Annotated in this window: 50 protein-coding genes (1 of these 50 cut by a window edge); 18 read left to right on the top strand and 32 right to left on the bottom strand. The window is 68.2% G+C overall.

Translation table 11 applies throughout. The features are described from left to right. A protein-coding gene (locus tag EV683_RS14655; RefSeq protein ID WP_279432270.1) for a sensor domain-containing protein crosses the window boundary here: on the bottom strand, positions 1-637 show its 5' portion. 2630 nt of this gene lie to the left of the window's left edge; only the first 637 of its 3267 coding nucleotides appear in the window; it begins with the start codon at positions 635-637; its stop codon lies off the left edge, out of view. A 201-nt stretch (positions 638-838) separates the two neighbouring features. Between EV683_RS14655 and mfd the strand changes: the two genes are divergently transcribed. Then, positions 839-4240 (top strand): transcription-repair coupling factor, encoded by a 3402-nt coding sequence (gene mfd / locus EV683_RS00245; protein ID WP_131861228.1) that lies wholly within the window; start codon positions 839-841, stop codon positions 4238-4240. Between the two features lie 54 nt (positions 4241-4294). After that, positions 4295-5089: a hypothetical protein gene (locus tag EV683_RS00240; protein ID WP_131861226.1), complete on the top strand. Its 795-nt coding sequence runs from the start codon at positions 4295-4297 to the stop codon at positions 5087-5089. A gap of 6 nt (positions 5090-5095) precedes the next feature. Here EV683_RS00240 and EV683_RS00235 read toward each other — a convergent pair whose 3' ends face one another. Next, the gene (locus EV683_RS00235) at positions 5096-5995 is read right to left on the bottom strand and encodes a DMT family transporter (protein WP_066612377.1); all 900 of its coding nucleotides are present in this window, start codon (positions 5993-5995) and stop codon (positions 5096-5098) included. 121 nt (positions 5996-6116) lie between these two features. Between EV683_RS00235 and EV683_RS00230 the strand changes: the two genes are divergently transcribed. From EV683_RS00230 to EV683_RS00195, 8 genes are all read left to right on the top strand, one after another. Continuing rightward, complete coding sequence (locus tag EV683_RS00230) at positions 6117-7556, top strand: aminotransferase-like domain-containing protein (RefSeq protein WP_131861224.1); 1440 nt, start codon at positions 6117-6119, stop codon at positions 7554-7556. A gap of 186 nt (positions 7557-7742) precedes the next feature. Beyond that, positions 7743-8003: a BufA1 family periplasmic bufferin-type metallophore gene (locus EV683_RS00225; RefSeq protein WP_066612376.1), complete on the top strand. Its 261-nt coding sequence runs from the start codon at positions 7743-7745 to the stop codon at positions 8001-8003. Between the two features lie 63 nt (positions 8004-8066). Continuing rightward, positions 8067-8885 (top strand): MNIO family bufferin maturase, encoded by an 819-nt coding sequence (gene bufB / locus EV683_RS00220; RefSeq protein WP_131861222.1) that lies wholly within the window; start codon positions 8067-8069, stop codon positions 8883-8885. Continuing rightward, the gene (locus tag EV683_RS00215) at positions 8882-9631 is read left to right on the top strand and encodes an HvfC/BufC N-terminal domain-containing protein (protein ID WP_131861221.1); all 750 of its coding nucleotides are present in this window, start codon (positions 8882-8884) and stop codon (positions 9629-9631) included. The genes bufB and EV683_RS00215 overlap by 4 nt, the downstream gene beginning before the upstream one ends. Positions 9632-9642: 11 nt before the next feature. After that, positions 9643-10098, top strand: a complete 456-nt coding sequence (locus EV683_RS00210; RefSeq protein ID WP_131861219.1) for a DoxX family protein — start codon at positions 9643-9645, stop codon at positions 10096-10098. 65 nt (positions 10099-10163) lie between these two features. Next, positions 10164-11009: a phosphoserine phosphatase SerB gene (serB, locus tag EV683_RS00205; RefSeq protein WP_131861217.1), complete on the top strand. Its 846-nt coding sequence runs from the start codon at positions 10164-10166 to the stop codon at positions 11007-11009. Between the two features lie 42 nt (positions 11010-11051). Then, on the top strand, positions 11052-11543 hold the full coding sequence (locus EV683_RS00200; RefSeq protein ID WP_131861215.1) for a hypothetical protein: 492 nt from the start codon (positions 11052-11054) through the stop codon (positions 11541-11543). Positions 11544-11646: 103 nt separating this feature from the next. Continuing rightward, the gene (locus EV683_RS00195) at positions 11647-13557 is read left to right on the top strand and encodes a sensor domain-containing diguanylate cyclase (RefSeq protein WP_131861213.1); all 1911 of its coding nucleotides are present in this window, start codon (positions 11647-11649) and stop codon (positions 13555-13557) included. Positions 13558-13616: 59 nt separating this feature from the next. Here EV683_RS00195 and mpl read toward each other — a convergent pair whose 3' ends face one another. The 19 genes from mpl to grpE form a co-directional block, all read right to left on the bottom strand. Continuing rightward, complete coding sequence (mpl, locus tag EV683_RS00190; RefSeq protein WP_131861211.1) at positions 13617-14990, bottom strand: UDP-N-acetylmuramate:L-alanyl-gamma-D-glutamyl-meso-diaminopimelate ligase; 1374 nt, start codon at positions 14988-14990, stop codon at positions 13617-13619. A 75-nt stretch (positions 14991-15065) separates the two neighbouring features. Further along, the gene (gene trmB, locus EV683_RS00185; protein ID WP_131861209.1) at positions 15066-15743 is read right to left on the bottom strand and encodes a tRNA (guanine(46)-N(7))-methyltransferase TrmB; all 678 of its coding nucleotides are present in this window, start codon (positions 15741-15743) and stop codon (positions 15066-15068) included. A gap of 119 nt (positions 15744-15862) precedes the next feature. After that, positions 15863-17263, bottom strand: a complete 1401-nt coding sequence (locus EV683_RS00180; protein ID WP_131861207.1) for a sodium:proton antiporter — start codon at positions 17261-17263, stop codon at positions 15863-15865. Positions 17264-17416: 153 nt separating this feature from the next. Continuing rightward, positions 17417-17821: a lactoylglutathione lyase gene (gene gloA / locus EV683_RS00175; protein WP_066612360.1), complete on the bottom strand. Its 405-nt coding sequence runs from the start codon at positions 17819-17821 to the stop codon at positions 17417-17419. Between the two features lie 22 nt (positions 17822-17843). Then, positions 17844-18566, bottom strand: coding sequence for a M48 family metallopeptidase (locus EV683_RS00170; protein ID WP_131861205.1), 723 nt, complete (start codon positions 18564-18566; stop codon positions 17844-17846). Next, positions 18523-19296 (bottom strand): lysophospholipid acyltransferase family protein, encoded by a 774-nt coding sequence (locus EV683_RS00165; protein WP_131861203.1) that lies wholly within the window; start codon positions 19294-19296, stop codon positions 18523-18525. Before EV683_RS00165 ends, EV683_RS00170 begins: the two co-directional genes overlap by 44 nt. A gap of 45 nt (positions 19297-19341) precedes the next feature. Further along, on the bottom strand, positions 19342-19884 hold the full coding sequence (gmhB, locus tag EV683_RS00160; protein ID WP_066612354.1) for a D-glycero-beta-D-manno-heptose 1,7-bisphosphate 7-phosphatase: 543 nt from the start codon (positions 19882-19884) through the stop codon (positions 19342-19344). Positions 19885-19948: 64 nt separating this feature from the next. Then, entirely contained in the window at positions 19949-22009 is a 2061-nt protein-coding gene (gene glyS, locus EV683_RS00155; protein WP_131861201.1) for a glycine--tRNA ligase subunit beta, read from the bottom strand. After that, on the bottom strand, positions 22006-22440 hold the full coding sequence (locus EV683_RS00150; protein WP_131861199.1) for a surface-adhesin E family protein: 435 nt from the start codon (positions 22438-22440) through the stop codon (positions 22006-22008). Before EV683_RS00150 ends, glyS begins: the two co-directional genes overlap by 4 nt. Continuing rightward, on the bottom strand, positions 22440-23333 hold the full coding sequence (gene glyQ / locus EV683_RS00145) for a glycine--tRNA ligase subunit alpha (protein WP_131861197.1): 894 nt from the start codon (positions 23331-23333) through the stop codon (positions 22440-22442). The genes EV683_RS00150 and glyQ overlap by 1 nt, the downstream gene beginning before the upstream one ends. Before the next feature lie 79 nt (positions 23334-23412). Beyond that, complete coding sequence (locus EV683_RS00140; RefSeq protein WP_165916767.1) at positions 23413-24153, bottom strand: substrate-binding periplasmic protein; 741 nt, start codon at positions 24151-24153, stop codon at positions 23413-23415. Positions 24154-24268: 115 nt separating this feature from the next. Beyond that, positions 24269-25297 (bottom strand): L-threonine 3-dehydrogenase, encoded by a 1029-nt coding sequence (gene tdh / locus EV683_RS00135; RefSeq protein ID WP_131861195.1) that lies wholly within the window; start codon positions 25295-25297, stop codon positions 24269-24271. Between the two features lie 28 nt (positions 25298-25325). Next, the gene (locus tag EV683_RS00130) at positions 25326-26537 is read right to left on the bottom strand and encodes a glycine C-acetyltransferase (RefSeq protein ID WP_066612333.1); all 1212 of its coding nucleotides are present in this window, start codon (positions 26535-26537) and stop codon (positions 25326-25328) included. A gap of 164 nt (positions 26538-26701) precedes the next feature. Further along, positions 26702-27703 (bottom strand): porphobilinogen synthase, encoded by a 1002-nt coding sequence (gene hemB, locus EV683_RS00125; RefSeq protein ID WP_131861193.1) that lies wholly within the window; start codon positions 27701-27703, stop codon positions 26702-26704. Positions 27704-27759: 56 nt separating this feature from the next. Further along, positions 27760-27984 carry a hypothetical protein gene (locus EV683_RS00120; protein ID WP_131861191.1) on the bottom strand — a complete coding sequence of 75 codons (225 nt, stop codon included), beginning with the start codon at positions 27982-27984 and terminating at the stop codon, positions 27760-27762. 134 nt (positions 27985-28118) lie between these two features. Then, entirely contained in the window at positions 28119-29615 is a 1497-nt protein-coding gene (locus EV683_RS00115; protein ID WP_066612327.1) for an alanine/glycine:cation symporter family protein, read from the bottom strand. 488 nt (positions 29616-30103) lie between these two features. Further along, entirely contained in the window at positions 30104-31228 is a 1125-nt protein-coding gene (gene dnaJ / locus EV683_RS00110) for a molecular chaperone DnaJ (protein ID WP_131861189.1), read from the bottom strand. Between the two features lie 122 nt (positions 31229-31350). Then, a complete protein-coding gene (dnaK, locus tag EV683_RS00105) occupies positions 31351-33267 on the bottom strand; it encodes a molecular chaperone DnaK (protein ID WP_066612323.1) in 1917 nt (638 codons plus the stop codon). A 109-nt stretch (positions 33268-33376) separates the two neighbouring features. Beyond that, entirely contained in the window at positions 33377-33910 is a 534-nt protein-coding gene (gene grpE / locus EV683_RS00100) for a nucleotide exchange factor GrpE (protein WP_131861187.1), read from the bottom strand. A gap of 442 nt (positions 33911-34352) precedes the next feature. Between grpE and aceA the strand changes: the two genes are divergently transcribed. From aceA to EV683_RS00065, 7 genes are all read left to right on the top strand, one after another. After that, a complete protein-coding gene (aceA, locus tag EV683_RS00095; RefSeq protein WP_131861185.1) occupies positions 34353-35645 on the top strand; it encodes an isocitrate lyase in 1293 nt (430 codons plus the stop codon). A gap of 137 nt (positions 35646-35782) precedes the next feature. Next, complete coding sequence (aceB, locus tag EV683_RS00090; RefSeq protein ID WP_066612319.1) at positions 35783-37381, top strand: malate synthase A; 1599 nt, start codon at positions 35783-35785, stop codon at positions 37379-37381. Between the two features lie 272 nt (positions 37382-37653). Next, positions 37654-38634: an ABC transporter substrate-binding protein gene (locus tag EV683_RS00085; RefSeq protein WP_131861183.1), complete on the top strand. Its 981-nt coding sequence runs from the start codon at positions 37654-37656 to the stop codon at positions 38632-38634. Between the two features lie 65 nt (positions 38635-38699). After that, positions 38700-39638: an ABC transporter permease gene (locus tag EV683_RS00080; protein ID WP_131861181.1), complete on the top strand. Its 939-nt coding sequence runs from the start codon at positions 38700-38702 to the stop codon at positions 39636-39638. Then, positions 39635-40429 carry an ABC transporter ATP-binding protein gene (locus EV683_RS00075; RefSeq protein WP_066612312.1) on the top strand — a complete coding sequence of 265 codons (795 nt, stop codon included), beginning with the start codon at positions 39635-39637 and terminating at the stop codon, positions 40427-40429. The genes EV683_RS00080 and EV683_RS00075 overlap by 4 nt, the downstream gene beginning before the upstream one ends. Before the next feature lie 103 nt (positions 40430-40532). After that, the gene (locus EV683_RS00070; RefSeq protein WP_066612310.1) at positions 40533-41222 is read left to right on the top strand and encodes an SIMPL domain-containing protein; all 690 of its coding nucleotides are present in this window, start codon (positions 40533-40535) and stop codon (positions 41220-41222) included. A 31-nt stretch (positions 41223-41253) separates the two neighbouring features. After that, positions 41254-41865, top strand: coding sequence for a glutathione S-transferase (locus EV683_RS00065; RefSeq protein WP_066612309.1), 612 nt, complete (start codon positions 41254-41256; stop codon positions 41863-41865). A 144-nt stretch (positions 41866-42009) separates the two neighbouring features. Here the strand turns inward: EV683_RS00065 and EV683_RS00060 are convergent, their stop codons facing one another. The 10 genes from EV683_RS00060 to EV683_RS00015 form a co-directional block, all read right to left on the bottom strand. Continuing rightward, positions 42010-43098, bottom strand: a complete 1089-nt coding sequence (locus EV683_RS00060) for a porin (protein WP_165916766.1) — start codon at positions 43096-43098, stop codon at positions 42010-42012. Between the two features lie 373 nt (positions 43099-43471). Continuing rightward, positions 43472-45367, bottom strand: a complete 1896-nt coding sequence (gene htpG / locus EV683_RS00055; protein WP_131861177.1) for a molecular chaperone HtpG — start codon at positions 45365-45367, stop codon at positions 43472-43474. 158 nt (positions 45368-45525) lie between these two features. Further along, positions 45526-46464 carry a 4-hydroxy-3-methylbut-2-enyl diphosphate reductase gene (ispH, locus tag EV683_RS00050; RefSeq protein ID WP_066612300.1) on the bottom strand — a complete coding sequence of 313 codons (939 nt, stop codon included), beginning with the start codon at positions 46462-46464 and terminating at the stop codon, positions 45526-45528. A 4-nt stretch (positions 46465-46468) separates the two neighbouring features. Then, positions 46469-46978, bottom strand: a complete 510-nt coding sequence (gene lspA, locus EV683_RS00045; protein ID WP_243694688.1) for a signal peptidase II — start codon at positions 46976-46978, stop codon at positions 46469-46471. A 10-nt stretch (positions 46979-46988) separates the two neighbouring features. Then, a complete protein-coding gene (ileS, locus tag EV683_RS00040) occupies positions 46989-49772 on the bottom strand; it encodes an isoleucine--tRNA ligase (RefSeq protein ID WP_131861173.1) in 2784 nt (927 codons plus the stop codon). Next, the gene (locus EV683_RS00035; RefSeq protein WP_131861171.1) at positions 49769-50704 is read right to left on the bottom strand and encodes a bifunctional riboflavin kinase/FAD synthetase; all 936 of its coding nucleotides are present in this window, start codon (positions 50702-50704) and stop codon (positions 49769-49771) included. Before EV683_RS00035 ends, ileS begins: the two co-directional genes overlap by 4 nt. 134 nt (positions 50705-50838) lie before the next feature. Continuing rightward, on the bottom strand, positions 50839-51465 hold the full coding sequence (locus tag EV683_RS00030; protein ID WP_066614267.1) for an OmpA family protein: 627 nt from the start codon (positions 51463-51465) through the stop codon (positions 50839-50841). A 238-nt stretch (positions 51466-51703) separates the two neighbouring features. Then, positions 51704-52210, bottom strand: coding sequence for a DUF934 domain-containing protein (locus EV683_RS00025; RefSeq protein WP_066614265.1), 507 nt, complete (start codon positions 52208-52210; stop codon positions 51704-51706). Then, complete coding sequence (locus EV683_RS00020; protein ID WP_131861169.1) at positions 52194-53852, bottom strand: nitrite/sulfite reductase; 1659 nt, start codon at positions 53850-53852, stop codon at positions 52194-52196. Before EV683_RS00020 ends, EV683_RS00025 begins: the two co-directional genes overlap by 17 nt. 44 nt (positions 53853-53896) lie before the next feature. Continuing rightward, a complete protein-coding gene (locus EV683_RS00015) occupies positions 53897-54607 on the bottom strand; it encodes a phosphoadenylyl-sulfate reductase (RefSeq protein ID WP_066614255.1) in 711 nt (236 codons plus the stop codon). 121 nt (positions 54608-54728) lie between these two features. Between EV683_RS00015 and cysB the strand changes: the two genes are divergently transcribed. After that, the gene (gene cysB, locus EV683_RS00010) at positions 54729-55664 is read left to right on the top strand and encodes an HTH-type transcriptional regulator CysB (RefSeq protein ID WP_066614253.1); all 936 of its coding nucleotides are present in this window, start codon (positions 54729-54731) and stop codon (positions 55662-55664) included. 86 nt (positions 55665-55750) lie between these two features. Here the strand turns inward: cysB and fabG are convergent, their stop codons facing one another. Beyond that, positions 55751-56491: a 3-oxoacyl-ACP reductase FabG gene (fabG, locus tag EV683_RS00005; protein WP_066614250.1), complete on the bottom strand. Its 741-nt coding sequence runs from the start codon at positions 56489-56491 to the stop codon at positions 55751-55753. Positions 56492-56824: the final 333 nt, after the last annotated feature.

The following is a 56824-nucleotide window of genomic DNA, read 5'->3' as shown; positions in this document are numbered from 1 at the left end:
GCACGACGGGAAAGAGCAGCACCTGCATGGGCAGCGAATAGGCGTGGTGGGTGTCGGCCTTCAGCAGCGCCCACAACAGCAACTGCGCGACCGCCAAAAGCGCGAGCTCGAAGCGCGTGCGCCGCCCCGGCGCACGCGCCAGGCCGAGCGCGACGCACACCGTCAACGCGAGCCCGGCCGCGCCCCACACCAGCAGGCCGCGCGCCAGCGCCTCGCCGCCGCCGGCCACCGACAGCGCGACGCCGCCGAGCAAGAGCGCGACCAGCGTCGCCGGGTAGAGCGCGAGCCGGGCGATCAGGCCGGCCAACTCGCGCGGCGACTCGAACCAGGACCGGCCGCGCCGGATCCCGGCCAGACGCAGACCGCCGACCGTCGCGAACCCGGTCAGCACGACCCACAGCGCGCCGGCGCCCTGGCCGAGCGCGAGCGCCGCCAGACCGCCGGCGAGCGGCCAGCACGACACCCACGCCGACGGCAGGCGCAAGGCCGACAGCGCGAGCACGCCGAGCGCCAGAAAATGGGTATGCAACACCTGCGACGCCGGGTAGGCCGCCCCGAATGGCGCCGGCCAGATCGCCAGCGCCGCCAAATAGGCGGCCAGCCCCAGGCCGCATAGCCAGGCTTTGTTTTCGTTCACCGCTTGATCGCCTCTCGCACAGTCCTTTGTCGTCACCGGCGCGACCTGGGCGCGCGGCACGGAACGGCCCCGGCCTGTTCCGGCGGGCGCCTTTTTTATTACAAAAGCATAAATCGTCTGCGCCGCGCCGTCCATGCCGGGCGGTTCGCAGCCGGTATAATGCAATGCAATCCCCGCCAAATCACCTAAAAACGAGTTCCGATGCTGGATTTGACCCCCCGCCTGCCCGCCGCCGGCCAGCGCACCCGCCTTGGCAAGGTGCCCGACGGGCTCGACGCCGCGCAGCTGGCGTCGCTGATCGACGGCAAGACGCCGCTCGTCGTGCTGACCGCCGACGCGCAAGGCGCGCAACGCCTGAAGGCCGAGCTGCCGTTCTTCGCGCCCGCGGCGCGCGTCGCGCTGCTGCCCGACTGGGAGACGCTGCCCTACGACCACTTCTCGCCGCACGCCGACCTGGTGTCGGAGCGGCTGGCGACCTTGTGGCAAATCCGCCAACGCGAGGTCGACGTCGTGCTCGTGCCGGTGACGACGGCGATGACGCGCATGGCGCCGGTCGAATACCTGACCGGCCGCACCTTCTTCCTGAAGCTCAAGGGCCGGCTCGACGCCGACAAGCTGCGCGCCGATCTCGTGCTGTCCGGCTACCAGCACGTGACGCAGGTGATGGTGCCGGGCGAATTCTCGATCCGCGGCGGCCTGATCGACCTGTTCCCGATGGGCTCGACGCTGCCCTACCGCATCGACCTGTTCGACGACGAGATCGAGAGCCTGCGCACCTTCGACCCGGACACGCAGCGCACGCTCTACCCGGTACCCGAGGTGCGCCTGCTGCCGGCGCGCGAGTATCCGGGCGACGAGGACGGCGTCACCGCCTTCCGCAAGAACTACCGCGAGCGGATGGAGGGCGACCCGTCCCGGAGCCGCGTCTACAAGGACGTCTCGGCCAAGCTGTTCCCGGCCGGCATCGAGTACTACCTGCCGCTGTTCTTCGACCACACCGCGACGCTGTTCGACTACATCGGCCGCGACGCCCGGCTGGTGCTGCACCGCGACGTGCTCGGCGCCGCCGAGACCTTCTGGCTCGACGCCGTGGCCCGCCACAAGCAGGCGCACGCCGACTACGAGCGCCCGCCCTTGCCGCCGGCCGAGCTGTTCCTGAAGGCCGACGAGCTGATGGGACTTCTCAAGCCCTACGCGCGCGTCGAGCTGCCGGCCGACGGCGAGCCCGAGCCGGGCGTGCTGCCGCTGCCCGAGCTGGCGGTCGAGCGGCGCGCCGAGGCGCCGCTGCACAAGCTCGCCGCCTTCGTCGACCGCTACGCCGGCCGCGTGCTGGTCTGCGCCGAGAGCCTCGGCCGCCGCGAGACGCTGCAGACCTTCCTGCGCGACAACGGCCTCGCGCCCGCGCCGGTCGACGGCTGGGCCGACTTCCTCGCCGGCGACGCGCGCTTCGCGCTGACCGTCGCGCCGCTGTTCTCCGGCTTCGCGCTGGCCAAGCCGGCGGTCGCGGTGATCACCGAGGCCGAGCTCTACCAGCATGTCGCCCGTAGCCACACCCGCCGCGCGCGCGCCAAGGCCGGCGCCGACACCATGCTGCGCGACCTGGCCGAGGTGAAGGTCGGCGACCCGGTGGTGCACGAGGACCACGGCATCGGCCGCTACCAGGGGCTGGTGACGATGGACCTCGGCGACGGCGAGACCGAGCTGATGCAGCTCGAGTACGCCGACGGCGCGCGGCTCTACGTGCCGGTGTCGCAGCTGCACGTGATCAGCCGCTACGCCGGCGGCAACCCGGAGCAGGCGCCCCTGCACAAGCTCGGCAACCCGGCGTGGGAAAAGGCGAAGAAGAAGGCGGCGGAAAAGGCGCGCGACACCGCGGCCGAATTGCTCAACCTGTACGCGCAGCGCGCCGCGCGCGAAGGCCACGCGTTCGCGCTGAACGAACACGACTACGCGGCCTTCGCCGAGGGCTTCGGCTTCGAGGAGACGCCCGACCAGGCCGGCGCGATCGAGGCGGTGATCGCCGACATGACCTCGGGCCGTCCGATGGACCGGCTGGTGTGCGGCGACGTCGGCTTCGGCAAGACCGAGGTCGCGCTCAGGGCCGCCTTCGTCGCGGTGATGGGCGGCAAGCAGGTGGCGGTGCTGGTGCCGACCACGCTGTTGGCCGAGCAGCACTACCAGAATTTCGCCGACCGCTTCGCCGACTGGCCGGTGAAAATCGCCGAACTGTCGCGTTTCAAGAGCGGCAAGGAAACCAAGGCGGCGCTCGAAGGCCTGGCCGAGGGCACGGTCGACATCGTGATCGGCACGCACAAGCTGGTGCAGCCGGACATCCAGTTCAAGAACCTCGGCCTCGTCATCATCGACGAGGAGCACCGCTTCGGCGTGCGCCAGAAGGAACAACTCAAACGGCTGCGCGCCAACGTCGACGTGCTGACGCTGACCGCGACGCCGATCCCGCGCACGCTGTCGATGGCGCTCGAGGGCCTGCGCGACTTCTCGGCGATCACCACCGCGCCGAGTCGCCGCCTGGCGGTCAAGACCTTCGTCAGCCCGCTGCGCAACGGCATCGTGCGCGAGGCGGTGCTCCGGGAGCTGAAGCGCGGCGGCCAGGTGTTCTTCCTGCACAACGAGGTCGACACCATCGAGAACATGCGCGAAAGGTTGGCCGAGCTGATCCCCGAGGCGCGCATCGGCGTCGCGCACGGCCAGCTGCGCGAACGCGAACTCGAACAGGTGATGCGCGACTTCGTGCAGCAGCGCTTCAACCTCCTCTTGTGCTCGACCATCATCGAGACCGGCATCGACGTGCCGAACGCCAACACCATCCTGATCAACCGCGCCGACAAGTTCGGCCTCGCGCAGCTGCACCAGCTCAGGGGCCGCGTCGGCCGCTCGCACCACCAGGCCTACGCTTACCTCCTGACCGGCGACGGCATGACGCGCGACGCGCAAAAGCGGCTGGAGGCGATCCAGGCGTCCGAGGAGCTCGGCTCGGGCTTCTACCTCGCGATGCACGACCTCGAGATCCGCGGCGCCGGCGAGGTGCTCGGCGAGGGCCAGTCGGGCGAGATGCACGAGGTCGGCTTCACGCTGTTCACCGAGATGCTCAAGCAGGCGGTGCGCGACTTGAAGAAAGGCAAGACGCCCGACCTCGACGCGCCCTTGGGCGTCACCACCGAGATCAACCTGCACAGCCCGGCGCTGCTGCCCGAGGGCTACTGCCCGGACGTGCACGAGCGGCTGTCGCTGTACAAGCGGCTGGCGACCTGCGAGAGCGCCGGCGAGATCGACGCGCTCACCGAGGAGCTGATCGACCGCTTCGGCCTGCCGCCGCAGCCGGTCAAGACGCTGATCGACAGCCACCACCTGAGGCTCGCCGCCAAGCCGCTGGGCGTGCAGAAGGTCGACGCGAGCGAGGCGGCGATCCAGTTCCACTTCGTCAAGAATCCGCCGATCGACCCGATGAAGATCATCGCGCTGATCCAGAGCAAGAAGTCGTACAAGCTGGCCGGCCAGGACAAGCTGAGGGTCGAGGTCGCGATCGCCGACGTCCCCGGCCGCGTCGCGCGCGTCAAGGAGGTGCTGCGCGAGCTGGGCTGAGCCCGGCGCGCCGTCGACAAGCGCGGACGCCGGCGCGTCCGCCGAAAGGAGAGCATGAAACCCGTCACGCTGTTCATCGTCTCGCTGCTGGCCGGCGCCGCCGGCGTCGGCCTCTACCTCTACCTGAAACCGGTGCCCGAGCTCGGCCCGGCGATCACGCCGGCGCCGCCCGAACTCGCCAGCGCGCCGGCGGTCCAGCCCCCGCCGCTCGCGCCGCTGCCGGCGCGCTTTCTCGCCGAGGAGCGCGCGCGGCGACGCCTCGCGCCCGACGACGCGTCGCTGACGGTCTGCGCCGAACTCGCGGACGCGCAGGGCACGCTGCTCGCGCTGTGCGACGAGGACGACGCCAGCCGCGCCGAGGGCGGCCGCGTCGACCTCTACCAGTTGGCCGAGCCCACCGGCCCCGGCGAGCCGGTCGCGGTCGCCGCGCGGCTCGAAGGCATAGAGAGCGGCGGTTTCGGCCAGCCGGGCGCGGTGCGGCCGATCCGGCTCGGCGCGCACGCGCCGGGCTTCGTCGTCGAGGAAGGCCAGACCGCGCAGGGCTACAGCGTCGGCACGCGCTCGCTGTTCGCGCTCGTCGACGGCGCGTGGCGGCCGCTCGCGCGCCTGCGCAGCCATCTGGACAACAGCGGCTCCGGCGAATGCGGCCGCGACCGCGCCGCCTGCGTCGAGCTCGACTTCTCGCTGTCGGTCGACGCGCACGCGCCCCCGTCCGGCGCGCTGCCCGCCCTGCTCGTCGCGGTCGACGGCACCGAGGCGGGCCGGCGCGTCAGCCGGCGCTACACGCTGCGCTACGACGCGCGGCGCGGCGCCTACGCCGTCCCCGCCGCGCTCGAACGAACCTTCTGAGCTTTTTTAGGCCGCCCGCCGGCCGACCGCCACGCAGACCGCGACCGCGGCCGTCACCCCGACCAGCCCCCACGACAGCGACTCGCCGAGCAACGCGGCCGCCGCCAGCATGCCGCCGAAGGGTTGCAGCAGCTGCACCTGGCTGACCCTGGCGATGCCGCCGAGCGCGAGCCCGCGATACCAGACGAAAAAGCCGAGGAACATACTGACGACGCTGACGTAGGCGAAGCCCGCCCAGCTCGCCGCGTCGACCGGGCCGGTCGGCCGCGCCGTCCACACCGGCCACGCGACGAAGGGCGCGGCCAGGAGCAGCGCCCAGCAGATCACCTGCCAGCTGCCCAGCTCGCGCGCCAGCCGGCCGCCCTCGGCGTAGCCGAGGCCGCACAGCACGACGGCGACGATCAGGTAGCCGTCGGCGCCCGCGAGCGCGCCGCCCGCCGCGAGCCAGGCGTGGCCGGTGACGAGCGCGCTGCCGGCCAACGCGCAGACCCAGAACGGCGCGCGCGGCCGCTCGTGGGCGAACCAGGCGCCGAACAACGCGGTACACAAGGGCAGCAGGCCGGTGAACAACGCCGCATGGTTGGCCGACACCGACGCGAGCGCCAGCGACGAGAACAGCGGGAAGCCGACCACCACGCCGGCCGACACCAGCGCCAGCCGCGCCCACTGCCGCGCGCTCGGCCAACGTTGCCGCGTCGCGGCCAACAGCAACGCCGCCAGCGCCGCGGCGACCAGCGCGCGGCCGAGGCCGATGAAGAGCGGATCGAGTCCGGCGACGGCGAGCCGCGTCGCCGGCATCGTGCCGGAAAAACAGGCGACGCCGGCGACGCCGTAGGCGAGACCGAGCGCGGCGCGGCGCGAGGCGGCGGGGACCGACGCGACGCCGGCGGTGGAGGAAGCGGACATGTGTGGACTTTCGGCACGGCGGGACGGCGACCCGCGATGCAAACCAGCTTACAAGCCGACTGTATCGGGATTACAGTAACAGTTAGTCCGCACGAACCCTCACTGTACAGGTCAACCCGCCATGACGGTTCCGCTTCTGAACTGGCCGATCGCCGCCGGCGTGCGCACGCCGCTGGTCGAGCAGATCGTGTCGCACTGCGTCGAGCAGATCCGCCACCGCCGCTGGCCGGCCGGCGCCCGCCTGCCGTCGATCCGCCAGCTCGCGGCCCACTACGGCATCAGCAGCTTCACCGTGCACAACGCCTACGAGCGGCTCAACGCCGAGGGCTGGCTGCGCTCGCGCCCCGGCGCCGGCTACTACGTCGCGCGCGGCGACGAGCCCGGCGGCGGGCTGGCCGAGGCGAACGCGGCCGGCAGCCGGCTCGCCGCCGACGTCGCGCTGATGCGCCAGACGCTGCAGCCGGCACCCGGCGCGCTGCCCGTCGGCTGCGGCACGCTGCCGGACGGCTGGCTGCCCGAGGCGATGCTGCGCGGCGCGCTCAGGGAGCTGGCGCGCCAGGGCGGCGCGCTGACCGCCTACGGCACGCCGCAGGGCTATCTGCCGCTGCGCCAGCAGCTGGCCGCACGGCTGGCCGACTGGCGCATCGCCGCCGAGCCGGCGCAGCTCCTGCTGACCGCCGGCGCGAGCCAGGCGCTCGACCTGGTGCTGCGGCTGATGCTCAAGCCCGGCGACGCGGTGCTGGTCGATTCGCCCAGCTTCTACAACTTCCACGCCTGCTTAAGGCTACACGGCGCGCGGCTGCTGCCGGTGCCGCGCACACGGCAAGGCCCGGACCTGACCGCGCTCAAGCACGCGTTGGCCGAGCACCGGCCGCGGCTGTTCCTTACCAACAGCGTGCTGCACAACCCGACCGGCACCAGCCTGTCGCCGCCGGTCGCGCACCGCGTGCTGCAGCTTCTGGCGCAGTACGACTGTGTCGCGATCGAGGACGACATCTACGCCGACTTCGCCGAGCCCGGCGCCTGCCGGCTCGCCGCGCTCGACGGCCTCGAGCGGGTGATCTACCTGGGCAGCTTCAGCAAGACGCTGTCGGCCAACCTGCGCGTCGGCTTCGTCGCCGCCAGCGCCGAACGCGTCGCCGCGCTGACCGACATCAAGCTGATCACCGGCATGAGCACGCCGCAGGCGCTCGAACAGCTGGTGCACCGGCTCTTGACCGGCGGCCAGTACCGCCGCCACGTCGACGCGCTGCGCCGCCGGCTGGCCGCCGCGCAGGCCGAGGTGCTGCCGAGCTTGGCCGAGCACGGCTGCGCGCCGTGGGCGACGCCAGAGGGCGGTTATCTGGCCTGGGTCGCGCTGCCCGACGGCACGAGCGCCGACGCGCTCGCGGCGGCGGCGAGCCGCCACGGCGTCTGGCTCGCGCCGGGCCGGCACTTTACACTGGAAGACGACGCCGACCGCTTCGTCCGCGTCAACCTGGCGCACGCGCTCGAGCCGCGTTTCTGGCATTTTCTCGACGGCGCGCTCGGCGCGCCGCCAGGCGGCGTGCGCGACGCTTAACAGCTCTTCATACTTTCTCACCGAAGCGACACGGACGCCGCCGCCCCGACGGCGTAGGCTGCCAGCGTCGCGACGGTTTTTTCGCGCGCGGCTTTCGCCGTAAGCGCAACGCAAGACGCGCGACAAACGGGGCGGACGCGGCCAAGCGCGCCACATCCGCCCCGACCCCACTCAAGGAGAACGCCCATGAAAGCATCCCGCACCCTGATCGCCTCCGCCCTCGGCGCCGTCGTCGCCATGGCCGCCGCCAGCGCCCCGGCCGTCGCCGCCGACAAGGAAAAGTGCTACGGCATCGCGATGGCGGGCAAGAACGACTGCGCGTCGGCCGCCGGCACCCACAGCTGCGCCGGCCAGGCCAAGACCGACAAAGACCCGAACGACTGGAAATACGTCGCCAAGGGCAGTTGCGAGAAAATGGGCGGCTCGCTGCAACCGGGCAAAAAATAAGCGGCCAGGGCGTTCGCGCGCGGCGGACGCCCCGCCCTTCGTCATTCCGGACCCCGCCCCACCATGACCGCCTCCCTGCCTAGCCGCGCCGGCATCGGCCTGCGCGCGCCGCACTACCGCGCCGTACTCGACGACTCGCCCGAGCTCGGCTGGATCGAGGTGCACAGCGAAAACTTCTTCGACGGCGGCGCGCCGCTGGCGATGCTGCAAACCTTGGCCGAGCGCTACCCGCTGTCGCTGCACGGCGTCGGCCTCGGGCTCGGCTCCTTCGATCCGCCCGACGCGGAACACTTGGCACGGCTGAAGGCGCTCGTCGACGCGACCCGCCCGGCCGCGGTGTCCGAGCACCTGTGCCTGAACCACGCCGGCGGCCGCTACGCCAACGACCTGTTGCCGCTGCCCTACACCGCCGCGATGCTCGACGCCGTCGCCGGCCACGTCGCACGCGCGCAGGACGCGCTCGGCCGACGTCTGCTGCTCGAGAACCTGTCGAGCTACCTCGCCTACCCGGCCAACGAGATGGGCGAAGCCGATTTCCTCGCCGAACTCGTGCGCCGCACCGGCTGCGGCGTGCTGCTCGACGTCAACAACCTGTACGTCAACCAGCGGAACCTTCACGTCGACGTCGCGGCGTTCCTGGCCGCGCTGCCGGCCGACGCGATCGGCGAGATCCACCTGGCCGGCTTTTCCGAACGCGACGGCCTGCTGATCGACACCCACAGCCAGCCGGTGCACGCGCCGGTGTGGGCGCTGTACGAACAAGTCCTCGCGCGCTTCGGCCCTCGGCCAACCCTGATCGAGTGGGACATCGACATCCCGCCGCTCTCGACGCTCGTCGCCGAGGCGGCGCGCGCCGACGCTTGCCTGGAGGCGGTGCGATGAACGACAGCCCGGAAGCGCGCTGGCAGGCGGCGCTGATCGCTGCGATCGAGGGGCGCGCCGACGACGGCTTCGACGCGCGCGGCCTCGCCGTCTACCGCAACAACTACCGCGTCGGCCTCGCCGACACGCTCGCCTACGTCTACCCGGTGGTGAAGGCGCTGGTCGGCGACGACTTCTTCGCCGGCCTCGCGCGCGAATACGTCGGGCGCACGCCGTCGCGAAGCGGCGACCTGCACCGCTACGGCGACGCCTTCGGCGACTTTCTGGCCGGCTTCGAGCCGGCGCGCGCGCTGCCCTACCTCGCCGACACCGCGCGGCTCGAATGGCTCGTCCACCGCGCCTACTACGCGCCCGACGCCGCGCCGCTGGCGCCGGACGCCTTCGCCGCCTTGGCCGAGGCCGACTGGCCGCGGCTGCGCTTCGCCCTCGCGCCCGGCGTCGCGGTGTTTTCCTCGCCCTACCCGGTCGGTCGGCTGTGGCTCTACCACCAGCCGGGCGCGCCGGCCGACTGGCGGCTGGAGCCGGACGCCGGCGGCGACACGGTGCGCGTCGCGCGCCGCGCCGGCCGCGTCGAGGTCGGCGTGCCCGCCCCCGCCGACGCCGCCTGGCTGGCCGCGCTCGCCGCGGGCGACACGCTCGAGGCGGCGACCGACGCGGCGCTCGACATCGACGCCGGCTTCGACCTCGAAGCCGCGCTCGTCGGCCTGTTGCGCGACGGCCTGATCGCGCGCCTGCTCGTGCCCTAAGGAGCCACGCCATGCATCCGGTCGCCCGCCTCGTCGCCTTCGCGCGCCCCTTCGTCGCCTTCGCCGACACCTGGCTGCGGCCGCTCGCGCTCGTCTGGGCGCGCGTCGTCGTCGGCCTGGTGTTCTTCAGGTCGGGGCTGACCAAGCTCGACGACTGGCAGACCACGCTGCTCCTGTTCACCGAGGAATACCACGTGCCGCTACTGCCGCCGGCCGTCGCCGCCGCGCTCGGCACCGCCGGCGAGGTGTTGCTGCCGCCGCTCCTGATCGCCGGCCTCGCCGGCCGCTTCGCCGCCGCCGGCCTGTTCGTCGTCAACGCGACGGCGGTGATCAGCTATCCGGCGCTGACCGAAACGACGCGCGAATTCCACCTCTACTGGGCGATGCTGCTCGCGCTCGTCGCCAGCGTCGGGCCGGGGACGCTGTCGCTCGACGCCTGGCTGTGCCGCCGCGCGCGCGCCGCCTAGGGTCGTCACCGACGAGCGGCGGCGCCGTCCGTGGCATAATCGGACCTTTGCCCGTTTTGCCCGCCATGAGCGCCTACTCCCTCGTCCTGCAAGCCCCCGCCCTTTCCGATGACATCGTCGCCGCCCTGGCCGAGCTGTCCGGCGCCAGCGGCGTCGAAGCCCGCTCGGCCGACGTCGTGCGGCTCGCCAACGCCGACGTCGCGCGCCGCGACGCGGTCGCCACCCACGCCGACTCGCTCGGCGTCGACGCCGCCTTCGTGCCGGCCGGCAAGCGCTTCGCCGACTACGGCCTGATCGTGTCCGACATGGATTCGACGCTGATCACCATCGAGTGCATCGACGAGATCGCCGACATGCAGGGCCTGAAGGAACAGGTCGCCGCGATCACCGAGCGCTCGATGCGCGGCGAACTCGACTTCGCCGCCTCGCTCGTCGAGCGCGTCGCGCTGCTCAAGGGCCTGCCGGAAGAAGCGCTCGGCCGCGTCTACGCCGAGCGGCTGGCGCTGACGCCGGGCGCGACCGAGCTGCTGGCCGCGTGCAAGGCGCACGGCGTGCGCTTCATGCTGGTGTCGGGCGGCTTCACCTTCTTCACCGCGCGGCTGAAAGCCGAACTGGGCCTCGACTACGCGCACGCCAACACGCTCGAAGTCGTCGACGGCAAGCTGACCGGCCGCGTGCTGGGCGACATCGTCGACGCCGCCGCCAAGGCGCGCCTGCTGCGCGAAACGCGCGACGCGCTGGGGATCGCGCCCGACGCGGTGATCGCGATCGGCGACGGCGCCAACGACCTTCTGATGTTGGCCGAGGCCGGCCTCGGCATCGCCTACAAGGCCAAGCCGGTGGTGCGCCGCCAGGCCGACGTCGCGATCAACCACGGCGGCCTCGACGCGGTGCTCGGCCTGTTCGCCTGAAAGGCGCTATAGAGAAAGCATCCTCCCGCGCGGACCGACGCCATGCTGCCCGACCTCGACACCGCCTGCTTCGACGCCACGCTGCCGCTGGCCGTCGCACCGCTCCCCGGCACGGCGACGCTCGGCCGCGAAACGCGGCTGGCGCTGCGTGTGCTCGCCGCGCCGGCGCCGCGCGAGGAGGACGAGGCCGGCGCCGCGCGGCTCGAAGCCAAGCTCGACCTGGCGCTCGAGGTCGCGCTGATGGCGCGCCGCCCGCACGTGCCGGGCGTGCGCGACTGCCGCATCGGTCTGGACGCGCTCGCCTGGCACGAGGACGACGCGCACCGCCACGCCGCCGGCGACACGCTGCTCGTCACGCTGTTCCCGCACCCGGATTCGGCGCTCGCGCTCGAATTGCCGGTGCGCGTCGAGCAGCCGGCCGAAGGCGGTCGCGGCTGCCTCGCGCGCCTCCTGCCGGTGTTCGACGAGGCCGGCCGCCAGATGTGGGAACGCTGGGTGTTCCGCCGCCACCGCCTCGCGCTGCAACGGCGCTGAACGCCACCCCCGCTCCCGCCCCGCCCGCGCGGGCCGTCGCGATAACGGTTGAACAAAACCCGGCGCTGAATCATGATGAAGGAATATTCATTGTGGTTTTACCGTGCCAATCACATCCCCCCCCCGCCCCGCCGCCGGCCCGCCTCCCCCGCTGCGCCTGGAACGACAACTGCTGGCCGTCGTCGCCGGCGCGGCCGTGCTCGGCGCCGCCTGGAGCCTGGCCAACGGCTACCTGCAGCAACGCGCGCGCGCCGAACGCGCCGAGGCGGCGATCGCGCTCGACACCTCGCTGCGCACGCTCGAAACCGCGCTGGCCGAACAGATCGCCCAGCTCGAAGACGCCTTGCCGCGCGGCATCCACGGCGAGCGCCTGAGCCGGCTGACCGGCAGCAGCCCGGTGTGGCGCGTCGCCCCCGACGGCAGCACCCGGCCGCTGGGCCGGCACGGCGCCCCCGCCGACCCGTTGACCCGTGAACTGGCGCTGCGCGCGCTGGGCAGCGCCCTGCCCCAGGGCGAGCTGCGCTTCTTGCCGCTGGCGCAGGCCGCGCAGGGCGACGGCGTGCCGCGCTTCGCGTTCCGGCACGCCGAGCTGACGGTCGGCAAGCTGACGCCGTGGCCGCTGGTGCGGCCGAACTGGCCGGCGCGCTGGTCGGCGCGGATCGAACTCAAGGACGGCGCGGGCCAGGAATACGGCCGCTTCTCGCTCGGCCCGCCCGCCGGCGCCGACGCGCCGCCGTGGTGGCGCGATCTCGTCGCGCCGGGGCTGACGCGGGACGCGCCCGAGGCGCTGACCATCGGCCGGCCGCTGGGCGCCTCGTCGCTGCGGCTCGAGGCCCGCCTCGCCACCCCGTCCTTGCTGCCCGCGCCGGACTGGCTCGTCGCGCTGCCGCTGGCGAGCACGGCGACCGCCGCGCTGCTGCTCGCGCTCGTCGCCGGGCAGTTCCGGCGCCGACGTCGGCTGCAGCACCAGCTCGACCAGCTCGAACAAAGCCACCTATTGATGAGCACCTCGAACGGCACGCTGCGCGAACGGCTCAAGCAACTGACCGCCTCGCAGCGCGACCTGCAGACGCTGCTCGACACCGTCCAGGTCGGCGTGCTGATCCTCGACGCCGACCACTGGCAGATCCGCGCGTGCAACCAGCGCGCCGGCGCGCTGTTCGGCTGCGACGCCAACGATCTGACCGGCCAGAGCGGCGAGCGGCTGTTCGCCAGCGACACCGACCTGTCGATCTGCCGCGCGCTGATCGCGCAGGGCATGCCGGTGATCGACCGCGACCTCTGCCTCAAGCGCCTCGACGGCCGCCCGTTCTGGTCGCTGGTCTCGATGCGCGGCCTGTTCCACAACGGCCAGCCGGCGGTCGCGATCAGCGTGGTCGACGTGAGCGAGCGCATCGCGCACGCCGAGCAGCTCCAGGCCGAAAAGCAGGCGACCGAGCACGCGATGCGGCAGCTCGAGTCGGCGCAGGCCGAGCTGGTGACGCTGGCGACGCTCGACGACCTGACCGGCATCGCCAACCGCCGCCACTTCATGAAGAGCGCCGGCGCGCTGCTCGAAACGGCGCTGCGCCAGCGCGCGCCGTTTGCGGTGCTGATGATAGACATCGACTACTTCAAGCGCGTCAACGACACGCTCGGCCACGACGCCGGCGACGCGATTCTCAGCCAGACCGTCGCGCTGTGCCGCGTGCTGATCCGCCAGCACGACGTGTTCGGCCGGCTCGGCGGCGAGGAATTCTGCCTGGCGCTGCCCGAGTCGGACGCGCTGACCGCGCTGACCATCGCCGAGCGCGTCCGCGAGCGCGTCGCCACCCACCCCTTCCACGCCGCCGGCCACACGCGCCAGGTGACGGTCAGCATCGGCCTCGCGGTCTGGCAGCCGGGCGGAGCGCCGCAGACGCTGGCCGCGCTGCTCAAGGCCGCCGACGAGGCGCTCTACCGCGCCAAGGCCGACGGCCGCAACCGCGTCGCGTGCGCCGACGGCGCGCGTCCGCACGACGTCGGCGTCCACTGAACGCCGCGCACAAAAAACCCCGGCGCAAGGCCGGGGTTTTTTCATGCCGGAAGCGGCGTTCAGCCGGCCAGCGCGGCCAGCAGCTTGCCGTGCACGCCGCCGAAGCCGCCGTTGCTCATCACCAGCACATGGTCGCCCGGCTTGGCCTCGGCGGCCACCGCCGCGACCAGCGCGTCCAGGTCGTCGAAGCTTCGCGCGAGCTCGCCCAGCGGCGCGAGCGCCTCGGCCGGGTTCCAGCCGAGGTTGGCGCCGAAGCAGAACACGCGGTCGGCGTCGGCGAGCGATCCGGACAGCGCCTCCTTCATCGTGCCGAGCTTCATCGTGTTCGAGCGCGGCTCGAGCACGGCGAGGATGCGGGCTCGGCCAACCTTGGCGCGCAGGCCGGCGACGGTGGTCGCGATCGCGGTCGGGTGGTGGGCGAAGTCGTCGTAGACGGTCACGCCGTTCGCGACGCCCTTCACCTCCATGCGGCGCTTGACGTTGGCGAAGCGCGACAGCGCATCGATCGCGTCCCTGACCGCGACGCCGGCGTGGCGCGCGGCGGCGATCGCGGCGATCGCGTTCATGCGGTTGTGCTCGCCGATCAGCTCCCAGCGCACGGTGCCTTGCAAGGCGCCGTCGAGCCACACCTCGAAGCCGCCGTCGTCGGACACCGCGCCGACGCGCCAGCCGGCGTCGCCGCCGAAGCGCTCGACCGGCGTCCAGCAGCCGCGCTCGATGACGCGCTCTAGGCTGTCCTCGCGGCCGTTCGACACGATCAGCCCCGCGCCCGGCACGGTGCGCACCAGGTGGTGGAACTGCGTTTCGATCGCCGCGAGGTCGGCGAAGATGTCCGCGTGGTCGAATTCGAGGTTGTTGAGAATCGCGGTGCGCGGCCGGTAGTGGACGAACTTGGAGCGCTTGTCGAAGAAGGCGGTGTCGTACTCGTCGGCCTCGATGACGAAGAAGGGGCTGACGCTCGCCGGATCCTGGCGCGGCGCGCCCGGCAGGCGGGCCGACACGCCGAAGTTCTCGGGGATGCCGCCGATCAGGAAACCCGGCGCGAGGCCGGCGTCCTCGAGGATCCACGCCAGCATCGAGGTGGTGGTGGTCTTGCCGTGCGTGCCGGCGACCGCCAGCACCCAGCGGCCGGCAAGCACGTTCTCGGCCAACCATTGCGGGCCGGAGATGTACGGCAGGCCGCGGTCCATGATCGCCTCCATCAGCGGCGTGCCGCGCTTGACGACGTTGCCGATCACGTAGACGTCGGGGTTCAGCGCCAGCTGCTCCTCGCCGAAGCCGGCGATCAGCTCGATGCCCATCGCTTCGAGCTGGGTGCTCATCGGCGGGTAGACGTTGGCGTCGCAGCCGGTCACGCGGTGGCCGGCCTGTTTGGCGATGGCGGCGATGCCCCCCATGAAGGTGCCGCAGATGCCGAGAATGTGGATATGCATGAGCGCTCGCTGGACTAGACAGGCAAAGCGCAAGGATACCGCAAACCGCCGCCGGGCCGGGAGCGCCGGCGCCGCTCAGCGCGGCGCGGCCGCGCAGCCGGTCAGGTCGGCGCGCACGCGCCACAGCGCGTGGCCCGAGTCGCGGTACTTGCGCTCGAACGGCGTCAGGCACGCGTCGGGCTGCCAGCGCTCGACGTCTGGCGCCTCGCCGGTCAATACCGACAGCGCGAGCGCGTGCTCGCGCGCGTAGATCTCCCAGTTGGTGCGCAACTCGAGCACGCCGCCCAGGCGCGGCAGTTCGGGAAACAGCGCGTGGCCGTGCCAGCGGCGCTGCAGGTGGGCCGGCTTGGGCCACGGGTTCGGGTAGAGCATCCAGTGCTGCGCGAGGCGCACGCCGTCGTCGAGCAGGAGACGCCAGAAGTCGACCAGGTCGGCGCGCACCAGCATGCAGTTGGCCGGCAGCGGCTGCGGCTTGCCGCGCGACAGGCGCTCGAGCGACTGGTCGACGCCGATCACGAAATGGTCGGGATGGCGCTCGGCCAACGTCAGGCTCGACAGGCCGACGCCGCAGCCGGTGTCGAGGATCAGCGGCGTGCAGCCGCCCCACGCGCGCCGCGCCGCCGCGTAGGCCGTCGCGGTGTGCTCGGCCACCGGCTTCCTGAACGGCTGCGCGCGGTGGCGCAGCACGGTTTCGACGAGACGCGGGTGGACGTCGGGCTGCGGGCTGGTGACGGGACGGGAATTGGCTTGCATCGGTCAGGGGAGCGTGGAACGGACGGCCGCCATTATCGCCGCTTTGCCGCGCGCCGGCATCCGGCGCGCCAAAGCAAAAAACCCGCGCCGTGGCGCGGGTTTCGGGAGCGGGTGCGGGCTCAGACCGGGAAAAACAACCAGGTCAGCAGCGCGAACAGCGGCAGCAGGAAAACGCCGGACCACAGCATATAGCCGAAGAAGCTCGGCATCGCGACGCCGCGCTGCTCGGCGATCGCCTTGACCATGAAGTTCGGCGCGTTGCCGATATAGGTCATCGCGCCCATGAACACCGCGCCCATCGAGATCGCCAGCAGCGTCTGCGGCAGCTGGGTCATCATCACGGTCGCGTCGCCGGCGGCCAGGTTGAAGAACACCAGGTAGGTCGGCGCGTTGTCGAGGAAGGCCGACAATGTCCCGGTCATCCAGAAGTACATCGCGTCGATCGGCATGCCGTCCTCGCCCGAGACCATGCCGACCAGGCCGGCCAGCTGGCCGTCGCCGCCGGCGCGCAGGATGGCGATCGCCGGCGCGATGGTGACGAAGATGCCGGCGAACAGCTTGCCGACCTCGAGGATCGGATCCCAGTTGAACTCGTTGCCGGCGCGCACCGGCGCCGGGGTGAACTTCAGCGAGGCGAACGCCAGCGCGATCAGCAGCGCGTCGCGCACCAGGTTCTGCAGCTCAACCGGGGTGCCGACGACGTCGAAGTGCACGCCCGGCTTCCAGAAGCCCGACAGCAACACCGCGCCGATCACGCCGACCAGGAGCAGCAGGTTGAAGCCGCCGACGATGCGGATCGGCGAATCGGGCGTGGCGTCGCGCGCCTCGGCGCCCTCTTTCTGGAAGTAATAGCTGTCGACCGCGTAGAAGATCGCCAGCAGCGCCAGCGAGGTCACGAGTACCGGCAGCGCCATGAACTTCACCGTCCAGAAGAAGTCGACGCCCTTCAGGAAGCCGAGGAAGAGCGGCGGGTCGCCCAGGGGCGTCAGGCCGCCGCCGACGTTGGCGACGAGGAAGATGAAGAACACCACCACGTGCACGTTGTGCTTGCGATTGTCGTTGGCGCGCAGCAGCGGACGGATCAGCAGCATCGCCGCGCCGGTGGTGCCCATCAGCGACGCGAGCACGGTGCCGATGGCGAGGATGCCGGTATTCAGCTTGGCCGAGCCGTGCAGGTTGCCCGCGACCAGGATGCCGCCCGAAATCGTGTACAGCGAGAACAGCAGCACGATGAAGGGGATGTACTCGGTCAACAGCGCGTGCACGACCAGCGCGAGCGTGGTGTGGCCGCCGAAGGTCGCGGTAAACGGCACGAGGAACAGCGCGGTCCACACCGCGGTGATCTTGCCGAAGTGGTGATGCCAGAAGGCGGGGGCGAAGATCGGGAACAGCGCGATCGACAGCAGGATGCCGGCGAAGGGGATCGCCCAGGCGAGGCTGAGCGTCGCGCCGTCGAGGTCGGCGGCGAAGGCCGCGCCGGGTATCAGCGCGGCGGCGAGGAAGGACAGGATGGACTTCATTGGAACTCCCGTGGGGGCGGCCGCGCCGTCGCGGCCGCCGGTTGGCGATGGGCCCGCCCCGCCCTGTCGGGCGGCTGGCGGGCCGGGCTCGTCACACTGCCACGCGGGCAACGTAGCGCTCCCCGCGGCGCGCGGGGAGGAAAGCGTCGGGCGTCAGTCGTGCGCGCCCTGACGCGAACCTTTCTGGATGAACTCGATCTTGTAGCCGTCCGGATCCTCGACGAAGGCGATCACCGTGGTGCCGTGCTTCATCGGGCCGGCCTCGCGCGTCACCTTGCCGCCCTTGGCGCGCACCGCCTCGCAGGCGGCGTAGGCATCGTCGACCTCGATCGCGATATGGCCGTAGGCATTGCCCAGTTCGTAGGCGTCGGTGTCCCAGTTGTGCGTCAGCTCGAGTACCGTCTGGTCGGCCTCGTCGCCGTAGCCGACGAAGGCCAGCGTGAAGCGGCCGTCCGGATAGTTGCTCCGGCGCAGCAGCTTCATGCCGAGCACCTCCTGGTAAAAGGCCAGCGAGCGCTCGAGATTCCCGACGCGCAGCATGGTGTGCAGCAAACGCATGATTTCCTCCTTCTTGTGGGCCCTAACCGTAGCGGAACAGCCGCGCGGCATGCCTTTTGAGCCAGTCGCGACGGGCCGCCCAGTCGGGCAGATGTGAAGCCACTAGAGACCAGAACGCGGTCGAGTGGTTCAGGTGTTCGAGATGACAAAGCTCGTGGACGACGACATAGTCGACGACGGCGACCGGCGCCTGCACCAGCCGCCAGTTCAGCCGCACCGTGCCGTCGGCGGCGCAGCTGCCCCAGCGGCGGCGCGCGTTCGACAGCATCAGCCGGCCCGGCGCGAGCCCGGTCGCGCGCGACCATAAGGCGACGCGCTCGGCCAGCGTCGCCGCCGCCTCGCGGCGCAGCCAGCGCGCGACGAGCGCGCCAAAGGCGTCGAGCTCGCGCTCCGGGTGCGGGCCGGCGACGATCAGCCGGTCGCCGTCGCGCCGGCAGGCGGCGCGGCCCGGGCCGGTCCAGTCGGGCGTCAAGGCTTGGCCGAGCCACTCGGGCGCCGCCGGCAGCGCCGCCAGCTCGGCGCGCCGCGCCGCGTCGGCCAGCCAGTGGCGCAGCAGCCAGTCGCGGCGCGCGTCGAGCACCTCGGCCAGGCGCGCGAGCGGCACCGAGGCCGGCGCGACGAGTTCGATGCGGCCGTCGCGGATCGCGAGGCCAATGCTTTTCCTCGCGCGCCGGATCAGCGCGACCGGCACCTCGCCGCCGTCAGGCAGCGCGAGCGTGAGCGTGAGCGCGGCGCGCCTTGTCATCGGGATGCGCGCACGGGCCGGCGCCGCCGATCTCGCGCTGGCGCGCCTCGATCCAGCCCTCGGCCTCGGCCATCATGTCGGCCGCGTCGCGCCCGTCGGGCAGGATGGGCTTGCCGATCACCACGGTGATCTCGCCCGGATACTTGAGGAAGGAATTGCGCGGCCAGAACTCGCCCGAGTTCAGCGCCACCGGCACCATCGGCACCTGCAATTGCGCCGCCAGCCGCGCCGCGCCGAGTTTGTACTTGCCGGCCAGGCCGGCGCGGATGCGCGTGCCCTCGGGGAAGACGACGATCCAGAAGCCGGCGTCCAGCCGCGCGCGGCCCTGCTTCATCAGCTTGCGCTGCGCCTCGATGCGGTTGCCGCGGTCGATCGCGATCGGCGACATGGTCGCCAGCCCCCAGCCGAAGAACGGAATCCACAACAGCTCGCGCTTGAGCACCCAGACCTGCGGCGGGAAGATCTGCTGCAGCGCCATCGTCTCCCAGCCGGACTGGTGCTTGGACGCGATGACCGACGGCGTGTCGGGAATGTTTTCGCGGCCGATCACCTTGTACGACAGGCCGCAGGTGGTCTTGAGCCACCACAGCATGCTGTGCGTCCAGCCGCTGATGATACGGTGGCGCAGGCGGCGCGGCAGCGGCAGGATCAGGACGGCCAGGATGGCGAACGGCGGGGTCAGCACGGCCAGGCCCAGCCAGTAGAGCAGGTTGCGAATCCAGAGAATCATGTAGGAGCACGAACGCACCGGGTCGCGGCGCGCCCAGTTTAAGGGTTACTGACTGCGGTCGATCAGGTAGCTCGCCGCCGCGTAGAGGTCTTCGAACACCAGCGTGCCCTCGGGCAGACCGCCCTTCTGCAGCGTCTTGCCGCCCTTGCCGGTCTTGACGAGGATGGGCTGGCCGCCGAGTTCGGCGATCGCCTCCAGGTCGCGCAGGCTGTCGCCGATCAAGGGCAGCGTCTCGGGTTTGACGCCGAAGCGCGCGGCGATCTCGCGCACCATGCCCGGCCGGGGCTTGCGGCAGTCGCAGTCGTCGTCGGCCATGTGCGGACAGAACAGCACCGCGTCGATGCGGCCGCCGGCCTGGTTGACCAGCCGGTGCATCTTGGCGTGCATCGCGTTGAGCGCCGCCATGTCGAACAGGCCGCGCGCCAGGCCAGACTGGTTGGTCGCGACGACCACCTTCCAGCCGGCCTGGGTGAACAGCGCGATCGCGTCGAGGCTCTTGTCGATCGGCACCCATTCGGCGGGCGATTTCACGAAGTCGTCGCTGTCGCGGTTGATCACGCCGTCGCGGTCGAGGATCACCATTTTCATGCTTGCGAATCCTGTGCAAGGGCCCGGGTTGGCCGAGGGCTCGGCCAACCCGGGCCGGGCCGGCTTATTCGGCCAACAGCGAGATGTCGGCCACGCGGTTGAACAGGCCGGACAGACGCGCCAACAGCGCGATGCGGTTGGCGCGCACCGCCGCGTCGTCGGCCATCACCATCACCGAGTCGAAGAAGGCGTCGACCGGCGTCTTCAGGCCCGAAAGGAGCGACAGCGCGCCGGTGAAGTCGTGCGCGGCGAAGCGGGCCTCGACCTGCGGCGCGAGCTGCTCGAGCGCGTCGTACAACGCGGTCTCGGCCGCCTCGGACAACAGCGCCGGCTTCACCGCGCCGACCTCGCCCTCGGCCTTCTTCAGGATGTTCTTCACGCGCTTGTTGGCGGCCGCCAGCGTCGCCGCCTCGGGCAGGCGGCGGAACTCGGCCACGGCGGCCAGCACCGCGCGCACTTCGTCGAGGCGGCTCGGCGCGAAGGCCAGCACCGCGTCGACCTCGTCGCCGCGGTAGTCGGCGGCCAGCAGGTTCTTCAGGCGCTCGAGCATGAAACCGTACACCTCGTCGGCGACCGTGGCCGACAGCTTGCCGGCCGGAAACGAGGCGGCGGCGGCGGCCAGCAGCGCCTTCAGGTCCAGCGGCGCCTCCAGCAGCATGCGCAGCACGCCCAAAGCGGCGCGGCGCAGCGCGAACGGATCCTTGTCGCCGGTCGGGATCAGGCCGATGCCCCAGATGCCGACGATGGTCTCGAGCTTGTCGGCCAGCGCGACCGACTGGGCGACCGGCCCCTGCGGCAGCGCGTCGCCGGCGAAGCGCGGACGGTAGTGGTCCTCGATCGCGTCGGCGACCACGTCCGGCTCGCCGTCGAGGCGCGCGTAGTACCGGCCCATCACGCCCTGGAGCTCGGGGAACTCGCCGACCATGTCGGTCAACAGGTCGGCCTTGGCGAGGTAGGCGGCGCGGCCGGCCAGCGCGCGGTCGGCGCCGAGCATGCCGGCGATCTCGCCGGCCAGCGTCTCGAGGCGCGCGACGCGCTCGAGCTGGCTGCCGATCTGGTTGTGGTAGACGACCTCGGCCAACTTCGGCACGCGCGCGTCGAGCTTGTGCTTCTGGTCCTGCTCGAAGAAGAACTTCGCGTCGGACAGCCGCGCGCGCAGCACGCGCTCGTTGCCGTGGATCACGTGGCTCGGGTCGGCCGCCTCGATGTTGGACACCAAGAGAAAGCGGTTCATCAGCCGGCCGGACGCGTCGAGCAGCGGGAAGTACTTCTGATTCTGCTGCATGGTCAGGATCAGGCACTCCTGCGGCACCGCGAGGAAGTCCTCGTCGAAACCGGCCTCGAGCACCACCGGCCACTCGACCAGCGCGGCGACCTCGTCGAACAGCGCGTCGTCGGCGGCGATGGTCGCGCCAAGCTTGCGGGCGTGGTCCTCGAGGCGGCTGCGCGTCAGCTTGGCGCGCGCCTCGAAGCTGGCGACCACCTTGCCCTCCTCGAACAGCGTGCGCGCATAGGCGTCGGCGTCGGGAATCGACACCGGGCCGGCGGACAGGAAGCGGTGGCCGCCGGTGACGCGGCCGCTCGCAAAGCCGAGCACCTCGCCGGCGACGACGGCGTCGCCGTGCAGCATCACCAGGCCGTGCACCGGGCGCACGAACTGGTGTTCGGAGTCGGCCCAGCGCATCAGCTTGGGCGCCGGCAGCTTCTTGAGCGCGGTGGCGACGATGCCCGACAGCACGGCCGCGAGCGGCTCGCCGGCCTTGGTCGATTCGTAGGCGTACACGTCCTGCTTGCCGTCGCTGGAGACGGAAAGCTGCTCGATGGCCACGCCGCAGGAGCGCGCGAAGCCCTCGAGCGCCTTGGTCGGCGCGCCGTCCTTCATGCCGGCGGCCAGCGACGGGCCTTTCCTGACGATGTGCTGGTCCGGCTGCACGGCGAGCACGCCGGGCAGGCTGACCGCGAGACGGCGCGGGCTGGCGAACACGTGCGCCTCGGCGTCGGGCGCGGCGAACTGCAGCTTCTTCAGCTCCTCGGCGATGGTGTCGGCGAAACTGGCCGCCAGTTTCGGCAGCGCCTTGGGCGGCAGTTCCTCGGTAAACAGTTCGATCAGCAGGGTTGCGTTCATGGTGTCGGTGATTTCTTGTTCGGAGCGCTTCGGCCAAGCTCGCACACCCGCGTCAGCATCGCGTCGGCGACCGAGCCCTCGTAGACGGGCTGCCAGCTGCGGTTGTAGCTCTGCAGCGGGAACAGCGTCGCGTAGAGCGTGCGGCCGGAGGCGCTGTGGTAGCTCGACGACACAAGCTGGTAGCGGTAGCGCCCGCAGTCGGCCCAGCCCTCGCTGCGGCGGATCGCGTAGCGGACGTTGTAGCGCTTGTCGTAGCGGCGCTCGGCAAAGCGCTCCTGGTTCACGAAATGGACCAGCCCGTTCTCGCGCCAGACCGCGTCGCGGTCTATCGCCAGCTCGAGCGCCTCGCCCGCCTCGTACACCAGCCAGTCGGCGGCGAGGGCGGGCGGCGCGGCGAGCAGCGCGGCGGCGAGCGCGGGCCAGCGCGTCATCACTCGGCCTTGGCCAGCATCGGGAAGCCGAGCGCTTCGCGCGAGTCGTAGTAGGCCTGCGCGACGAGGCGGGCCAGCGCGCGCACGCGGCCGATGTAGGCGGCGCGCTCGGTCACCGAGATCGCGCCGCGCGCGTCGAGCAGGTTGAAGGTGTGCGAGCACTTGACGACCATCTCGTAGGCCGGCAGCGCCAGATTCGCCTCGATCAGCCGACGCGCCTCGCCCTCGAAGTCGGAGAACAGGCGGAACAGCAGCTCGACGTTGGCCGACTCGAAGTTGTAGGTCGACTGCTCGACCTCGTTCTGGTGGTAGACGTCGCCGTAGCTCACCTTCGTGCCGTCCGGCGCGATCGACCAGACGAGGTCGTAGACGTTCTCGACGCCCTGCAGGTACATCGCCAGGCGCTCGAGGCCGTAGGTGATCTCGCCGAGCACCGGCTTGCAGTCGAGGCCGCCGACCTGCTGGAAGTAGGTGAACTGCGTCACCTCCATGCCGTTCAGCCACACCTCCCAGCCCAGCCCCCAGGCGCCGAGCGTCGGGCTCTCCCAGTCGTCCTCGACGAAGCGGATGTCGTGCACTGTCGGGTCGATGCCCAGCTCCTTCAGCGAACCGAGGTAGAGGTCCTGGATGTTGGCCGGGTTCGGCTTGAGCGCGACCTGGAACTGGTAGTAGTGCTGCAGGCGGTTCGGGTTCTCGCCGTAGCGGCCGTCCTTCGGGCGGCGCGACGGCTGCACGTAGGCGGCGCGCCACGGTTCGGGGCCGAGCGCGCGCAGGAAGGTGGCGGTGTGAAAGGTGCCCGCGCCCATTTCCATATCGTAGGGCTGCAACAGCACGCAGCCTTGATCGTTCCAGTACTGCTGAAGTCGAAGGATGATTTGCTGAAAGGTGAGCATAGGGCGCTGTCGGGTTGGATAAACAAACGCCGATTGTAATGCCTAAGCGCCGCCGCGCGAAAGCAAGCGCCGCGCGGGCTCAGTGCAGGCCGTAACGGCGCTTGAGCGCGCTCACCGTGCCGGCCTCGCGCAACAGGAAACGGTCGAAGTCGGCGATGCGCTCCGGGTGCTGGCGGCTGGAGAGGCGCAGCTCGTGCCGGTCGAAGGGCAGGGTCGGGTCGGCGACGAGCTTGCCGTCGAGCTTGAGCAGGGCCAGGCGCAGGCGCGCGACCTGGAAGTCGACGTAGACCGCGTCGAGCCGGCCGAGCGCGAGCAGCTGGAACAACGCGTCCAGACTCTGGCTCTCGAACACGGCGATCTGGCCGCTCTGCACCTCGCGCCGGATCGCCTGCGCCACGAAGCCCTTGACGATGCCGACGCGCCGTACGCGGGCGAGCGAACGCCCCGTTTCGCCGCGTCGCACCACCAAGCCCTCGAGCAGCACGCCGACCGGCTGGCTGTAATGCACCGCCTTGCCCTGCTTGGCGTCCTCGTGCCAGGCCGGATGGTCGGGAAAGGCGAAATCGAGCCGGTCGCTGCCGAGAAAAAGGCGGACCTGGTCGGGGATCTCCATCGGCTCGTAGCTGAAACGCAGGCCGCGCGAAGCAGCGTAGGCGTCCAGCAGGTCGCGCGCGTAGCCGCGGTAGCCGCGACCGTCGCTGACGTAGAAGGGATAGTAGTCCAGCCGCTCGACGCCGACGCGCAGCACCGGGCCGGCCACGGCGAGTGCCGCCGGGACGGTCAGCGCGGCGAGCGCGCAGGCGAGGAAGAAACGGAACATGCTGGAAAAGGCGGGCGGCGGCGCGCCCGCAGGTGCGCGCCGCCATACCATTGTCAATTCGGGAAAGAGCGCATCTTAGCCATGACAACGGTTTGACACAAGCGCGTGCCGCATCTTAGCCGATCCAGTCGAGCACGACCTTGCCCGAGCGGCCGGACAGCATCGCGTCGAAGCCCTCGCGGTAGCGCTCGACCGGGAAGCGGTGCGTGACCATTGGCGTCAGGTCCAGCCCCGACTGCAGCAAGGCGACCATCTTGTACCAGGTCTCGAACATCTCGCGGCCGTAGATGCCGCGCATCTCCAGCCCCTTGAAGATCACCTGGTTCCAGTCGATCGCGGTCTCGCCGGGGGGGATGCCCAACAGCGCGAGCTTGCCGCCGTGGTTCATCACGTCGAGCATCTGGCGGAAGGCGGCCGGGTTGCCCGACATCTCGAGCCCGACGTCGAAGCCCTCGTGCATGTCGAGTTCGGCCATCACCGTCTTCAGCTCCTCGCGCGCGACGTTGACCGCGCGGCTCGCGCCCATGGCGCGCGCCAGCTCGAGCCGGTAGTCGTTGACGTCGGTGACGACCACGTGGCGGGCGCCGACGTGGCGCGCGACGGCAGAGGCCATCGCGCCGATCGGCCCGGCGCCGGTGATCAGCACGTCCTCGCCGACCAGGTTGTAGGCGAGAGCGGTATGCACCGCGTTGCCGAACGGGTCGAAGATCGCCGCCAGCTCGTCGGGGATGTCGTCGGGAATGTGGAAGGCGTTGAAGGCCGGGATGACCAGATAGTCGGCGAAGGCGCCGGGCCGGTTGACGCCGACGCCGACGGTGTTGCGGCACAGGTGGCGACGGCCGGCGCGGCAGTTGCGGCAATGGCCGCAGGTGATGTGCCCCTCGCCGGAGACGCGGTCGCCGATCTTGAAGCCTTCGACCTCGGAACCGATCGCCTCGATCACGCCGACGTATTCGTGACCGACCTGCATCGGCACCGGAATGGTCTTCTTCGCCCAGTCGTCCCAGTTCCAGATATGGATGTCGGTGCCGCAGATCGCGGTTTTGACGATGCGGATCAGCACGTCGTTGTGGCCGACCTCGGGGCGGGCCATCCGGGTCAGCGTCAGCCCCGGACCGGCGGTAAGTTTCGCGAGTGCGCGCATGGTGGTGTCCCCTCGTTTGCGTACCGTCTCAACGGTCGGCGCGGATCACGCCGAGCGCTCGGCCAACCCTGGCGAAGGCGGCGATCGCCGCGTCGATGTCGTCCTCCGAATGCGCCGCCGACATCTGCGTGCGGATGCGCGCCGCGCCACGGGGCACCACCGGGTAGGAAAAGCCGATCACGTAGACGCCCTCCTCGAGCAGCTTCGCCGCCATCTCGGCCGCCAGCGCCGCCTCGCCGAGCATCACCGGCACGATCGGGTGCTCGCCCGGCACCAGCTTGAAGCCGGCGGCGCTCATGCCGGCGCGGAAGCGTTCGGCGTTGGCCTTGAGGCGCGCGCGCAGCGCGGCGCCCTCCGCGTCGACGATCTTCAGCGCTTCGAGGCTGGCGGCGGCGATCGCCGGCGCGAGGCTGTTGGAGAACAGGTAGGGGCGCGACCGCTGGCGCAGCATCGCAATCATCGCCGCGCGGCCGGACACGTAGCCGCCCGAGGCGCCGCCGAGCGCCTTGCCGAGCGTGCCGCTGTACAGGTCGACGCGGTCGGCGACGCCGCAGTGCTCGGGCGTGCCGGCGCCGGTGTCGCCCATGAAGCCGACCGCGTGCGAGTCGTCGACCATCACCAGCGCGCCGTACTGCTCGGCCAGGTCGCAGATGGCCGCGAGGTCGGCGATGACGCCGTCCATCGAGAACACGCCGTCGGTGACGATCAGCTTGAAGCGCGCGCCGTCCTCCTCGGCGGCCTTAAGCTGCGCCTCGAGGTCGGCCATGTCGTTGTTGGCGTAGCGGTAGCGACGAGCCTTCGACAGCCGGATCCCGTCGATGATGGACGCGTGGTTCAGCGCGTCGGAGATCACCGCGTCGTCGTCGGTCAGCAGCGTCTCGAACACGCCGCCGTTGGCGTCGAAGCAGCTCGAATAGAGGATGGTGTCGTCGGTGCCCAACAACGCCGAGATCGCCGCCTCCAGCTCCTTGTGCACGGTCTGCGTGCCGCAGATGAAGCGCACCGACGCGCAGCCGTAGCCGTAGGCGTCGAGCCCGGCCTTCGCGGCGGCGACGAGGCGCGCATCGTCGGCGAGGCCGAGGTAGTTGTTGGCGCAGAAGTTGAGCAGCGTACGGCCGTTGTCGGCGAGGTGGAGGTGCGGCCGCTGCGGACTGGCGATCACGCGTTCGGGCTTCTCGAAGCCGGCGGCGCGCAGGTGGGCGAGCTCCGCTTCGAGATGGGCGAGGTAGGTGTGGTTCATGAATCTCCCCGGGGTTGGCCGGGCGCGCGGTTCGCGCACCCGCAAAAACGGCCGCATCCGGGATCGCCGGATCGGCCGTTCGGCTTGATTCGATTGTAGACCTGCCCACCCGCGACGGGGAAAAATTTATGCAATATGGAAGTCGCGCACACCGCGGCGCGCGCTCAGCCCTTGAGCACGCGCGCCGCGTCGAGCGCGAAGTAGCTGAGGATGCCGTCGGCACCGGCGCGCTTGAACGCCAACAGCGCCTCCATCATGCACTTTTCCTCGTCGAGCCAGCCGTTCTCTCCGGCGGCCTTCAGCATCGCGTACTCGCCCGACACCTGGTAGGCGAAGGTCGGCACGCAAAATTCGTCCTTCACGCGGCGGATCACGTCCAGGTAGGGCATGCCGGGCTTGACCATCACCATGTCGGCACCCTCGGCGAGGTCGTAGGCGATTTCCTGCAGCGCCTCGTCGCCGTTGGCCGGGTCCATCTGGTAGGTATTCTTGTCGGCCTTGCCGAGGTTGGCCGAGCTGCCGACCGCGTCGCGGAACGGACCGTAAAAGCTGGAGGCGTACTTGGCCGAGTAGGCCATGATGCGCGTGTGGATGAAGCCGTCGGCCTCGAGCGCGTCGCGGATCGCGCCGATGCGGCCGTCCATCATGTCGGAAGGCGCGACCACGTCGACGCCGGCCTCGGCGTGACAGAGCGCCTGGCGCACCAGCACCTCGACGGTGACGTCGTTGAGCACGTAGCCGGCGTCGTCGATCACGCCGTCCTGGCCGTGGATGGTGTACGGGTCGAGCGCGATGTCGGTCATCACACCCAGCTCAGGGAAGCGCGCCTTCAGTTCGCGCACCGCGCGCGGCACCAGCCCGTCCGGGTTGTACGCCTCGTCGGCGTTGTTGCTCTTGCCCGACTCGATCACCGGAAACAGCGCCAGCATCGGGATGCCGAGCTCGAGCGCGGCTTCGGCGGTGACGAGCAGTTTGTCGAGGCTCTGGCGCGTCACGCCCGGCATCGAGGCCACCGCCTGCTCCCGGTTGTCGCCCTCGAGCACGAACACCGGGTAGATCAGGTCATTGGCGGTCAGCACGTTCTCGCGCATCAGGCGGCGCGAGAAGTCGTCGCGGCGCATGCGGCGCGGCCGCGCGGCGGGGAAGGCTCGGTGGGCAAAGTTCATGTCGTTCTCGTCGGAAAAATGATCACGCGAAAGAGATAACTGGCGAGGGAGGCGCCTCAGTCGGCCGGCTTCCCGTCGCCCGCGTCGCCGGCGCCATCCTGCCGGGCGAGCGCGGCGCGCGTCGCCTCGCTGCGCGCCGCGGCGTCGAAGCGCTTGTGGCGCGTCAGCGACGCGGGCAGCGTCGGCGGCGGCTCCTTCCTCGCCAGACGCGCCAGCGTGCCGATCACGGTGACGACGGGGGTGACGATCAGGCCCAGCCACAGCCAGACGGACGCTTTCATCGGAATTCCTCGGCCAGGTCCGCGCCGCCGGGCGGCGCGGACGAAAAAAAACACGCCGGAACGGCGTGTTTGCAAGTGTACTCCCCCGTGCCGCCGCCCGTCACGGGGACGGCGGCACGGGGAGGAAGCGGACCTTAACGACCGCTGCTTTCCTCTACCGGACGGACCACGGTGCTGCCGGCCTGTTTGGCGGCGCGCTTCTTGCCGTAGCCGATCCAGAAGTCGGCACCCTTGATGCCCAGCTTGGTGGGATCGAACACCGGGTCGAGACCGGCCTTCTTCTGCGCTTCGTAGTCGCGCAGCGCGGCGAAGGCGGGCTTCTGCAGCAGGATGATCGCGGCGATGTTCAGCCAGGCCATCAGGCCGACGCCGATGTCGCCCAGGCCCCAGGCCACGGCGGCGGTCTTCACGCAGCCGTAGACGACGGCAGCCATGATCGCGATCTTCAGCGCGAACATCATCCACGGACGGTGGATCTTGCGGTTGATGTAGGCGATGTTGGTTTCGGCGATGTAGTAGTAGGCGACGATGGTCGTGAACGCGAAGAAGAACAGCGCGATCGCGACGAAGATGGAACCGAAGCCCGGCATCACGCTCTCGATGGCGTTCTGGGTGTAGGCCGGACCGGCGTCGATGCCCGGCAGGCCGTTCACCAGCAGGCTGCCGTCGGCCCCCTTGACGTTGTACATGCCGGTCAGGATCAGCATGAAGGCGGTCGCCGAGCAGACGAACAGGGTGTCGACGTAGACCGAGAAGGCCTGCACCAGACCCTGCTTGGCCGGGTGGCTGACCTCGGCGGCGGCCGACGGGTGCGGACCGGTGCCCTGGCCGGCTTCGTTCGAGTACACGCCGCGCTTCACGCCCCACTGGATCGCCATGCCGAGGATGGCGCCGAAACCGGCTTCCATGCCGAAGGCGCTCTTGATGATCAGCATGAAGGCTGCCGGCAGCTCGGAAATGTTCAGCGCGATGATCACGCAGGCGACCAGGATGTAGCCCAGCGCCATGAAGGGCACGACGATCTCGGCGAAGGTCGCGATGCGCTTGACGCCGCCGAAGATGATGAAGCCCAGCATGATCGCCAGGATGCCGGCGGTCACCGACGGCACGATGCCGAAGGCATTCTCGAGGCCGGAGGCGATGCTGTTCGCCTGTACGCCCGGCAGCAGCAGGCCGCAAGCGAGGATGGTGGCGACGGCGAAGGTCCAGGCGTACCACTTCATGCCCAGGCCCTTCTCGATGTAGTAGGCCGGACCGCCGCGGTACTGGCCGTCGTTGTCTTCCTTGTAGATCTGCGCCAGCGTCGACTCGACAAAGGCGGAGCTGGCGCCGAGGAAGGCGACCAGCCACATCCAGAACACCGCACCCGGACCGCCGAAGGTGATCGCGGTCGCGACGCCGGCGATGTTGCCGGTACCGACGCGGCCGGCCAGCGACATGGTCAGCGCCTGGAACGACGACACGCCCTCGTTCGAACCCTTGCCCTGAAACATCAGGAGAACCATCTCCTTGGCATGGCGAACCTGCAGGAAGCGGCCACGCAGCGAGAAGTACAGACCCACGCCCAGGCACAGATAGATCAGCGCCGGACTCCAGATATACCCGTTAATCCAATCCACCAATTCGTTCATCGTGTGAATTCCTCTATTTCTGCTTCGACAGCAGTCGCACCCGGTGGAGCGCTCCCGCACATTGTCGGCGCGGTCGGGACGATGGTCCTGCCGGCCTTTAGTTTTGATGCCTGCCCGGACCCCGATACGACATCGTTTGGCAAAGGGCCCTCAGGCAGGGAGAGAAAATATTGTATCCATTCGGCAGGACCAACAAGGAATAACCCCTACTTATCTCACCCATAACGATGCTGCCATGCAGCAAAAACAGAATTCCATACCGAAACCAGGGGGGAACCCTTCCGGCAACGCAAGGCAGGTCAAGGCTTTTTCGGGCACGCCCCATGTGTGCAGTCGCAATATCCCTCCCCGAAAAAAACATCGTGCACCGCGGCCCGAAACGCAGATTTCGTCACGCGGCGACATCATTTCCGCGCTCTTGCCGCCCGGCGAGGAACAAAAAAACGGCAACCGTCGCCGGTTGCCGTCGCCTTGCGCGCCCGTTCCTCTCAGTCGAAGAACTCGCGCAGCTTGTCCATGAACGACTTGGCGCGCGGGTTGTGCGTGACGGTGTCGCCCTCGGCGACCGACTCGAACTCGCGCAGCAATTCCTTCTGGCGCTCGGTCAGGTTGACCGGCGTCTCGACCACCACGTGGCACATCAGGTCGCCGTAGTCGGCGCCGCGCACCGACTTGACGCCCTTGCCCCTGAGGCGCAGCACGCGGCCGGTCTGCGTCTCGGCCGGGATCTTCAGCCGCGCCATGCCTTCCAGCGTCGGGATGTCGACCTCGCCGCCGAGCGCCGCGGTCGCGAACGAGATCGGCATCTCGCAGTGCAGGTTCATGCCGTCGCGGCGGAACACCGGGTGCGGTTTGAGGTGGATCTGCACGTAGAGGTCGCCGGCCGGGCCGCCGTTGACGCCCGGCTCGCCCTGGCCGGCGTTGCGGATCTTCATGCCGTCGTCGATGCCGGCCGGGATCTTGACGTTGAGCTTGCGGCTCTTACGCACGCGGCCGCCGCCGTGGCAGGCGCCGCACGGGTCGGTGATCTGCTTGCCGCTGCCGTGGCAGGTCGGGCAGGTCTGCTGGATCGAGAAGAAGCCCTGCGAAAGGCGTACCTGGCCGTGGCCGCCGCAGGTCGAGCAGGTCTTGGGCTGCGTACCGGGCTTGGCGCCGCTGCCGTGGCAGGTGTCGCACTCTTCCATCACCTGGAATTCGAGCTGACGCTCGCAGCCCTTCGCGGCGTCCTCGAGGCTGATCTCGAGGTTGTACTGCAGGTCGGCGCCGCGGTAGACGTTCGAGCGTCCGCCGCCACCGCCGGCGCGGCCGCCGAAGATGTCGCCGAAGATGTCGGCGAACGCGTCGCCGAAGCCGCCGAAGCCGCCTCCGCCCCCCATGCCGGCCTGCGGGTCGACGCCGGCGTGACCGAACTGGTCATAGGCGGCGCGCTTTTCCGGATCGGACAGCATCTCGTACGCCTCCTTGACCTCCTTGAACTTCTCCTCGGCCTCGTGGCTGTCCGGGTTGCGGTCCGGGTGGTACTTCATCGCCAGCTTGCGATAGGTCTTCTTGATCTCGTCCTCGCTGGCGTTCTTCGCCAGCCCGAGCACTTCGTAGTAATCGCGCTTTGCCATGCTTGATTTGCCTGTTCATTGCCTAGCGCCCGCGCGGCGAGCAGCACCGCCGCCTGCGCAAGGCACCATAAAAAGCAGGGGGCACGCGTGGCGGCCCCCTGCGATCGGCTCACGCCCGACGCTTACTTCACTTCCTTGAATTCGGCGTCGACCACGTTGTCGTCGTCCGGCTTGCCGGCCGAAGCGCCCGGCTGGGCCTGCGCGCCGGCCTCGGCGCCCTTGTCGGCGTACATCTGCTCGGCCAACTTGTGCGACGCGCTCATCAGCGCTTCGACCTTGGCGTCGATCGCTTCCTTGTCCTCGCCCTTGAGCGCCTCTTCGGCCTCTTTCAGCGCGGCTTCGATCGCGGTCTTCTCGTCGGCCGACACCTTGTCGCCGTACTCGGTCAGCGATTTCTTCACCGAGTGCACCAGCGCCTCGCCCTGGTTCTTGGCCTGCACCAGCTCGTGCAGCTTCTTGTCTTCCTCGGCGTTGACCTCGGCGTCCTTCACCATGCGCTGGATCTCTTCTTCGGACAGACCCGACGAAGCCTGGATGGTGATCTTGTTCTCCTTGCCGGTCGCCTTGTCCTTGGCCGACACGTGCAGGATGCCGTTGGCGTCGATGTCGAAGGTCACCTCGATCTGCGGCATGCCGCGCGGCGCCGGCGGGATATCCGACAGGTTGAACTGGCCGAGCGACTTGTTGGCCGAGGCGCGCTCGCGCTCGCCCTGCAGCACGTGGATCGTCACCGCGTTCTGGTTGTCCTCGGCGGTCGAGAAGGTCTGGCTCGCCTTGGTCGGGATGGTGGTGTTCTTCTGGATCAGCTTGGTCATCACGCCGCCGAGGGTCTCGATGCCGAGCGACAGCGGCGTCACGTCCAGCAGCAGCACGTCGGTGCGGTCACCGGCGAGCACCGAGCCCTGGATCGCGGCGCCGACGGCGACGGCTTCGTCCGGGTTCACGTCGCGGCGCGGCTCCTTGCCGAAGAATTCCTTCACCTTCTCAAGCACCTTCGGCATGCGGGTCTGGCCGCCGACCATGATCACGTCGTGGATGTCGGACACCGACAGGCCGGCATCCTTCAGCGCGACGCGGCACGGCTCGATCGAACGCTCGATCAGGTCTTCGACCAGCGATTCGAACTTGGCGCGGGTGATCTTCATCGCCAGGTGTTTCGGACCGGTGGCGTCCATGGTGATGTACGGCAGGTTCACCTCGGTCTGCGCGGCGGAGGACAGCTCGATCTTGGCCTTCTCGGCCGCTTCCTTCAGGCGTTGCAGCGCCATCACGTCGTTCTTCAGGTCGACGCCCTGCTCGCGTTTGAACTCGGTGACGATGTAGTCGATGATGCGCTGGTCGAAGTCCTCGCCACCGAGGAAGGTGTCGCCGTTGGTGGCCAGCACCTCGAACTGCTTGTCGCCGTCGACGTCCGCGATCTCGATAATCGAGATGTCGAAGGTGCCGCCACCCAGGTCGTACACCGCGATCTTGGTGTCGCCCTTCTCGTGCTTGTCCATGCCGAACGCGAGCGCCGCGGCGGTCGGTTCGTTGATGATGCGCTTCACTTCGAGGCCGGCGATGCGGCCGGCGTCCTTGGTCGCCTGGCGCTGGCTATCGTTGAAGTAGGCCGGCACGGTGATCACCGCCTCGGTCACTTCCTCGCCCAGGTAGTCCTCGGCGGCCTTCTTCATCTTGCGCAGGACCTCGGCGGAGATCTGCGGCGGCGCCATTTCCTTGTCGCGCACCTTGACCCAGGCGTCGCCGTTGCCGGCCTTGACGATCTGGAAGGGCATCAGCTCGATATCCTTCTGGACTTCCTTGTCCTCGAAGCGGCGGCCGATCAGGCGCTTGACCGCGTACAGCGTGTTCTTCGGGTTGGTGACCGCCTGGCGCTTGGCCGGCGCGCCGACCAGGATCTCGCCGTCTTCCATGTAGGCGATGATCGACGGCGTGGTGCGCGCGCCCTCGGCGTTCTCGATCACGCGCGCCTGGTCGCCCTCGACCACGGCCACGCAGGAGTTGGTGGTACCCAGGTCAATACCGATGATTTTTCCCATTTTTCAATCCTTTCCAAATTTCATGCGGCGCGCGGGGAACTTTTCTCGACGTCCGCTGCCGCGTCTTGTCTGCTAAGTCGTGGCGCCCTCCACGATTTCAAGAGGGCGGTTATTCCTGTCCCTTGGACACCACCACCATCGCCGGGCGCAGCACGCGCTCGGCGACCAGATAACCCTTCTGCATCACGCGCACGACGGTATTCGGCTCGGCGTCCGACGGCTCGGCGCTGATCGCCTGGTGCTTGTGCGGGTCGAGCTTTTCGCCGACCGGGTTGAGCTCGACGATCTGCGCCTTCTCGAACGCCGACGCCAGTTGCTTGAGCGTGAGGTCGACACCGAACTTCAACGCGTCGAACTGGCCGCTCTGATCGGCGAGCGCCATCTCGAGGCTGTCCTTTACCGCCAGCAACTCCTGCGCGAACTTGTTGATCGCGTACTTCTGCGCGTTCATCACCTCTTCGGCGCTACGGCGGCGCAGGTTCTCCATCTCGGCGCGCGTGCGCAGGAACTGGTCCTTCAGTTCGGCCAGCTCGGCCTCCAGCGCCGCCACCCGGTCGCCACCCTCCGCCTCGACCGGCTCGGCCAAGGTGTCGGCCTGGGTGTCCTGCAATGTTTCGTCGATCGGGTTCGTGTTCTCTTGCATCACGCCATCCTCGGATTTAAGGGGGATTTTCAAAGACTTTCCCTAAGTAGGGGCTTTGTCCGCCACTTCAAGCCCCACCGCGACACCGCCGCCCCGCATGCCCCCTGCTCATATTGCAACGCAAAATCAGCATTTTCGAAACGCACGCCGGGGCGCTCTTTTTTCGCTTTAAAACAGGAATGTCACCTTATGAAAATTGACTATTTTTTTCTGCTGCAGCGCACACATCGCGATTTTTTTATGATTTAATCGACTCACACCACCGCACCACGGGGCAACGCTGAAAGCCTTATCCGGCTTGGGTTTCAGCCCCACTTGCGGTCGACGTGAGCACTCCTTCGTCGCCCCTCGCCGGGCCGCTGACCAAGCGGCCCCTCCACAGGCTGAGGCGTGCCGCCCGCCGGCACAACTTGAATCAAACGAGAGTTAGGGGATTAACACTATGAACCGCGAACAACGCATCGCCGCCATCCAAAAAGACTGGGACGAAAACCCGCGCTGGACCGGCATCACCCGCAGCTACACCGCCGCCGACGTCGACCGCCTGCGCGGCTCGCTGCAGGTCGAGCACACCCTCGCCCGCCGCGGCGCCGACAAGTTGTGGCAATTGATCAACAACGAACCGTTCATCAATGCGCTGGGCGCGCTGACCGGCTGCCAGGCGATGCAGCAGGCCAAGGCCGGCCTGAAGGCGGTCTACCTGTCCGGCTGGCAGGTCGCCGCCGACGCCAACCTCGGCGCCGAGATGTACCCCGACCAGTCGCTCTACCCGGCCAACTCGGTGCCGGCCGTGGTGCGCCGCATCAACAACACCTTCCAGCGCGCCGACCAGATCCAGCACTCCGAAGGCCTGGAAGCCGGTGACGAAGGCCATGTCGACTACTTCCTGCCGATCGTCGCCGACGCCGAAGCCGGCTTCGGCGGCGTGCTGAACGCCTACGAACTGATGAAAGGCATGATCGAGGCGGGCGCCGCCGGCGTGCACTTCGAAGACCAGCTCGCGTCGGTGAAGAAATGCGGCCACATGGGCGGCAAGGTGCTGGTGCCGACCCGCGAGGCGGTCGAGAAGCTGACCGCCGCGCGCCTGGCAGCCGACGTGCTCGGCGTGCCGACCGTGCTGATCGCCCGCACCGACGCCGAAGCGGCCGACCTGCTGACCTCCGACATCGACGAGAACGACCGCCCGTTCTGCACCGGCGAGCGCACCGTCGAAGGCTTCTACCGCGTCAAGCCGGGCCTCGAACAGGCGATCTCGCGCGGCCTCGCCTACGCCCCGGTCGCCGACCTGATCTGGTGCGAAACCGGCAAGCCCGACCTCGAGTACGCGCGCCAGTTCGCCGAGGCGATCCACGCCAAGTTCCCGGGCAAGATGCTGGCCTACAACTGCTCGCCGTCGTTCAACTGGAAGAAGAACCTCGACGACGCGACGATCGCGAAATTCCAGCGCGAGCTCGGCGCGATGGGCTACAAGTTCCAGTTCATCACGCTGGCCGGCTTCCACAGCCTGAACTACTCGATGTTTGACTTGGCTTATGGCTACGCTCGTGAGAACATGTCCGCTTTTGTGGAACTGCAGCAAAAAGAGTTCGCCGCCGCCGAGCGCGGCTTCACCGCGGTGAAGCATCAGCGCGAAGTGGGCACCGGCTACTTCGACTCGGTTACCCAGACCATCCAGGGCGGTCAAAGCTCGACCACTGCGCTGAAAGGCTCGACCGAGGAAGAGCAGTTCCACTGACAGAACAATAACGATTGTCCTAGCGTGGGAAATGCGCCGCGCGCAGGCATCCTGACGATGCCTGGCGCGGCTTTCGCATTCGGCCAACCCAGGAAAGAGGCGGATTACCGCCCGAAGAAATCATCAGGAACTAACGCATGACTCATCCTACCTACTCTGCCGGCATCGAGATCCTTGGCGCCATCACGCCCGAATTCGCCGAGATCCTGACGCCCGAGGCGCTGGACTTCGTCGCCAAGATCCATCGCCAGTTCGAGCCGCGCCGCCGCGAGCTGATGGCCGCCCGCGTCGAGCGCCAGAAGCGCCTGGACGCCGGCGAACTGCCGGACTTCCTGCCCGAAACCCGTGCCATCCGCGAAGGCGACTGGAAGATCGCGCCGCTGCCGAAGGACCTGCTCGACCGCCGCGTCGAAATCACCGGCCCGGTGGAACGTAAGATGATGATCAACGCGCTGAACTCCGGCGCCAAGATCTTCATGACCGACTTCGAGGACGCGAACTGCCCGAGCTGGGAAAACCAGATCCAGGGCCAGATCAACGTCCGCGACGCCTACCGTCGCACCATCAGCTACACCTCGCCGCAGGGCAAGGAGTACAAGCTGAACGACACCATCGCCACGCTGCTGGTTCGTCCGCGCGGCTGGCACCTGATGGAAAAACACGTGAAGATCGACGGCGAGATCGTTTCGGGTGCGATGTTCGACTTCGCGCTGTCGTTCTTCCACAACATCCATCACCTGGTCGACAAGGGCAGCGCGACCTACTACTACCTGCCGAAGATGGAGTCGCACCTCGAGGCGCGCCTGTGGAACGACATCTTCTGCTTCGCGCAGGACGAGCTCGGCGTCGCGCGCGGCACCATAAAGGGCACCGTGCTGATCGAGACCATCGTCGCGACCTTCGAGATGGACGAGATCCTGTACGAGCTGCGCGAACACTCGGCGGGCCTGAACGCCGGCCGCTGGGACTACATCTTCAGCTGCATCAAGAAGTTCAAGAACAACAAGGACTTCTGCCTGGCCGACCGTTCGCAGATCAACATGACCGTGCCGTTCATGCGTTCGTACGCGCTGTTGCTGATCAAGACCTGCCACAAGCGCGGCGCGCCGGCGATGGGCGGCATGTCGGCGCTGATCCCGATCAAGAACGACCCGGAAGCCAACGAGAAGGCCCTGGCCGGCGTGCGCGCCGACAAGGACCGCGACGCGGCCGACGGCTACGACGGCGGCTGGGTGGCGCACCCGGGCCTGGTGCCGGTGGCGATGGCCGCCTGGGACGCGGTGCTCGGCGACAAGCCGAACCAGATCGACAAGCAGCGCGACGACGTCAACGTCGCCGCCGCCGACCTGTTGAACTTCAAGCCGGAAACCCCGATCACCGAAGCGGGCCTGCGCATGAACATCAACGTCGGCATCCAGTACCTCGGCGCCTGGATCTCCGGCTCCGGCGCGGTGCCGATCCACAACCTGATGGAAGACGCCGCCACCGCCGAGATCTCGCGCGCGCAGATCTGGCAATGGATGCGCAGCCCGAAAGGCGTGCTCGAGGACGGCCGCAAGGTCACCCGCGAGCTCTACCTCGAGCTGCAGGCCGACGAAGTGGCCAAGCTGAAGGCCGAGTACGGCGCCAAGTGGACCCAGCAGTACGAGGACGCCGCGCGCATGTTCTCCGAGCTGACGCTGGCCGACGAGTTCGTCGAATTCCTGACCCTGCCGGGCTACGACTACCTGCAGTAAGCGACTTGTTTTGGTGCCGCATTTAGGCACAAGCTATCAAGGCGGCCAAGCGTTTTGGCCGCCTTTTTTCATTTTCTTGCGCGTCAAGAAACAATCGTTTAATTTTTTATTAATTTTGAAATTTTCCACCAGAAGCGAGGGAAAACACCGCGCGGATTTGCAATAAAATTGCGCCTCTCTTGGCGAAACATGTCAAAAACCGGTCCGATACGACGAGAACCGTCCCGGGCCTCATAGCAAAGCGAGCCAGACTCACTACAAAGGAGTTGTACATGCAGCGTTTTCCGCGTCGACTGATCCTCTCTTCCACCCTGGCCGCACTCGCCGGCCTCGCCCTCTCTGGCGGCGCCTATGCCGCCGAGATGAAATCGGTCGCCGTGACCGCCATCGTCGAACACCCGGCGCTGGACGCCGCCCGCAAGGGCGTCGAGGACGAACTGAAGGCCGCCGGCTTCGAGCCGGGCAAGTCGCTCAAGTATCAGTTCCAGAGCGCACAGGGCAACACCGCCACCGCCGGCCAGATCGCCCGCAAGTTCGTCGGCGACAAGCCCGACGTGATCGTCGCGATCGCCACGCCGAGCGCGCAGGCGCTGGTGACGTCGACCCGCACCATCCCGGTGGTGTTCACCGCCGTCACCGACCCGGTCGCCGCCAAGCTGGTCAAGGACTGGAAGCCGTCCGGCACCAACGTCACCGGCGTGTCCGACATGCTGCCGCTGGGCCCGCAGGTCGAGCTGATCAAGAAGGTCAAGCCGGACGCCAAGCGCGTCGGCATGGTGTACAGCCCGGGCGAGGTGAACTCGGTCATCGTCGTCAAGCAGCTGAAGGCCGAGCTGGCCAAGCACGGCATGAGCCTGGTCGAGGCCGCCGCGCCGCGCACCGTCGACATTCCGGCGGCCGCCAAGAGCCTGGTCGGCAAGAGCGACGTCGTCTACACCAGCACCGACAACAACGTCGTGTCGGCCTACGAATCGCTGCTGCGCGTGGCCGAGGCGTCCAAGCTGCCGCTGGTGGCCGCCGACACCGACAGCGTCAAGCGCGGCGCCGTGGCCGCCTACGGCATGAACTACTACGAAATGGGCCGCCAGACCGGCAAGATCGTGGTGCGCATCCTCAAGGGCGAGAAGCCCGGCGCGATCGCCCCGCAGACCGGCAAGAGCCTGAGCCTGATGGTCAACCAGACCGCGGCCGCCAAGCAAGGCGTGACGCTGTCTCCCGCCCTCGTCAAGGAAGCGAAGGAAGTCCTGAAGTAAGCGTTCCCGCCGCCGCCCGCCCCCACGAGGGCGCGGGCGGATTTTTGTATTGACGAGGCCACCCCATGTCGATGATTTCCCTGCTCGGCGCGCTCGAAATCGGGCTGATTTTTGCCCTGGTCGCGCTCGGCGTCCTGATCTCCTTCCGTATCCTCAACTTCCCCGACCTGACCGCCGACGGCAGCTTCCCGCTCGGCGGCGCGGTCGCCGCGGTCATGATCGTCGCCGGTCAGGACCCTTGGCTGGCGACCTTCTGCGGCATGCTCGCCGGCGCGCTCGCCGGCCTGCTCACCGCCTGGCTGCACGTGCGGCTCGGCATCCTGCAGTTGCTGGCCAGCATCCTGGTGATGATCGGCCTGTACTCGATCAACCTGCGCGTCATGGGCGCGCCCAACGTGCCGCTGATCGGCGAGCCGACCGTGTTCAGCCCCATCGTCGGCGATAACTTCGAGGCGCAGGCCTGGCTGCAGCCCCTGGTGCTGGTCGGCGTGCTGCTGGTCGTCAAGCTGCTGCTCGACGTCTACTTCGTGTCGCAGTCGGGCCTCGCGATGCGCGCCACCGGCGCCAACGCGCGCATGGCGCGCGCGCAGGGCATCGCCACCGACCGCATGGTGCTGGCCGGCATGGCGCTGTCGAACGCGCTGATCGCGCTGGCCGGCGCGCTCTACGTGCAGACGCAGGGCGGCGCCGACATCTCGATGGGCATCGGCACCATCGTCGTCGGCCTCGCCGCGGTCATCATCGGCGAGACCATCCTGCCGGCTCGCGCGATCTACCTGGTGACGCTGGCCGCTGCGCTGGGCGCGCTGCTGTACCGCCTGCTCATTGCGCTGGCGCTGAACGCCGACTTCATCGGCCTGCAGGCGCAGGACCTGAACCTGATCACCGCGGTGCTGGTCGGCTTCGCGCTGGTGCTGCCGATGATCAAACGCAAACTGATGCCGAAGAAACGCTCGGCCAACCCGGCCGCGGCCGCGTCGAACAAGAAGGAGGCCGCCAAATGATGCGCGCGACCGGTCTGACCAAAACCTTCAACCCCGGCACCCCGATCGAGACGCGCGCGCTGCGCGGCCTCGACCTCGAGATCCCGCAGGGCCAGTTCGTCACCGTGATCGGCTCCAACGGCGCCGGCAAGTCGACCTTCCTGAACGCGATCAGCGGCGACCTGATCGTCGACGAAGGCCGCCTCGAGATCGCCGGCCGCGACGTGACGCGCCAGAACGCCTGGCAGCGCGCCGGCCTGGTCGCGCGCGTGTTCCAGGACCCGATGGCCGGCACCTGCGAGGGGCTGACGATCGAGGAGAACCTCGCGCTGGCGATGAGCCGCGGCCAGCGCCGCGGCTTCCGCGCCGCCGCCAACGCGTCCGAGCGCGACTTTTTCCGCAGCAAGCTTGCCACGCTCAAGCTCGGCCTCGAGAACCGGCTGGCCGACCGCATGGGCCTGCTGTCGGGCGGGCAGCGCCAGGCGGTCAGCCTGCTGATGGCGTCGCTGCAGCCGTCGCAGATCCTGCTGCTGGACGAGCACACCGCGGCGCTCGACCCGCGCACCGCCGCCTTCGTGCTCGAGCTGACCGACAGCATCGTCAAGGAGCAGCAGCTGACCACGCTGATGGTCACCCACTCGATGCGCCAGGCGCTCGACCACGGCGAACGCACCATCATGCTGCACCAGGGCCGCGTCGTGCTCGACGTCTCCGGCGACGAGCGCGCCCACATGGACGTGCCCGACCTGTTGGCGATGTTCGAGCGCGTGCGCGGCGAGGCGATTTCCGACGACGCGCTGCTGCTCGACTGATTGCCGCCCCGCGGAAAACCAAAGGCCCGGTCAACCTGTCACAGGGTTGGCCGGGCCCTGTTTTTCCCCTATGCTTGCCGGCTGCAATGACGAAAGGATATCCATGCGCGCCCTGAACCCGCTGCTCCTGACCTTCGCGCTGGGCACCGCCCTGCCCGCCTACGCCGCCAGCGAGGCGACGCAACTGTCGCTGTCCGGCAGCGCCGAGCGCGAGGTCGACAACGACCAGATCAGCGTCACCCTCTACGTGCAGGACCAGCACGGCGACCCGGCGCGGCTGGCCGACCGGCTCAACCGCACGCTCAAGCAGGGCCTCGCCGAGGCCGGCAAGCTCAAGGACGCCGACGTCAGCGGCGGCCAGGTGCGCACCTGGCCGCAGTACGACCGCAACGGCCGCATCAGCGGCTGGCAGGGGCGCGGCGAAATGCGCATCCGCGGCCCGCAGACGGCCGAACTGTCGGCGCTGATCGGCCGCCTGCAGGGCTTCATGCAGCTGGAGAACGTGCAGTTCGGCGTGTCGGACAAGGCGCGCCGCGCGACCGAAGCGGCGCTGATTCCCGAGGCGATCCGCGCCTTCAAGGCGCGCGCGGCCGAGGTTGGCCGAGCCATCGACAAGCCGGCGATCCGCGTCAAGGAGCTGACGCTCGGCGAACAGGGCCGCGTCTCGCCCTACCCGGTCGCGATGTACAAGAGCGCCGCCGCGCCCGAGGCCGACGCCGTCAGCGCGCCGACCTGGCAGGCGGGCAAAAGCACGATTTCCGTCGAGGTCTCCGGCAAGGTAGAATTGAACTGAATCGCCTCACTCTGCCCGCGCGCCCCCGACCATGAAACTGATCGCCTCACTGACCAGCCCCTTCGCCCGCAAGGTGCGCATCGCCCTGCTCGAGAAGAAGATCGACTGCCCGCTCGAGACCAGCCAGCCGTGGGAAGCCGACTCGGTGGTGCCCCAGTACAACCCGCTCGGCAAGGTGCCGGTGCTGGTGCTCGACGACGGCAGCGCGCTGTACGACTCGCGCGTCATCGTCGAATACCTCGACTCGATCTCGCCGGTGTCGCGGCTGTTTCCGCAGGATACGCGCAGCCTGATCGCCGTGCGCCGCTGGGAGGCGCTGGCCGACGGCATCTGCGACGCCGCCGCCGCCATCGTCGTCGAACAGCGCCGCCCTGCCGCGCAGCAGAGCCCGGAATGGATCGCGCGCCAGCAGCACAAGGTCGAGCGCGGCCTCGCCCAGCTGTCGGCCGACCTGGGCGACCGGCTGTGGTGCAACGGCGAGGGCTACGGCATCGCCGACATCGCGGTCGGCGTCTGCCTCGGCTACCTCGACTTCCGCTTCCCCCAGTTCGACTGGAAAACCCTCCACCCCAACCTCGCCGCGCTGCAGCAGAAGCTCGCCGCCCGCGCGTCCTTCGCCGACACGCTGCCGCCGGCCGCCTGAACGCGTCAGGCACGCCAATCGAAAAAGCCGTCGCAACGCGACGGCTTTTTTGTCGCCTGCGGCGCCTTGCCCGGCAGCACGACGAAAAAAAGGGAGGCCTTGGCCTCCCTTCAATCGACTGACTTCGTGCCGTGCGATCGCGACTTAGAACCAGTGCTCCATGCTCAGCGAGGTGGTGTTCTGCTTCTTGACGTCGTCGATGATGCCGGCAAAGGTATTGTTGCCGCTCTGCACCGAGTAGCCCGCGTTGTCGCCGAAGCGCAGTTGGCCGTGCGCCAGCGTCAGCTTGGTACGCTTGGACAGCGCGTAGTCGGCGCCGACGATCCACTGGCTGTAGTCGGTATCCGCAAGTTTCTGGCCGTCGAGCTTCTGATCCCAGCCTTTGGCCAGCGACAGTTTCGGAGTGATCGCGCCGATCGAGTACGCAACGGTCAGCGCGGCTTCCTTGCTCTTCAGCCCCGGGTTGAAGGTGAAACCGGTGGTCTCGTTGTAGTACGCGTACTCGTCCCAGTCATAGCCGGTCGTGCGCTGCAAGCCGACCGACACCAGCAGACCGTTTGCCGCGTAGCCCGCCTCCAGCGTGTCGGCCTTGCCCTTGGTGTTGGTGTCGGCAACGTTCTTGCGCTGGTCGTGGCCGTACTGGACGAAGAAGCCGGCGTTGCGATACGTCAGACCGACGTTCACGACATCGGACGACTTGTTGTTGGCCGAGGTGTTCTTGTTCTCGCCCGAACCCCACAGCACGCTGGCGCTGAAGCCGGCAAAGTCGGGGCTGTCGTAGCGCACGGCGTTGTTCGGACGCGCCGCGGTACGCTTGAAGATGTCGAGGGCGTTGGCGCCGTTCGAGTTGTTCCACACGTCCAGGTCGAACATGTCGCGCTGCGCGTTGGTCAGCTTGCCGAGGCGGATCTTGCCGAAGTCGCCGGCCAGGCCGACGAAGGAATCGCGCGACGCAAAGCGCCCCACGCTGGAACCTTCCGGATTGGTGCCGTCGAGCGACACCTGGCTTTCGACCTGCCAGAGGGCCTTCAGGCCGTTGCCGAGGTCTTCCTGGCCCTTGAAGCCGATCCAGGACAGGTAGTCCTCGACGTTGTTCTGGCTCAGCTTCTGGCCGTCGACGGTCTTGACGCTGTCGTGTTCGACGCCGCCGGCGATGCGACCGTACAAGGTCACGTCGGCCAGGGCGGCGGCCGGCAGGGTGGCGATGGCCAGGGCGATCAGCTTCTTGTTCATACTCCAAATCTCCGTAATGCGTCCGTGTTGTCTCGGCACCGGTCTGGTCCGGTTTACCGCTATCTCCATGCAAAGCTATTTACCGCTTGGGAGTGGGGACACTATAGAACCAAACCACTCAGAGACTCAAAAGGCATGTTTTTTCGTGACGGTTTTTTTTCTTCGTACAGAGCAAAATTGCCGACAAGCCCTGATTTATCAGGCTTCTGGCACGCCAAAATCGTTGTCAATTTACAACACTTCGCGCCGACTGTAACCGAAATGCATCACAGCCGCCGCACAAACCGACACAGAGTTATTTTTCATTCTTATGACAGTCATAAAAAAACGGCGACCATGAGGTCGCCGTCGCCATTTATTTCGACACAAAGAATCAGCGCGACATTTCCAGCAGCAAGGCGTTGACGCGCTTGACGAAGCCGGCCGGGTCGTCGAGCTTGCCGCCCTCGGCCAACAGCGCCTGGTCGAACAGCACCGCGGCCAGCTCGCCGATGCGCTCGCTCTCGTTCTCGGCGGCCAGGCGCGCCAGCAGCGGATGCTCGGGGTTGATCTCCAGCGTCGGGCGGCTGACCGGCACCGCCTGGCCGGCCGACTTCAGCAGGCGCTCCAGATGCGCGCTCATGCCGTGCTCCGGATTGACGAGGCAGGCCGGGCTGTCGGTCAGGCGCGCGGTGGCGCGCACCTCGGCCACCTTGTCGCCGAGTGCCTCCTTGAGCTTGGCGATCACCGGACGCGCGGCTTCCTCGGCCTGCTGCTGCGCCGCCTTGTCGGCCTCGTCCTCAAGGCCGCCGAGGTCGAGCGCGCCCTTGGCGACCGATACCAGCGCCTTGCCGTCGAACTCGGTCAGGTGCGCGACCATCCACTCGTCGACGCGGTCGGTCAAGAGCAGCACCTCGACGCCCTTCTTCCTGAACACCTCGAGGTGCGGGCTGTGGCGGGCGGCGGCCGGCGTGTCGGCGGTGATGTAGTAGATCTTGTCCTGGCCTTCCTTCATCCGCGCGACGTAGTCGGCCAGCGACACGGTCTGCTCGTCGCTCGACGTGGTCGCGAAGCGCAGCAGCTTGGCGATGCGCTCCTTGTTCGCGAAGTCTTCGCCGACGCCCTCCTTGAGCACCTGGCCGAATTCCTTCCAGAAGGTCGCGTATTTTTCCGTCTGGTTGGCCGAGAGGTCTTCGAGCACGCCGAGCACCTTCTTCACGCAGCCGGCGCGGATGGTGTCGATGTCGCGGCTTTCCTGCAGGATCTCGCGGCTGACGTTCAGCGGCAGGTCGTTGCTGTCGATCACGCCGCGCACGAAGCGCAGGTAGTGCGGCATCAGCTTCTCGGCGTCTTCCATGATGAACACGCGGCGCACGTAGAGCTTGATGCCCTGCTTGCGCTCGCGGTCGTACAGGTCGAACGGCGCGCGCGACGGGATATACAACAGCTCGGTGTATTCCTGGCGACCCTCGACGCGCGCGTGACTCCACGCCAAGGGCTCGGTGAAGTCGTGCGCGACGTGCTTGTAGAACTCCTTGTACTGCTCGTCGTCGATCTCGTTCTTGCTGCGCGTCCACAAGGCCGACGCCTGGTTGACCGCCTCGAACTCGTCGGACACGATCACTTCGCCGTTCTCGCCGTAGCTGTTGCCCTTCTTCATCTCGATCGGGATCGAGATGTGGTCGGAGTACTTGCGCACGATGCTCTTGACGCGCCACTCGTCGAGGAAGTCGTCCTCGCCGGCCTTCAGGTGCAGCACGATCTCGGTGCCGCGGCCCGGCTTGTCGATCGCGCTCACCGAGAACTCGCCCTGCCCTTCGGACTCCCAGCGCACGCCCTCACCGGCCGGCAGGCCGGCGCGGCGGCTTTCCACCACCACCTTGTCGGCGACAATAAAGGCCGAGTAGAAGCCGACGCCGAACTGGCCGATCAGGTTGGCATCCTGCTTGGCATCGCCGGTCAGCGAGTCGAAGAAGGCGCGCGTGCCGGACTTGGCGATGGTGCCCAGGTGCTCGATCGCCTCGGCGCGGCTCATGCCGATGCCGTTGTCGGCGATGGTGACGGTGCGCGCGTCCTTGTCCAGCGTGACGCGGATCTTCAGCTCGCCGTCGTTTTCGTACAGTTCGGGCTTGGCGATCGCCTCGAAGCGCAGCTTGTCGGCCGCGTCGGACGCGTTGGAGATCAGTTCGCGCAGGAAGATTTCCTTGTTCGAATACAAGGAATGGATCATCAACTGCAGCAGTTGCTTGACTTCGGTCTGAAAGCCCAGGGTTTCGGTTGCGATACTCATGGTTCTGCTTGTCAGTGGTTGGTCGGTGATGGGCGAAAGATAGGGATGGATCGACACAATTCAATCCCCTTCGCGCCAAGCGGGTATCGACGGCCGCAAAAAAAGCTCGGCCAACCTCGCAAGGTTGGCCGAGCCTATGCAGACGGCTAGCGCCGGATTCAGGCGCGCAAACCGGCCGGCAGCGCGAAGGTGGTGTGCTCCTCGACGCCGGGCAGTTCGACCACGTCGCCGCCGCCGCCGATCTCGGCGATGCGCGCGATCACCGCCTGCACCAGCACCTCGGGCGCGCTCGCGCCGGCGGTCACGCCGACCTTTGTCTTGCCGTCGAACCAGGCCGGCTCGAGCAGGCTGGCGTTGTCGACCATATAGGCGTCGACGCCCAGCAGCGCGGCGACCTCGCGCAGCCGGTTCGAGTTCGAGCTGTTCGGCGAGCCGACGACGACGACGACGTCGCAGTCGGCGGCCAGCGCCTTGACCGCGTCCTGGCGGTTCTGCGTCGCGTAGCAGATGTCGTCCTTCTTCGGCCCCTGGATCGTGGGAAAACGCGCGCGCAGCGCGGCGACGATGCCGCGCGTCTCGTCGACCGACAGCGTGGTCTGCGTCACGTAAGCGAGCCTGTCCGGGTCGGCGACGACGAGCGCCGCGACGTCGTCGACGGTCTCGACCAGGTGCATGCCGCCGTCGCTCTGGCCCATCGTACCTTCGACCTCGGGGTGGCCGGCGTGCCCGATCATCACGATCTCGAGGCCGGCCTCGCGCATCTTTTTCACCTCGACGTGCACCTTGGTGACGAGCGGACAGGTCGCGTCGAACACCTTCAGCCCGCGCGCCTCGGCCTCGGCGCGCACCGACAGCGGCACGCCGTGCGCCGAGTAGATCAGCGTCGCGCCGACCGGCACGTCGGCGAGGTCCTCGATGAATACCGCGCCCTTCTCGCGCAGCGTTTCGACGACGAAGCGGTTGTGCACCACCTCGTGGCGCACGTAGATCGGCGCGCCGAACTGTTCGAGCGCACGCTCGACGATGGCGATCGCGCGGTCGACGCCGGCGCAGAAGCCGCGCGGGTTGGCGAGCTGGATGTTGAGGCTCTGAGCCATGGCCTTATTCCTCCGGCCGGCCGCCGGCCGGCTGTTTGAAGCTGTCGATCACCATCAGCACGGCGCCGAGGCAGATCGCCGCGTCGGCGAGATTGAACGCCGGGTAGTACCAGTCGCGGTAGTAGAGCTGGATGAAGTCGATCACGTGGCCGTGGATCAGCCGGTCGACCACGTTGCCGATCGCGCCGCCGATGATGAGGCCGCCGGCCCAGTTCATCAGCGCCGAGAAGCGGCCCTTGACGATGTGCCACGCCAGCCAGCCCGACACCGCGAACGCCAGCACGGTGAAGAAGTGGCGCTGCCAGCCGCCGGCGTCGGCGAGAAAGCTGAACGCGGCGCCCGGGTTGTACAGCAGCGTGAAGTTGAAAAAGCCGTCGATCACCGGGCGCACTTCGCCGTACTGGTAGTGGCCGTTGAAATAGACCTTGCTCCACTGGTCGAGCACGAACACGACGAGCGCCAGCGCGAAAGCGCCGGCGCGCGTGCGCACGCAGGACGATGCAGGCAGCGACACGCTCCCCTCCTCAGGCATGACGGCGCACCTCGCCGCGGCCGGCGACGTTGTCGGCGCAGCGGCCGCAGATCGTCGGATGGTCGGCGCGCGAACCGACGTCGGCGCGGTAGTGCCAGCAGCGCTCGCACTTGGCGTGCGCGCTCGGCGTGACGCTGACGCGGGTCTGCGCACCCTGCTTGACGTCGGCGCGCGACACGATCAGCACATACTTGAGGTCGCCGTCGAGGCTGGCGAGGTTGTCGTACAGGTCGCCGTCTGCCTCGATGTCGAGTTCGGCCTGCAGCGACGAACCGATCTTGTCGGCGGCGCGCTCGGCTTCCAGCAGCTTGTTGACCTCGGCGCGGAAGGCGCGGATCGACTGCCACTTGGCGATCAGCTCGGCCTCGACCGCTTCCGGCAGTTGCGGGAACTCGTGCCAGGTGTGGAACAGCGTCGACTCCTCGTCGCTGCCGGTGAACACCTCCCACGCTTCGTCGGCGGTGAAGCACAGGATCGGCGCGATCAGCAGCAAAAGGCTGCGCGTGATGTGGTAGAGCGCGGTCTGCGCGCTGCGGCGCGCGCGGCTGTCGGCCTGGGTGGTGTACAGGCGGTCCTTCAGCACGTCGAGGTAGAAGGCGCCCAGCTCCTCCGAGCAGTAGCCGACGATGTCCTGCACCGCATGGTGGAAGGCGTAGCGCGAGTACAGCTCGCCGGCGACGCGCTCCTGCAGGGCGCGCGCCTCGATCACCGCGTACTGGTCGAGCTGCATCAGGTCGGCGAACGGCACGCTGTGCTCGAGCGGGTCGAAGTCCGACAGGTTGGCCAGGAGGAAGCGCAGCGTGTTGCGCAGGCGACGGTACGATTCGGTGACGCGCTTGAGGATCTCGTCGGAGATCGCCAGCTCGCCCGAGTAGTCGGTCGAGGCGACCCACAGGCGCAGGATGTCGGCGCCGAGGCTGTCGTTGACCTTCTGCGGCGCGACCACGTTGCCCTTGGACTTGGACATCTTGCGGCCTTCGCCGTCGACGACGAAGCCGTGCGTCAGCAGCTGCTTGTACGGCGCACGGCCGATGGTCGCGCAACCGGTCAACAGCGACGACTGGAACCAGCCGCGGTGCTGGTCGGAGCCCTCGAGGTAGAGGTCGGCCGGCCACGCCAGCTCCGGGCGCTGCTTGAGCACCGCGAAGTGGGTCGAGCCGGAGTCGAACCACACGTCGAGCGTGTCGGACAGCTTCTTGTACTCGGCGGCCTCGTCGCCGAGCAGCTCGGCCGCGTCGAGGCTGAACCACGCCTCGATGCCGCGCTGTTCGACGCGCAGCGCGACCTCTTCGAGCAGTTCGGCCGAACGCGGGTGCAGCTCGCCGGATTCCTTGTGCACGAAGAAGGTCATCGGCACGCCCCAGCTACGCTGGCGCGACACGCACCAGTCCGGGCGGTTCTTGATCATCGCCTCGAGGCGCGCACGCCCCCAGGCCGGGAAGAATTCGGTGGTATCGACCGCCGTCTCGGCGCGCGCGCGCAGGCTGTCGCCGGCGTGGCCGGCCTTGTCCATGCCGATGAACCACTGCGCGGTGGCGCGGAAGATGATCGGCGTCTTGTGGCGCCAGCAGTGCGGGTAGCTGTGCTCGAGCCTGGCCTGGTGCACCAGCGTGCCGTGCTCGGCCAAGGTTTCGATCACCTTCGGGTTGGCTTCCCATACCGACAGGCCGGCGAACAGCGGCGTGCTCGACTTGTAGCGGCCGTCGTCGCCGACCGGATTCTCGATCGGCAACCGGTAGAGCTGGCCGGCCTGGAAGTCCTCGAGGCCGTGCGCCGGCGCGGTGTGCACGAGGCCGGTACCGGCGTCGAGCGTCACGTGCTCGCCGAGAATCACCGGCACGCTGCGCTCGTAGAACGGGTGTGCGAGCTCGAGGTGTTCGAGCGCCTCGCCGCGCGCTTCGCCCAGCACGGTCGCGCCTTCGAAGCCGTAGCGCTTGAGCGTCGCCTCGGCCAACTCCTTGGCGAGGATCAGCGCGCCTTTCGGGGTGTCGATCAGCTGGTAGACGAGTTCGCGATTGACCGCGACGGCGCGGTTGGCCGGCAGCGTCCACGGCGTGGTGGTCCAGATCACCGCGCAGGCGTCGGCCACCGGCGCCGCCAGGCCGAAGATCTCGGCCAGCTTCGCGCCGTCCTTCACCTTGAAGCCGACGTCGATCGCCGGCGAGACCTTGTCCTCGTACTCGACCTCGGCCTCGGCCAAGGCCGAGCCGCACTCGATGCACCAGTGCACCGGTTTCTCGCCCTTGAACAGGAAGCCGTTCTCGTGGATCTTGCCCAGCGTGCGGACGATGTCGGCCTCGGTCTTGAAGTCCATCGTCAGGTAGGGGCTGTCCCAGTCGCCGAGCACGCCCAGACGGATGAAGTCCTTCTTCTGGCGCGCGACCTGCTCGCTGGCGTACTCGCGGCACAGCTCGCGGAACTTGGCCGCAGGGATGTCCTTGCCGTGCAGCTTCTCGACCATCAGCTCGATCGGCAGACCGTGGCAGTCCCAGCCCGGCACGTAGGGCGCGTCGAAGCCGGCCAGCGTCTTGGAGCGGACGATGATGTCCTTGAGCACCTTGTTGACCGCGTGGCCGATGTGGATGTCGCCGTTCGCGTACGGCGGGCCGTCGTGCAGGATGAATTTCGGGCGGCCGGCGGCGAGCCGGCGCAGCTTGTCGTAGCGCTTCTGCTCCTGCCAGCGCTTGACCCAGGCGGGTTCGCGTTTGGCGAGATCGCCGCGCATCGGGAACGGCGTATCGAGGAGGTTTACGGTCTTGCGGTAGTCGGTGCTCATGCTTGCTCTCGCTGCAAACTCGTCAAATAGCTTCTCGCGCTGGCGGCGTCGCGTTCGATCTGCGCCACCAGCGCGTCCAGGGTGTCGTAACGCGCTTCGTCGCGCAGTTTTTTCAGAAACCGCACCCGCAGCCGCTGGCCGTACAGCTCGCCGGCGAAGTCGAACAGGTGCACTTCCAGCTTGTAGTCGTCGCCGGTATCGACGGTCGGGTTCTTGCCGAAGCTCGCGACGCCGCCGAAGGTCGCGCCCGGCGTGTCGACCTCGACCACGAACACGCCCTCGAGCGCCGGACGACGGTGCGGCAGGTGGATGTTGGCGGTCGGAAAACCGAGCGTGCGGCCGAGCTTCTTGCCGTGCATCACGCGGCCGGACAGCTGGTAGGGTCGGCCGAGCAGGCGTGCGGCGGCGGAAAGGTCGCCGGCGGCGAGGCGCTCGCGCACCAGCGTGCTCGACGCGCGTTCACCGGCGACCAGCACCGACGGCATCGCCTCGGTGACGAAGGCCGGACAGGACGACAGCAGCGCGAAATCGCCCTGGCGCTTGGCGCCGAACTGGAAGTCGTCGCCGATCAGCAGGTAGCGGGTGTTGAGCGCGCCGACCAGTACCCGGTCGACGAAGTCCTGCGCGCTCATCCGCGCGAAGGCCGGGTTGAAGCGGTAGACGAACACCTCGTCGACCAGTCGCTGCTCGGCGAGGAAGTCGAGCTTGTCGCGCAGCGTGGACAGGCGCGACGGCGGGTCGTCGCGGCAGAAGAATTCGCGCGGATGCGGCTCGAAGGTCAACAGCGCGGTCGGCAGGCCACGCGCGTCCGCCTCGGCGCGCAGGCGGGCCAGCATGTTCTGGTGACCGAGATGCACGCCGTCGAAATTGCCGATGGTGAGCGCGCAAGCGGCGAGACCGCTAGTGCGCATGGAGCCCATGTATACCCGCATCGCCCGTCTTTACGCTTGTAAACCTTGGATTGTAGCGGCGCGGCCGGCGGGGCGTAAAGCACGCCCCGCCGGCCGCCGGTCGCAAAAAAGCCCCGCCAGCGGCGGGGCTTTCGCGTCGGATCGACACGCGGCGATTACTGCACCACGGTCTTCACGGTCTCGATGGTCACTTCCACGCGACGGTCCGGAGCCAGGCAGGCCTTCAGGTCGGCGCGCTTCTTGAACTTCTTGGCTTCGCACTCTTGGGTCATCTTGGTTTCGGTCTCGCCACGGCCCACGGCGACCACTTTCTCGGCGGCGACGCCGGCGGCCACGAAGTAGTCCTTCACGGCGTTGGCGCGGCGCTGCGACAGCGCCTGGTTGTAGCTGTCCGAACCCAGGAAGTCGGTGTGGCCGGCCACTTCGACGCTGCGCAGGTTACGGTCGTTCTTCAGGCGGTTGACCAGCGGGTCGAGTTCGTTGCGGGCTTCGGCGCGCAGGGTCGCCTTGTCGAAGTCGAACAGCACTTCAGCCGACAGGGTCACTTTTTCCTTGCTGTACACCGGGGCGACCGGGGCCGGCTTGGCCGCGACGGCGTCGCCGCATTCGACCAGGCCTTGGGTGGCCTTGTCGAAGAAGTTGGTACGCCAGCATTCGCCGTAGTTGTTGCGGGTCACGGCGTCGGTGGACTGGTCGGCGGTGTAGCCCGGCTTGGCGGCGAACGCGCTGGCGGACAGCACCATGGCGGCAACCAGGGCACTCAGTTTCAGCTGTTTGGTCATGTTATTCCCTCGTTATCAAGATTTGATCCGACTGGCGCAAACACAACGGTCGGCTTCCCTGCAGCGCAGAACCGTTGTCCATGTGCAACACAATGCCGTTACTCGGCACTATAGAAATGACACTACCCCCTGTCAATACTTGGCCCGATGATGATGGACTAAGCAGATTCGCAACACGGGGGGCGTGGCGGACATACAACACCCGCCCGCTTTTGTAACATTTAGGCAACAGAACGGATCACGTGGAACGACGCTTGAACAAGGGCTGCGGCTCGCGGAAAGTGGCCTGGTAGCGCTCGCTGAAGGTCGCCAGCGCGGCGAGCGCCGACTCGACCGCCTTGCCGTCCTTGATCTCGAACGCGTCGAAGCCGACCTGCCACAGATAGTGCAGGTGGTCCTGCCAGACGTCGCCGACGGCGCGCAACTCGCCCCGATAGCCGTAGCGCTCGCGCAGCAGGCGGCCGATGCTGTAGCCGCGACCGTCGGTGAAGGCCGGGAAGTCGACCGCGACCAGCTCGAGACGCGAGAGTGAGTCGGCCAGCTCGGCCGGCTCGTCGTCGGAGGCGAGCCAGACCGCGACGCGACCGTCGCGCGCGGCCCAGCGCTCGGGCTCGGCCAACCAGGCCGCCAGCGGCACGATCACGTCGCCCTCGTCCGGAACCGAAAGCTGGCCCTCGGCGTCGGGGCGGACCAGTTGCCAGGCGTCGGCCGTCAGGACCGCGCCGTCTTTAATGATGTTTTGCATAGACGCGCTCCTTGAAGGGGTCGAGGCCGATACGGCGGACGGTGTCGAGGAATTTCTCGTCGGCGTGACGGCTGTCGACGTAGACCGACAGGATCTTCTCGATCACGTCGGGCATCTGCGCGCGCGCGAACGACGGGCCGATCACCTTGCCGATGGTGGCGCCGCTGCCCTGGCTGCCGCCGAGGGTGACCTGGTACCACTCCTCGCCGTTCTTGTCGACGCCGAGGATGCCGATGTGGCCGATGTGGTGGTGGCCGCAGGCGTTCATGCAGCCGGACATGTTCAGCTCGAGGTCGCCGATGTCGTGCAGGTAGTCGAAGTCGTCGAAGCGCTGCTGGATCGCCTCGGCGACCGGGATCGACTTGGCGTTGGCCAGCGAACAGAAGTCGCCGCCCGGGCAGCAGATGATGTCGGTCAGGAAGCCGACGTTCGGCGTCGCGAAGCCGGCGTCCTTCGCCAACTGCCACAAGTCGTACAGGTCGCGCTCGCGCACGTCCGGCAGGATCAGGTTCTGCTCGTGCGAGACGCGGATCTCGCCGAAGCCGAAGCGGTCGGCCCAGTCGGCGACGGCGTCCATCTGCGCGGCGGTCGCGTCGCCCGGCGGCACGCCGGTCTTTTTCAGCGACAGCACAACCGAGCGGTAGCCGGCCTGCTTGTGCAGGCGGGTGTTGCGCTCGACCCAGCGCGCGAACGCGACGTCCTCGGCCAACCTGGCGGTGAACTCGGCCGGGTTGGCCTCGAGCGCCTCGTAGGCCGGGTCGGTGAAGAAGCTCGCGTAGTGGGCGACGTCGGCGCAGCGCAAGGTGGCCGGGCCGTCCTTCAGGTGCGACCACTCCTCCTCGACCTTGGCGGCGAAGCCTTCGCGGGTCATCGCCTTGACGAGGATCTTGATGCGCGCCTTGTACTTGTTGTCGCGGCGGCCGTAGCGGTTGTAGACGCGCAGCACGGCGTCGAGGTAGGTCAACAGGTGCGCGGTCGGCAGGAAGTCGCGGATCACCTCGCCGATCATCGGGGTGCGGCCGAGGCCGCCGCCGACGATGACCTTGAAGCCGACTTCGCCGGCCTCGTTCCTGACGACGTGCAGGCCGATGTCGTGCACCCAGGTCGCGGCGCGATCCTGTTCGCTGCCGGACACGGCGATCTTGAACTTGCGCGGCAGGAAGGCGAATTCCGGGTGCAGCGTGCTCCACTGGCGGATGATTTCGCAGTACGGGCGCGGATCGATGATCTCGTCCGCCGCCACGCCGGCGAAGGCGTCGGTGGTGGTGTTGCGCACGCAGTTGCCCGAGGTCTGGATCGCGTGCATCTCGACGTCGGCCAGTTCGGCGAGGATGTCGGGCACGCTCTCGAGCGCCGGCCAGTTGTACTGCAGGTTCTGGCGGGTGGTGAAGTGGCCGTAGCCCTTGTCGTACTTGCGGGCGATCTCGGCCAACTTGCGCATCTGGCGGCTCGACAGGTGGCCGTAGGGGATGGCGACGCGCAGCATCGGCGCGAGTCGCTGGATGTAGAGGCCGTTCATCAGGCGCAAGGGGCGGAACTCGTCCTCGGACAGTTCGCCGGCGAGGAAGCGGCGGGTCTGGTCGCGGAACTGTTCCACGCGCTCGCGCACGATGCGTGCGTCGATTTCGTCGTAACGGTACATGATTCTGGCTTTACTCTTGGCTGTATTCGGGCCGTCCGGGCCGCTCAGGGCTTCTTCAGGAAGGAGACGGCCGACTGCTGCACGTGCAGTCCGCATTCCTTGCTGTCGGGGTTCTCCCACCACCAGCGTCCGGCGCGGACATCCTCGCCGACCGCGATCGCCCGGGTACAGGGCGCGCAGCCGATCGACGGGTAGTGCTTGTCGTGCAGGGCGTTATAGGGTACCTGATTGTCGCGGAGATAGGCCCACACTTCCTTCTCGGTCCACTCGATCAGCGGGTTGAACTTCATCAGCCCGTTGTCCGCGTCGAACTCGCGGTCGGACAGGTCCTGGCGCGTCGGCGACTGCTCGCGGCGCAGGCCGGTGATCCACGCGGCCTGGCCGGCCAGCGCGCGCTTGAGCGGTTCGATCTTGCGGATGTGGCAACAGGCCTTGCGCAGCTCGACGCTGCCGTAAAAGCCGTTGATGCCGTTCTGGTTGACGTAGGCCTCGACCGCGGCGGCATCCGGGAAGTAGACCTTGACCGGGTGGCCCGGGTAGCGCTCGCCGACCTGCTGCAACAGCGTGTAGGTCTCGGCCGGCAGGCGGCCGGTGTCGAGGCTGAAGATCTGGATCGGCAGGTCGAGCGTCGCGATCAGGTGGGTCAGCACCATGTCCTCGGCGCCGAGGCTGTTGGCGAACACCGCCGGCGCGTGCTCGCGCGCGATTTCGGCAAGAAGCCGGCTCGTCTCGGCCAGCTTGGCTTCAAAACTCATCAGGAGGACTCCCACTTCGGGTGACAATTCGGGACCGTGCAATGGTAAAGCAGAGCTTATAAGCTCAAAAGAATAATGTGTTAGTATTTAATTACCTTTGGTTTTATATGGGCGGTCCCCGATGAAACTGCAGCAACTGCGCTACCTGGTCGAGGTCGCCAAGCAGGGTCTGAACGTTTCCGAAGCAGCGGAGAAACTGCACACCTCGCAGCCGGGGATTTCCAAGCAGATCCGCCTGCTGGAGGACGAGCTGGGTATCCAGGTGTTCATCCGCAACGGCAAGCGCGTCGTGGCGGTGTCCGAACCGGGCAAGGAAGTGCTGCGCATCGCCGGCAACATCCTGCGCGAGGCGCAGAACCTCAAGCGCGTCGGCGACGAGTTCTCGCGCGAATCGGAGGGCGCGCTGACGATTGCAACCACGCACACGCAGGCGCGCTACGCGCTGCCGGCGACGATCGCCGAGTTCGTGCGACGCTACCCGAAGGTCAAGCTGTCGATCAAGCAGGGCAGCCCGACGCAGATCTGCGAAATGGTCGTCACCGGCGAGGCCGACCTCGCGGTCGCGACCGAGGGCATCGCGCTGTACAAGGAGCTGGCGATGCTGCCTTGCTACGAGTGGAACCGCAGCGTGGTCGTACCGCAGGACCATCCGCTGCTCGGCCTTGACCGTCCGATCACGCTGGCCGACATCGCCGCCTACCCGATCGTCACCTACGACTTCGCCTTCGCCGGCCGCTCGAAGATCAACAAGGCCTTCGAGGACGCCGGGCTGGAGCCCAACGTGGTACTGACCGCGATCGACACCGACGTGATCAAGACCTACGTCGCGCTCGGCCTGGGCGTCGGCATCATCGCGACGATGGCCTACGAGCCGCAGCGCGACCTCACGCTGCGCGCGATCGACGCGGCGCACCTGTTCGACGCGTCGACGACCAAGATCGGACTGCGGCGCGACGCCTACCTGCGCGGCTTCGCCTACAGCTTCATCGAAATCTTCGCGCCGCACCTGACGCGCCAGGTGGTCGACGGCTCGCTGCTGAGCCGCGACGACGACTGAGGCTCGGCCAACCTTTATATAGAAGAAGGCCGCAACGACAACGCCCCGCATGCGCGGGGCGTTTTGCGTGGCGAATCCCGGCCGGTTTACAGCGTCAGACCGCCGGTCACCTCGATCGCCGCGCCGTTGATGTAGCTGGCCTCGTCGGACGCGAGGAAGGCGTACACGTTGGCGATTTCCTCCGGCTGCGCCATGCGGCGCATCGGCACGCGCTCCTCCATCGCCTGGATCACCTTTTCCGGCATCGAGCGCAGGATGGGCGTGGCGACGAAACCCGGACACACCGCGTTGGCGCGGATGCCCTTCTTGCCCAGCTCCTTGGCCCAGGTCTTCACGAAGCCGATCACGCCGAACTTGGACGCCGCGTAGTTGGTCTGGCCGAAGTTGCCGTAGACGCCGACCACCGAGCTGGCGTTCAGGATCACGCCGCTACCCTGCGCTATCATGGTGTCGACCACCGCGCGCGCGCAGTTGTAGACGCCCTTCAGGTTGATGTCGATGACCTTGTCGAACTGCTCGTCGGTCATCTTGGCCAGCTGCGCGTCCATCACGATGCCGGCGTTGTTGACCAGCACGTCGATACGGCCGTAGCGCGCCTTGACGTCGCCGACCATGTCGGCGATCTGCGCCTTGTCGGTCACGTCGACCCGGTAGCCGGCCGCCTCGCCGCCGGCCGCGCGCAAAGCGGCGACCGCGGCTTCGACCGCGTCCGGGTTGATGTCGCACACCGCGACGATCGCGCCTTCGGCGACGAATTTCTCGGCGGTCGCCAGGCCGATGCCGCTGGCGGCGCCGGTGATGATTGCCACTTTGCCCTTCAAACGCATGCTGCTTCCTTTCCCCAGAGAATGTCACGCCAGCCGGCACATGCCGGCCCGATTCCCCCGCTAGCCCCCTTCGCCTCGCCGCGGTCCGGCGGGCATGGGTGATTGTTGTACTGTCGCTATCTCAAAGCAGTGATGGGGCGCCGGTGCACCCCATCTTGCGCTGCAATATAGCCCAGCGCGCCACCGCGGGCAAAAAAAGGGTTCTTCACGGAATAATGGGAACGTGAGGTAAAAGCCGGATGTGAGAACGGCGGTGCAAGGTAAGCTGTTTGTGCGACCAAACCCGCTACCCGACACCGCCGTTCTCATGCCTGATGATATGCGCCACCTTCC

The sequence above is a fragment of the Crenobacter luteus genome, assembly GCF_004345725.1.
GTDB lineage: Bacteria > Pseudomonadota > Gammaproteobacteria > Burkholderiales > Chromobacteriaceae > Crenobacter > Crenobacter luteus.
This window is presented reverse-complemented; position numbering and strand designations above follow the sequence as displayed.

Excerpts from the sequence above, each read along its gene's own strand:
- mfd (WP_131861228.1), top strand. The coding sequence starts at position 839 with ATGCTGGATTTGACCCCCCGCCTGCCCGCCGCCGGCCAGCGCACCCGC.
- EV683_RS00240 (WP_131861226.1), top strand. The coding sequence starts at position 4,295 with ATGAAACCCGTCACGCTGTTCATCGTCTCGCTGCTGGCCGGCGCCGCC.
- EV683_RS00235 (WP_066612377.1), bottom strand. The coding sequence starts at position 5,995 with ATGTCCGCTTCCTCCACCGCCGGCGTCGCGTCGGTCCCCGCCGCCTCG.
- EV683_RS00230 (WP_131861224.1), top strand. The coding sequence starts at position 6,117 with ATGACGGTTCCGCTTCTGAACTGGCCGATCGCCGCCGGCGTGCGCACG.
- EV683_RS00225 (WP_066612376.1), top strand. The coding sequence starts at position 7,743 with ATGAAAGCATCCCGCACCCTGATCGCCTCCGCCCTCGGCGCCGTCGTC.
- bufB (WP_131861222.1), top strand. The coding sequence starts at position 8,067 with ATGACCGCCTCCCTGCCTAGCCGCGCCGGCATCGGCCTGCGCGCGCCG.
- EV683_RS00215 (WP_131861221.1), top strand. The coding sequence starts at position 8,882 with ATGAACGACAGCCCGGAAGCGCGCTGGCAGGCGGCGCTGATCGCTGCG.
- EV683_RS00210 (WP_131861219.1), top strand. The coding sequence starts at position 9,643 with ATGCATCCGGTCGCCCGCCTCGTCGCCTTCGCGCGCCCCTTCGTCGCC.
- serB (WP_131861217.1), top strand. The coding sequence starts at position 10,164 with ATGAGCGCCTACTCCCTCGTCCTGCAAGCCCCCGCCCTTTCCGATGAC.
- EV683_RS00200 (WP_131861215.1), top strand. The coding sequence starts at position 11,052 with ATGCTGCCCGACCTCGACACCGCCTGCTTCGACGCCACGCTGCCGCTG.
- mpl (WP_131861211.1), bottom strand. The coding sequence starts at position 14,990 with ATGCATATCCACATTCTCGGCATCTGCGGCACCTTCATGGGGGGCATC.
- trmB (WP_131861209.1), bottom strand. The coding sequence starts at position 15,743 with ATGCAAGCCAATTCCCGTCCCGTCACCAGCCCGCAGCCCGACGTCCAC.
- EV683_RS00180 (WP_131861207.1), bottom strand. The coding sequence starts at position 17,263 with ATGAAGTCCATCCTGTCCTTCCTCGCCGCCGCGCTGATACCCGGCGCG.
- gloA (WP_066612360.1), bottom strand. The coding sequence starts at position 17,821 with ATGCGTTTGCTGCACACCATGCTGCGCGTCGGGAATCTCGAGCGCTCG.
- EV683_RS00170 (WP_131861205.1), bottom strand. The coding sequence starts at position 18,566 with ATGACAAGGCGCGCCGCGCTCACGCTCACGCTCGCGCTGCCTGACGGC.
- EV683_RS00165 (WP_131861203.1), bottom strand. The coding sequence starts at position 19,296 with ATGATTCTCTGGATTCGCAACCTGCTCTACTGGCTGGGCCTGGCCGTG.
- gmhB (WP_066612354.1), bottom strand. The coding sequence starts at position 19,884 with ATGAAAATGGTGATCCTCGACCGCGACGGCGTGATCAACCGCGACAGC.
- glyS (WP_131861201.1), bottom strand. The coding sequence starts at position 22,009 with ATGAACGCAACCCTGCTGATCGAACTGTTTACCGAGGAACTGCCGCCC.
- EV683_RS00150 (WP_131861199.1), bottom strand. The coding sequence starts at position 22,440 with ATGACGCGCTGGCCCGCGCTCGCCGCCGCGCTGCTCGCCGCGCCGCCC.
- glyQ (WP_131861197.1), bottom strand. The coding sequence starts at position 23,333 with ATGCTCACCTTTCAGCAAATCATCCTTCGACTTCAGCAGTACTGGAAC.
- EV683_RS00140 (WP_165916767.1), bottom strand. The coding sequence starts at position 24,153 with ATGTTCCGTTTCTTCCTCGCCTGCGCGCTCGCCGCGCTGACCGTCCCG.
- tdh (WP_131861195.1), bottom strand. The coding sequence starts at position 25,297 with ATGCGCGCACTCGCGAAACTTACCGCCGGTCCGGGGCTGACGCTGACC.
- EV683_RS00130 (WP_066612333.1), bottom strand. The coding sequence starts at position 26,537 with ATGAACCACACCTACCTCGCCCATCTCGAAGCGGAGCTCGCCCACCTG.
- hemB (WP_131861193.1), bottom strand. The coding sequence starts at position 27,703 with ATGAACTTTGCCCACCGAGCCTTCCCCGCCGCGCGGCCGCGCCGCATG.
- EV683_RS00120 (WP_131861191.1), bottom strand. The coding sequence starts at position 27,984 with ATGAAAGCGTCCGTCTGGCTGTGGCTGGGCCTGATCGTCACCCCCGTC.
- EV683_RS00115 (WP_066612327.1), bottom strand. The coding sequence starts at position 29,615 with ATGAACGAATTGGTGGATTGGATTAACGGGTATATCTGGAGTCCGGCG.
- dnaJ (WP_131861189.1), bottom strand. The coding sequence starts at position 31,228 with ATGGCAAAGCGCGATTACTACGAAGTGCTCGGGCTGGCGAAGAACGCC.
- dnaK (WP_066612323.1), bottom strand. The coding sequence starts at position 33,267 with ATGGGAAAAATCATCGGTATTGACCTGGGTACCACCAACTCCTGCGTG.
- grpE (WP_131861187.1), bottom strand. The coding sequence starts at position 33,910 with ATGCAAGAGAACACGAACCCGATCGACGAAACATTGCAGGACACCCAG.
- aceA (WP_131861185.1), top strand. The coding sequence starts at position 34,353 with ATGAACCGCGAACAACGCATCGCCGCCATCCAAAAAGACTGGGACGAA.
- aceB (WP_066612319.1), top strand. The coding sequence starts at position 35,783 with ATGACTCATCCTACCTACTCTGCCGGCATCGAGATCCTTGGCGCCATC.
- EV683_RS00085 (WP_131861183.1), top strand. The coding sequence starts at position 37,654 with ATGCAGCGTTTTCCGCGTCGACTGATCCTCTCTTCCACCCTGGCCGCA.
- EV683_RS00080 (WP_131861181.1), top strand. The coding sequence starts at position 38,700 with ATGTCGATGATTTCCCTGCTCGGCGCGCTCGAAATCGGGCTGATTTTT.
- EV683_RS00075 (WP_066612312.1), top strand. The coding sequence starts at position 39,635 with ATGATGCGCGCGACCGGTCTGACCAAAACCTTCAACCCCGGCACCCCG.
- EV683_RS00070 (WP_066612310.1), top strand. The coding sequence starts at position 40,533 with ATGCGCGCCCTGAACCCGCTGCTCCTGACCTTCGCGCTGGGCACCGCC.
- EV683_RS00065 (WP_066612309.1), top strand. The coding sequence starts at position 41,254 with ATGAAACTGATCGCCTCACTGACCAGCCCCTTCGCCCGCAAGGTGCGC.
- EV683_RS00060 (WP_165916766.1), bottom strand. The coding sequence starts at position 43,098 with ATGAACAAGAAGCTGATCGCCCTGGCCATCGCCACCCTGCCGGCCGCC.
- htpG (WP_131861177.1), bottom strand. The coding sequence starts at position 45,367 with ATGAGTATCGCAACCGAAACCCTGGGCTTTCAGACCGAAGTCAAGCAA.
- ispH (WP_066612300.1), bottom strand. The coding sequence starts at position 46,464 with ATGGCTCAGAGCCTCAACATCCAGCTCGCCAACCCGCGCGGCTTCTGC.
- ileS (WP_131861173.1), bottom strand. The coding sequence starts at position 49,772 with ATGAGCACCGACTACCGCAAGACCGTAAACCTCCTCGATACGCCGTTC.
- EV683_RS00035 (WP_131861171.1), bottom strand. The coding sequence starts at position 50,704 with ATGCGGGTATACATGGGCTCCATGCGCACTAGCGGTCTCGCCGCTTGC.
- EV683_RS00030 (WP_066614267.1), bottom strand. The coding sequence starts at position 51,465 with ATGACCAAACAGCTGAAACTGAGTGCCCTGGTTGCCGCCATGGTGCTG.
- EV683_RS00025 (WP_066614265.1), bottom strand. The coding sequence starts at position 52,210 with ATGCAAAACATCATTAAAGACGGCGCGGTCCTGACGGCCGACGCCTGG.
- EV683_RS00020 (WP_131861169.1), bottom strand. The coding sequence starts at position 53,852 with ATGTACCGTTACGACGAAATCGACGCACGCATCGTGCGCGAGCGCGTG.
- EV683_RS00015 (WP_066614255.1), bottom strand. The coding sequence starts at position 54,607 with ATGAGTTTTGAAGCCAAGCTGGCCGAGACGAGCCGGCTTCTTGCCGAA.
- cysB (WP_066614253.1), top strand. The coding sequence starts at position 54,729 with ATGAAACTGCAGCAACTGCGCTACCTGGTCGAGGTCGCCAAGCAGGGT.
- fabG (WP_066614250.1), bottom strand. The coding sequence starts at position 56,491 with ATGCGTTTGAAGGGCAAAGTGGCAATCATCACCGGCGCCGCCAGCGGC.